General features: G+C 65.1%; 30 protein-coding genes. 11 read left to right on the top strand and 19 right to left on the bottom strand.

Annotated elements, in window-relative coordinates; all coding sequences use genetic code 11:
* Positions 1-160: 160 nt before the first annotated feature.
* Positions 161-1171: a mannonate dehydratase gene (locus V6M52_RS17635; RefSeq protein ID WP_332702161.1), complete on the bottom strand. Its 1011-nt coding sequence runs from the start codon at positions 1169-1171 to the stop codon at positions 161-163.
* Positions 1172-1359: 188 nt separating this feature from the next.
* Between V6M52_RS17635 and V6M52_RS17630 the strand changes: the two genes are divergently transcribed.
* The 5 genes from V6M52_RS17630 to V6M52_RS17610 all read left to right on the top strand — a co-directional run bounded on the left by V6M52_RS17630 (position 1360) and on the right by V6M52_RS17610 (position 7517).
* Positions 1360-2082, top strand: a complete 723-nt coding sequence (locus V6M52_RS17630; protein ID WP_332702159.1) for a FadR/GntR family transcriptional regulator — start codon at positions 1360-1362, stop codon at positions 2080-2082.
* A 6-nt stretch (positions 2083-2088) separates the two neighbouring features.
* Complete coding sequence (locus V6M52_RS17625; RefSeq protein ID WP_332702157.1) at positions 2089-2955, top strand: SMP-30/gluconolactonase/LRE family protein; 867 nt, start codon at positions 2089-2091, stop codon at positions 2953-2955.
* A gap of 424 nt (positions 2956-3379) precedes the next feature.
* On the top strand, positions 3380-3979 hold the full coding sequence (locus V6M52_RS17620) for a hypothetical protein (RefSeq protein WP_332702155.1): 600 nt from the start codon (positions 3380-3382) through the stop codon (positions 3977-3979).
* A gap of 828 nt (positions 3980-4807) precedes the next feature.
* Positions 4808-6172, top strand: a complete 1365-nt coding sequence (locus V6M52_RS17615) for an FGGY-family carbohydrate kinase (protein WP_332702153.1) — start codon at positions 4808-4810, stop codon at positions 6170-6172.
* 70 nt (positions 6173-6242) lie between these two features.
* Positions 6243-7517, top strand: a complete 1275-nt coding sequence (locus V6M52_RS17610; RefSeq protein WP_332702151.1) for an NAD(P)/FAD-dependent oxidoreductase — start codon at positions 6243-6245, stop codon at positions 7515-7517.
* A 23-nt stretch (positions 7518-7540) separates the two neighbouring features.
* Here V6M52_RS17610 and V6M52_RS17605 read toward each other — a convergent pair whose 3' ends face one another.
* Complete coding sequence (locus tag V6M52_RS17605; protein ID WP_332702149.1) at positions 7541-8455, bottom strand: DMT family transporter; 915 nt, start codon at positions 8453-8455, stop codon at positions 7541-7543.
* Between the two features lie 234 nt (positions 8456-8689).
* Positions 8690-11209: a beta-mannosidase gene (locus V6M52_RS17600; RefSeq protein WP_332702147.1), complete on the bottom strand. Its 2520-nt coding sequence runs from the start codon at positions 11207-11209 to the stop codon at positions 8690-8692.
* Positions 11210-11466: 257 nt separating this feature from the next.
* Here V6M52_RS17600 and V6M52_RS17595 point away from each other — a divergent pair, with 257 nt between their 5' ends.
* Both V6M52_RS17595 and V6M52_RS17590 read left to right on the top strand, forming a co-directional pair.
* Positions 11467-13443 carry a putative bifunctional diguanylate cyclase/phosphodiesterase gene (locus tag V6M52_RS17595; RefSeq protein WP_332689431.1) on the top strand — a complete coding sequence of 659 codons (1977 nt, stop codon included), beginning with the start codon at positions 11467-11469 and terminating at the stop codon, positions 13441-13443.
* A 143-nt stretch (positions 13444-13586) separates the two neighbouring features.
* A complete protein-coding gene (locus tag V6M52_RS17590) occupies positions 13587-13901 on the top strand; it encodes a hypothetical protein (protein ID WP_332689428.1) in 315 nt (104 codons plus the stop codon).
* Between the two features lie 198 nt (positions 13902-14099).
* Here the strand turns inward: V6M52_RS17590 and V6M52_RS17585 are convergent, their stop codons facing one another.
* Positions 14100-15953, bottom strand: a complete 1854-nt coding sequence (locus V6M52_RS17585) for an ABC transporter ATP-binding protein (RefSeq protein ID WP_332689425.1) — start codon at positions 15951-15953, stop codon at positions 14100-14102.
* A gap of 235 nt (positions 15954-16188) precedes the next feature.
* Complete coding sequence (locus tag V6M52_RS17580; RefSeq protein WP_332702145.1) at positions 16189-18039, bottom strand: ABC transporter ATP-binding protein; 1851 nt, start codon at positions 18037-18039, stop codon at positions 16189-16191.
* Positions 18040-18349: 310 nt separating this feature from the next.
* Here V6M52_RS17580 and pepN point away from each other — a divergent pair, with 310 nt between their 5' ends.
* Positions 18350-20989 (top strand): aminopeptidase N, encoded by a 2640-nt coding sequence (pepN, locus tag V6M52_RS17575; RefSeq protein ID WP_332702143.1) that lies wholly within the window; start codon positions 18350-18352, stop codon positions 20987-20989.
* A gap of 251 nt (positions 20990-21240) precedes the next feature.
* Positions 21241-22893 (top strand): sensor histidine kinase, encoded by a 1653-nt coding sequence (locus tag V6M52_RS17570; RefSeq protein ID WP_332702141.1) that lies wholly within the window; start codon positions 21241-21243, stop codon positions 22891-22893.
* Between the two features lie 40 nt (positions 22894-22933).
* On the opposite strand, the gene V6M52_RS17565 is transcribed toward V6M52_RS17570, so the two are convergent.
* The 9 genes from V6M52_RS17565 to ccmI all read right to left on the bottom strand — a co-directional run bounded on the left by V6M52_RS17565 (position 22934) and on the right by ccmI (position 34449).
* On the bottom strand, positions 22934-25816 hold the full coding sequence (locus tag V6M52_RS17565) for a bifunctional [glutamine synthetase] adenylyltransferase/[glutamine synthetase]-adenylyl-L-tyrosine phosphorylase (RefSeq protein ID WP_332702139.1): 2883 nt from the start codon (positions 25814-25816) through the stop codon (positions 22934-22936).
* 270 nt (positions 25817-26086) lie between these two features.
* Positions 26087-27502, bottom strand: a complete 1416-nt coding sequence (locus V6M52_RS17560; protein ID WP_332702137.1) for a sensor histidine kinase — start codon at positions 27500-27502, stop codon at positions 26087-26089.
* 4 nt (positions 27503-27506) lie between these two features.
* The gene (locus V6M52_RS17555) at positions 27507-28178 is read right to left on the bottom strand and encodes a response regulator transcription factor (RefSeq protein ID WP_332686013.1); all 672 of its coding nucleotides are present in this window, start codon (positions 28176-28178) and stop codon (positions 27507-27509) included.
* A 57-nt stretch (positions 28179-28235) separates the two neighbouring features.
* Complete coding sequence (locus tag V6M52_RS17550; protein WP_332702135.1) at positions 28236-29774, bottom strand: Do family serine endopeptidase; 1539 nt, start codon at positions 29772-29774, stop codon at positions 28236-28238.
* Between the two features lie 131 nt (positions 29775-29905).
* Positions 29906-30262 carry a hypothetical protein gene (locus V6M52_RS17545; protein ID WP_332702133.1) on the bottom strand — a complete coding sequence of 119 codons (357 nt, stop codon included), beginning with the start codon at positions 30260-30262 and terminating at the stop codon, positions 29906-29908.
* Between the two features lie 54 nt (positions 30263-30316).
* The gene (locus V6M52_RS17540; protein ID WP_332702131.1) at positions 30317-30757 is read right to left on the bottom strand and encodes a cytochrome c-type biogenesis protein; all 441 of its coding nucleotides are present in this window, start codon (positions 30755-30757) and stop codon (positions 30317-30319) included.
* A complete protein-coding gene (locus V6M52_RS17535; protein WP_332702129.1) occupies positions 30754-32727 on the bottom strand; it encodes a heme lyase CcmF/NrfE family subunit in 1974 nt (657 codons plus the stop codon). Before V6M52_RS17535 ends, V6M52_RS17540 begins: the two co-directional genes overlap by 4 nt.
* Positions 32728-32893: 166 nt before the next feature.
* Positions 32894-33367 carry a cytochrome c maturation protein CcmE gene (gene ccmE, locus V6M52_RS17530; RefSeq protein ID WP_332693562.1) on the bottom strand — a complete coding sequence of 158 codons (474 nt, stop codon included), beginning with the start codon at positions 33365-33367 and terminating at the stop codon, positions 32894-32896.
* Positions 33364-34449 (bottom strand): c-type cytochrome biogenesis protein CcmI, encoded by a 1086-nt coding sequence (gene ccmI / locus V6M52_RS17525; protein ID WP_332702127.1) that lies wholly within the window; start codon positions 34447-34449, stop codon positions 33364-33366. The genes ccmE and ccmI overlap by 4 nt, the downstream gene beginning before the upstream one ends.
* A gap of 123 nt (positions 34450-34572) precedes the next feature.
* Here ccmI and V6M52_RS17520 point away from each other — a divergent pair, with 123 nt between their 5' ends.
* Positions 34573-35637, top strand: a complete 1065-nt coding sequence (locus V6M52_RS17520; protein WP_332702125.1) for a hypothetical protein — start codon at positions 34573-34575, stop codon at positions 35635-35637.
* A complete protein-coding gene (locus V6M52_RS17515) occupies positions 35634-37670 on the top strand; it encodes an FAD-dependent oxidoreductase (protein ID WP_332702123.1) in 2037 nt (678 codons plus the stop codon). The genes V6M52_RS17520 and V6M52_RS17515 overlap by 4 nt, the downstream gene beginning before the upstream one ends.
* On the opposite strand, the gene V6M52_RS17510 is transcribed toward V6M52_RS17515, so the two are convergent.
* The 5 genes from V6M52_RS17510 to V6M52_RS17490 all read right to left on the bottom strand — a co-directional run.
* The gene (locus tag V6M52_RS17510) at positions 37632-38744 is read right to left on the bottom strand and encodes a hypothetical protein (RefSeq protein ID WP_332693572.1); all 1113 of its coding nucleotides are present in this window, start codon (positions 38742-38744) and stop codon (positions 37632-37634) included. The genes V6M52_RS17515 and V6M52_RS17510 overlap by 39 nt on opposite strands.
* Positions 38745-38925: 181 nt before the next feature.
* Positions 38926-39396 carry a hypothetical protein gene (locus tag V6M52_RS17505; protein ID WP_332702121.1) on the bottom strand — a complete coding sequence of 157 codons (471 nt, stop codon included), beginning with the start codon at positions 39394-39396 and terminating at the stop codon, positions 38926-38928.
* Positions 39397-39457: 61 nt separating this feature from the next.
* On the bottom strand, positions 39458-40834 hold the full coding sequence (locus V6M52_RS17500) for an ATP-binding protein (protein WP_332702119.1): 1377 nt from the start codon (positions 40832-40834) through the stop codon (positions 39458-39460).
* A 182-nt stretch (positions 40835-41016) separates the two neighbouring features.
* Positions 41017-41676 carry a response regulator transcription factor gene (locus tag V6M52_RS17495; protein WP_332693581.1) on the bottom strand — a complete coding sequence of 220 codons (660 nt, stop codon included), beginning with the start codon at positions 41674-41676 and terminating at the stop codon, positions 41017-41019.
* A gap of 28 nt (positions 41677-41704) precedes the next feature.
* Positions 41705-41971 (bottom strand): hypothetical protein (locus tag V6M52_RS17490; protein WP_332702117.1); only part of this gene is annotated, 267 nt, incomplete at its 5' end.

Here is a 41971-nt window from a genome sequence, read left to right as displayed (position 1 = left end):
TGCGCAGCCCGCTGACCGAGCTCACCGCGAGCGAGCGCGAGACGCTGGCGCAGCTGATTGCGGCGCATAGCTAGAGCTTCCCTGGCACGGCCTCCCTGGTGCCAGAAAGCCCGGACCGCAAGGCCCGGGCTTTTGTTTGGGCGCCAGGAGCAGCGGCCGGTTACCGCCCATACGGATCCCAGCCGTTAGCCTGGAACAGGCCGATGATGTAGCCGAAGCTGAAGGCGAAGGCGGTTTCAAAGGGGGATTCGCCGTCGATATCGGGGCAGTGGTCGGGCATGATCATGCAGTCGACGCCGACCTGCTTATAGAGGCGGAGGGCGGCGGCCATGTCCATGTCGCCGGCATCGGGGAATTCCTCGGTAAAGGAATAGCGGCCGCCCTTGATGTTGCGGAAATGGACGTTGAAGATCTTCTTGCGCTCTCCGAACCAGCGGATGATGTCGCCGATCTCCTCGCGCGGATTTTCGAGGCTTTCGGCAATGGTGCCCTGGCAGAAATTGAGGCCGTGATAAGGGCTCTCGGCAATGGAGACGAAGTGCTTGAGGCCTTCGGCACTGCCCAATACGCGCTCCTCCATGCCGCGATAGCCCGGCGGGGTCAGTGGATCGTGGGGATGGCAGGCCAGGCGCAGCTTATTGGCCTCGGCCACCGGCACGACGCGCTCGAGGAAATAGGTGATGCGCTCCCACATCTGCCCGGTGCTGACCTGGCCGGCGGCGGTCAAGGTGTCGGCGTCAGTGAGCTGGTCCTGCCGGAAGGTCGAGAGCACGGCGCCACCGCGGCCGCGCTCGGACGGGGTGCGGGGAATGCCCAGAAGATTGAAATTATACTTGGCGGCGCCAATGCCCATGGCGCTGAGATCCTCGATCAGGCGGCAGATGCCGTCGATCTCGCGGTCGCGTTCGGGCCCCTGCCCCAGCACGATGCCCGGGGACTGATGGTTCTTTTCGATGCCGGAGGATGGCAGCGGCAATTGCACCATGTCGAGGACGAGGCCCGCCGCATCGACGCGGTCGATATGGCGCTTGAGCACGTCGCGCGTCCAGGAATAGGGATTGCCGGGCGGATCGATGCAGACATGGACGATGCCGAGCTGGGCCAGTTGCCGCAGGTAGCGATCGCCCAGCGTCTCAAGGTGGCTACCGCTGAGCTGGGTGCCCACATACATGGTCGTTTTCCTCGTGCTTTATGACTTCTCAAAAGTTGTATGAAAGATTTTGCCGTGGTACAAGCGGCCATGCGATGCGAGGCGACGAAATCGGCGCATTTTGCACCATCCGATGCTATCGCAGGATGACAAATCGGGCTATGTCTGAACGATAAATGAATGCATTCTGAACGGCCGAAACGACGCAAATGGCAGAACATGCAGCACCGCGACTGACTGACCGGGTGAAGGACGGCCTCAACCGGATGATCGTGGATGCCGGAATGCAGCCGGGCGACAAGCTGCCGCCGGCCGACCAGTTATGCGAGCAGTTTTCGGTGAGCCGCACCGTGGTGCGCGAGGCGATAGCGAGCCTCAAGGCCGAGGGGCTGCTGCGCTCGCTGCGCGGCAGCGGCGTCTATGTCAGCGAGCCGCCCAAGCCGGTCGGCGGATCGATGTTCATGGAGGCGCCGCAGGATATCGGCGAGGTGCTGGACTTCATCGAATTCCGCATGAGCGTAGAAATCGAGGCGGCAGGGCTGGCGGCGGAGCGGCGGACGGAAACCAACCTGCTGCGGATGGAGCAGGCCATGGGCCAGTTCGCGCGGCATCTGGAGGACAATACGCTGGCCACCGACGCCGATCGCAGCTTTCACCGCGCCATTGCCGACGCCACCAACAATTCGCGGTTCCGCCTGTTCGTCGACGAAGTGGGCGAGCGGCTGATCCCGCGCCGGGCGCTAGGCGCCAGCTTTGCCGACGAGAAGGACAAGGCGGAGTTCCTGGAGAATATCCAGAGTGAACATCGGCGCATCTTCGAGGCCATTACCGACCGCCGCGCCGACGATGCGCGGGCGGCGATGCGCCAGCACCTGGAAGGCGGGCGGCGGCGCTATCGCGAATGGAGCCTGGCGCATGACGGGGCGTCGTAGGGCCGGATGACGCAGCCGGAGATCAGCTTTGTGGTGCGCGAGCGCTTTGGCGTGGGCGAAAGCCCGGTCTGGGATGCCGAGCGGCAGCGGCTCTTATGGTGCGATATTCCCGCCGGGGTGATCCACGCGCTGGATGTGGCGAGCGGGGCGCGGCAGCGCTGGAGTTTTGATGAACCGGTGCCCAGCTTCGGGCTGGCGCAGGGCGGGCGGCTGGTGGTGGCGCTGCGCCGGGACGTGGTGCTGTTCGACCCTCAAAATGGGGCGCGCGAGCTGGTGGCCAGCGTCACCCATGCCAAGCCGGAGATGCGGCTCAATGACGGCAAGGTGGGGCCGGACGGCGCCTTCTGGGTGGGCAGCATGGATGCCGGCACGGACGGGGCGCCCGAAGCCAGGCTCTATCGCATCGGCGCGGATGGCACGGTGCGGGTGATTGCCGGGGGCTTGTCGATCTCCAACGGGCTGGCCTGGAATGCCGACGCGACGCGGATGTACCATTCGGATTCGCGTGGCGGCATGTGGGTGGATTGCTGGGATTTCGATGTGGCAACCGGCTCGGTGAGCAACCGGCGTCGCTTGCGCGACAATGACGAAGCCAATGGGCGGGCCGATGGCGGGGCCTGCGACCTAGCGGGCGTCTATTGGTCGGCGGGGCCCTCGGCGAGCCGGATCAACCGGTTTTCGGCGAATGGGGCGCTGCTCGGCTGGGTGGATGTGCCGCTACGGCTGCCGACCATGCCGTGTTTTGGCGGAGCGGATATGCGGACGGTCTATGTGACGAGTCTCGATTCCAAGGCGGAGGAAGAGGGGCTGGACGGGGTGGTGAGTTTTCGGGTGGAGGTGGCGGGCGTGCCGGTGGGAAGGTTTGGGCGGTGAGGCCCACCCTCGGTATATGTCGTGACTTATCCCGGGGTAGTTGGGCACTAGCGACTATTCGCGTTGACGCGAAAGAGGGCAACATGCGCAATAAGCTCACTCGGGGCAAATTAACGGCGGCGTTTTACTGCAATGTCTAGGCGCAATTGGGACGGCCGATCTGCGCCTGTAGTCACGGCGCTTGGAATAGTTATCGCCGTTTTGGTGATGTTGTTGGTATGGGACGCGGCCAGTTCTTACACCGAAAACCGAGTGAACGCCGAACGCGGCGCCGACAGCTATGGCGCCCAAGCCAAGGCAGAGATTCAAAGCTGCCCGACGCCGCTTACCGCCGAATGCCTGACCGATGTAATAGAGGCCAGCCGAGAGCAGCAACGCGCCGAGTACGACCTTGCCGCCCAAAGGGGACATGGCGAAATGGGCTATGGCGATGTTCATAGTATCCGCCATCGGAACGACGGTTGGGCTGGTGGGTATCGTCTTCGTTTTTCGGACGCTGAAGGCCACCAGAAAAGGCAACAAGATCAATCGCGAGATTGGGGAGGCCCAAACCAGAGCCTACCTGTCGCCGGGCGCCGGCACATTCAGGGTCACGCTCAACGGCGCCACTCTCAACGTCACGATCAGTAACTTCGGGCAGTCGCCTGCACAGCAGGTCGATCTTTGGGCGCGCCTCATGATGCCGAACATGGATAGTACGGGTAACCACGACCAACTGTTGTACAGCGAGTGGCGACGATCGGGGATCGTTGGCATAGGCGCTGGGCAGGATGGAGAGGCCATGTTCCTCTTCGCCTCTGGCTCCGCTCCGAAAGAGATTTTCCGCGGCCAGCACGCCAACAAATTCTACGTTAGCGCCCAATGCCGAATGGAGTGGGTTGACGTGTTCGGCAAGAGATGGCCAGCCGATTTTTTCGTCACCGAAGCTGTGAAGGAATCGGAGCCCATGAACGCCCTCGGTACGCCTCGCGCAGGCAAGTTGCGAAGCACCCAAACACCAACTGTAGATCAACGTAAAAGCTAGCCGCCACACGGCGTGCACGGCCCTACATCTCCACCTCCCGCCTACTCATCGCAGTTATTCGGCTCGGCGCGCTTGGATACATAAGGCCGTGTGTTTCGGCGGACCCGACCCGCGGATTGGTACTCGATGTCGCAGTCGACACCCTCCCCCTTGTGGGGAGGGATCAAGGGTGGGGGGCGTTTGGCCCGGATATCCGGGCTCCCAACACCCCCTCCCAGCCTTGCTCGCTCAAATCGCTCCGCTGGAGCGATTTGTCCCTGCGGGCCGCTTACAAGCCCATCAAGGGGGAGGTGCCGCGCGGTGTGTGGGTGAGATTGTGCCAGAAGCGAAATTCGGTCTCCCTCAACTCATGCGCGCGCCTCGTTCGCGGAGAGATACCCCCACCCTGCTCGATTACGGACTTAGCAAGGGCTAAGTCCTATCTCGCTTCCCTCCCCACAAGGGGGAGGGTGGCAGACTGAGGGTGCGCAGCAACGGAAGGCGCATGTATTTTTGTTGCGCGATTTCATCCCCCACCGGGCGGCACCTCCCCCTTGACGGGGGAGGCTGGGAGGGGGTGGCGGTTGGCCCACATATCCGGGCCAAACACCCCCCACCCTTGATCCCTCCCCGCAAGGGGGAGGGTGTCGACTGGGACATCGTGGACCAATCCACTTCCAGACCCGATGGCCGTGCCCGTCATCATGGCGAAGGAAGCTAGATGGCACCTCACCCCCAGGCCCGCCGGAGCAGGCCTATGGCAGATTCCCCAAACTAACATGTCAGTTCTGGCGCCCGCCGCCGATTTCCAGTATTGGCGCTGCATCCTGACCTGACGAGCGCCCCGCTATGCCCCTGCCCCGCCGTATCGCCGTCATCGACATCGGCAAGACCAATGCCAAGGTGGTGCTGATCGACAGCACGACGCGTCAGCAGGTGGCGGCGCGGGGCACGCCGAACACCGTCCTGCGCGAGGGGCTTTATCCGCATGCCGATGTGGAGCGGCTGTGGGGGTTCATTCTCGAGAGCCTTAAGGCGCTGCAGGCCGAGCACGGCGTCGACGGGATTTCCATCACCACGCATGGGGCGACGGCGGCGCTGATGGCGGGCGACGCGCTGGCCATGCCAGTGCTGGACTATGAGCATGCGGGGCCCGAGGCGAGCGCTGCCGAATATGGCGTGGCGCGGCCGGATTTTGCCGAGACATTGTCGCCGCTGCTGCCCAATGGGCTCAATCTGGGGGCGCAGATCTTCTGGCAGGCGCGGGCGCATGCGGCGGACTTTGCGCGGGTGACCGCCATCCTGACCTATCCGCAATATTGGGCCTGGCGGCTGACCGGGGTGATGGCGAGCGAAGTGACGTCGCTGGGCTGCCACACTGATCTGTGGGCGACAGGGCGGTCGGATTTTTCCAGCATGGTCAGGGCGCAGGGCTGGGTGGAGAAGTTTCCGCCGGTGCGGCCGGCGGCGTCGGTTTTGGGCAGCATCGTGCCGGCGGTGGCGGCGGCGACGGGGCTGAGGCCCGAGACGCCGGTGACCTGCGGCATTCATGATTCCAATGCGTCGCTGCTGCCGCATCTGGGGGCGCATGCGGCGCCGTTCAGCATCATTTCGACCGGCACCTGGACCATTGCCATGACGGTGGGCGGCGACACCGGGCGGCTCGACCCGGCGCGGGATAGCCTCGCCAATGTCGACGCCTATGGGCGGGCGGTGCCGACGGCGCGGTTCATGGGCGGGCGGGAATTCGATGCGCTGGTGCCCGAAATCCGCACGCCGAGCGCGGGTGACATTGCGCGGGTGATCGAGAGCGATATCCGCGTGCAGCCGAGCTTCACGCCCGGCGTTGGCCCCTTTCCGCAGGCGGCGGGGCGCTGGACGGCCGACCCAGCACAATTGACGGCCGAGGAACGGACGGCGGCCGCCTCGCTCTATCTGGCGCTGCTGACCCGGGCGTGCCTCGACCTCTGCGGGCTGGGCCGGGAGATCATCGTCGAGGGGCCGCTGGCGCGCAACGCGCTGTTTGGGCAGGCGCTGGCGCGGCTGGCGGGCGTCAAGGTCAGCGCTTCGGGCGATGCGACGGGGACGAGTCTCGGGGCCAGCATGCTGTTTGGGCATGGCGAGGGGGCGGCCGCAGCGGGCGTTGCGGTGGCGCCGCTCGATGTGCCGGGATTTGAGGCCTATGCGCGGCGCTGGCGCGAGCAAATCGCCTAGCTGCCTTGCAGACTGAGGCGATGCGGACGAGGCTCGTTGACCCCATATCTTGGGCAACAAGGAGTGTGGCATGGCTCGGCATCGGGTGGTTATCGTCGGCAGCGGCTTTGGCGGGCTGGCGGCGGCGCAGGCGCTGGCGGGGGCCGATGTCGCGGTGACGGTGATCGACCGGCGCAACCATCACCTGTTCCAGCCCCTGCTCTACCAGGTGGCCACCGCCTCGCTCGGCACGGCCGAAATCGCCTGGCCGATCCGCCATATCCTGCGCAAGCGCCAAGAGGTGACGACGCTGCTGGCGACGGTGACGGGGGTCGACGTGTCCGGCAAGGAAGTGGTGCTGGAGGATGGCAGCCGGGTTGGCTATGACAGCCTGATCCTCGCCACCGGGGCGCGGCATGCCTATTTCGGGCATGACGACTGGGAGACGTTCGCGCCCGGGCTCAAGACGCTGGAAGACGCGACGACGATCCGGCGCAAGCTGCTGCTGGCCTTCGAGGCGGCGGAGCGCGAGCCGGACCCGGAGAAGCGGCAGGCGCTGCTGACCTTTGTCATCATCGGGGCGGGACCGACCGGGGTGGAACTGGCCGGCGCCATTGTCGAGCTGGCGCGGGTGACGCTGACCGGGGAATTCCGCCACATCAAGCCAAGCGAGGCAAGGGTGGTGCTGATCGAGGGCGGGCAGCGCGTGCTGGCCAATTTCAAGCCGGAACTGTCGGACTATACGCTCAAGGCGCTGCGTGAGCTGGGGGTCATGGTGGAACTGGGCGAGGCGGTGAGCGCGGTGGATGCCCATGGCGTGGTCTATGGCGGCAAGCGGCTCGATGCCGAGACGATCATCTGGGCGGCGGGCGTGCAGGCGTCACCGGCGGCCAAATGGCTGGGGCTGGAGCCCGATCGCGCGGGACGGGTCAAGGTCGCGGCGGATCTGAGCGTGCCGGGGCATGGCGAGATTTTCGTGGTCGGCGATACGGCCAGCATCACCATGCCCGATAGCAAGCCGGTGCCCGGCGTGGGCGATGCGGCCAAGCAGGGTGGCAAGCATGCGGCAGGGGTGATCCGGGCGCGGCTGGCGGGGGACATGACGGCGATGCCGTTCCGCTACAAGCATGCGGGGGATCTGGCGACTATCGGCAAGCGGGCGGCGGTGATCGATTTCGGCTGGATCCAGCTCAAGGGAGGGATTGCCTGGTGGGCCTGGGGCATCGCGCATATCTACTTCCTGATCGACACCAAGAACCGGCTGTTCGTGGCGCTGAACTGGCTGTGGATCTATCTCAGCGGCCAGCGCAGCGCCCGGCTGATCACCCAGGGCGAGGCGGAGGCGAAGGCGCCGTCAAGGAAGTGACGGAGGCGTAACGGGGCGGGCCGTCAGCGTTCTTCGCCGATCGGGGTCACGGGCTTGGCGAGCGCGCGTTCGCGCAGCCAGATATAGAGGCCGCTGCCCATGACGATGGGGGCGCCGACATAGAGCCAGATGTCGGGCGGCTGATTGAACAGCAGCCAGCTGGCGCCAGCCATGAAGATGATCTGGAAATAGGAGAAGGGCGCAAGCACCGAAGCGGGGGCGAAGGCATGCGACACCGCGATGAGCTGGTGGCCGACGAAGCCGAACAGGCCCACGGTGAAGAATGCCACCCAGACCGACGGATCGGTGGGCCAGACCCAGAAGGGGATGGCGATGGGGGCCAGGATCACGCTGGCAAACAGACCGACATAGAATTGCTGGGTGGCCGCGGAATCCCGCCCGGCCATGCGGCGGGTCAGAAGAAAGTAGAAGGCCGAGAACACCGCTGCGGCCAGGCACAGCAAGGCCGCCGGATGGAAGGCCTCGGTGCCGGGGCGGACGATGACGAGTACGCCAAGAAAGCCCACCCCGATGGCGCTCCAGCGGCGCCAGCCGACCTGTTCGCCCAGCAGCGGCACCGAGAGGGCGCAGAGAAAGAGCGGCATGGTGAAGGCAATGGCGCCGGTGACGGTCAGCGGCAGATAGCGCACGGCGATGAAATTGCAGATGGTGGCGCCCAGCAGCATGGCGGCGCGCAGGGCCTGCAGCCTGAAGCTTGCGGTGCGCACCAGGGTGAAGCCAGTCTGCGGCACATGGATGCCGAGCACCAGGGCGAAGTGCACGACATAGCGCAGGAACACGACCTGCGCGGCGGGAATGCCGCCAAGGGCGAGCCATTTGGCAGAGCTGTCGATGCCGGTGAACATGAAATAGGCAACAAGCACGAGCCCGATGCCCAGCAGACGGCGCTCCTCGGGGGGAGCGAAGGGGGTCGACATGGCTGATCCGAATAGCTGCGCAGGAGGGACGCAGGAAGACCTAGCGATGGAAGATGGCGGCGGTCATGTCAATGAGGGGTTAGCAGATTCTTGTATGGAAGACGGGGCAAGGGAGTACCCCCACCCGGCCTCCCCCTGACAGGGGGAGGAGCAGGCTGGTGGACTGGGTGTGATCTTGCCTGCCCACCGCGCGGTTCCTCCCCCTGTCAGGGGGAGGCCAGGTGGGGGTACTCCCTAAAAGGTCTCACTGAGGTTGCGGACTTTCAGCGATGTGACCAGCTCGGAGGCCGAGGGCGTGGCGCCGTGGCGGGGAGTGAAGGTGAGTTCGGTCTGGCGGCCTGGCAGCAGGGTGACGGCGTTGTCTGAGAAATAGCCGGGAATATCGACCGTGGCCGTGACGAACAGAGCTGGCTGATCGCTGGTCAGGCTCAATACGAGCTGGTCATCGACATCGGACCAGGCGGCCCTGATCTTGGGCTGGACCAGTTCATAGGCCTTGTAGGGCTTGGGGAAATAGTCGTTTTCACCAAGCAGGACGCCCTTGGCGTCGCGCCAGGAGAAGAACAGGAACTCGTCAGCGGCCAGGTCATCGAAGGGAATGGAGGCGACAGTGATGGCCCCGTCCGGCCCGATGGCGGTATTGCCGGAGAAGACCACGCGATCGCCGCCGGCAATTTTCACGGCACGGATTTCGAGCGCGATGCTGACCGGACGGCCGGTGTCGTTGATGCCGCGGAAGGCAATGCTGGTGGGCGGTGCGTTTTCGACCGGGGTGCCACGTGAATTGGTGGACACCTCGTCATGCACCGGCACGGCGACGACGTTGACCGGCAGGAAGAAGCGCTTGGCCATGTATTGCAGCAGCTTCCACTGCCCACCGTAATCGAGGCTGGACCAGCTGGCGACCGGCCAGATGTCGTTGATCTGCCAGAACAAGGTTCCCATGCAGCGCGGCTTGGTGGAGCGCCAGTATTCGATGGCGGTCTTGATGGCGAGGCCCTGCTGGATCTGGCTGAGGAACACCATCTGGTCGAAATCGCGCGGGAAGCGGAAATAGCGCGTCATGGTTTCAAGGATGCGTGCATTGCCGCCGGCATTGCGCTGGTGGTTTTCCATCACCGGTGAGGACGGGTTGCGGTCTTTCTCCTCGGCGAAGGTCTCGATGACGTTCATCGAGGTGAAGGACTGGAAGCCGAATTCGGAAGCGAAGCGCGGGTTGACCGTGCGATAGGCCTCGAAGGGCTTGGCCGAGTGCCAGACGTCCCAATAGTGGGTGTCGCCGCGGGTATCGGCATGCCAGCCGTCGGAGAAATCGAGATAGCCCATGGAGGGCGAGGACGGCCAGAAGCGGCGGGCCGGATCTTCGTCTTCGACGATGTTGCCGAGCATGTTGTTGAGGCGGTCGTAATTGGCGACGTAGCGCTCGGGCGCGGCCTTGGTCTCGGGATACCAGCCGAGCGAGCCGATGACTTCGTTGTCGCCGCACCAGAGCGCGATCGAGGCATGGTGGCTGAGGCGCCGGACCTGCTGGGTGATCTCGGTACGAACGTTGTCGAGGAATGGCCGGTCGGACGGATAGCTCATGCAGGCGAACATGAAATCGTGCCAGAGCAGGATGCCGAGTTCGTCGCAGAGTTCGTAGAAGTAGTCCGGCTCGTACTGCCCGCCGCCCCAGATGCGCAGCATGTTCATATTGGCGGCCTTGGCGCTTTCGAGCAGGTCGCGGATGACGGCGGGGGTGATGCGCGACGGGATGGCGTCGGCGGGAATCCAGTTGGCGCCGAGCATGGAGATGTCGCGACCGTTGATGCGGCACTTGAAGGAATGGTCGATCTCGTCCTTTTCGACGATCCATTCGAGCCTGCGCAGGCCGATCTGGCGGGTGGTCGTTTCGCCCTCGAGATTGGTGGTCAGCTCATAGAGCGGCTGCTCGCCCTGCCCCGCCGGCCACCACAATTTTGGATTGTGAATGGTGACATTGTGGGTGAAGACGTTCTCGCCCTTGTTGACCACCAGCTTGTCGGCGATCACCTGACCATCGATGGTGTGCTCAAGTTCAACCTCACCGTGAGCGAAGGCGAAAACACGAGTCTTTAGAGTCAGTTCGACCGAATTGCTGCCATGGGCCTGATCGACCTGAACGCTCTCCTGGCGGGCCAGGCGCGACTTGCGCAGCGCCATGGTGCCATAGACGCCGATGGGCATGATGCAGATGCCCCAGTCCCAACCCGCATGGCACGCGGCCTTGCGGATGAAGTTCATGTGGATGCCCTTGAGACCGTTGGTCTGATAGTTCTTGGTGAAGGGGATCGGGAACGGGTGCGCGTCCGAGCGTGCCTTGGCAACGTCGGGGGCAATGCCGAATTCAATGCGCAGCGTGTTGTCGCCCTCGCGCACCTTGCCGGTGACGTCGATGTCGTTGCGGACGAAGCTGTTCTGCGTTTTGGCGATGACCTCGCCATTGAGCAGGATGGTGGCAATGCAATCGACCTCGGCCAGGGTCAGGGTCAGGTAGCCGTCGATATCGGTGGCGCTGGCGGAAAAGCTCCGCTCGACGGACCAGGCGGTCTCGTTGACCCACATCACCGTCTTTTCGTTCTCGCCGAAATAGGGATCGGGGATACGGTTGGCGGCCAGCAGCGCTGTGTGCACATCGCCGGGCAACTGGATGGGCGCGGTGATGTCGATGCTCGGAGAGGACAGGGCGAAAGTGCCCGCCAGATCGAGGGCGGAATAGGTGGCTGGCATGGCCATAGTCGTCTCCTGGAGGCATTCGGCGGCTATGCCGGCTTGCGTTTTGCTGCACCCGGATTGCCGAATGCAATCGATTGCGCCAGCCTTCTAGCCGGACTCGCAGCCCGTTCCAATGGGCAGCGTCGCAGTTTTTACAGCAATTGCATCGTTGCTATGGCCGATTTCCTGCAGATTTGTTGCAGGTCAAACGGTTCTGTTTACGTGTCTATTAGGGTTTGTGCGGATAGTTGGGCCCGTGCGAGGAGGCCAGAAGGCCAATGTCGGGTCTTGAGACCATAAAGCGGTTCTTTGCCGTTCCGGATGACCCCGATCTGGTGCAGGCGCAGGCGCGCGCCTTCAGCCGCCAGGTTCCGCTGATGTACGGCATATTGCTGGTCAACTCATTGGTGCTGGCGGCCACCCATTCCTATGCCCCGAACCTGCTGCGGCTATTTGTGCCGGGCGCGCTGGCGCTGGTCTGCGTGATCCGTATTGTCATGTGGTTACGCGCCCGCGATCGGCCGATTTCTCATGAGAAGGCCCGGCGCATCCTGGTCAGCGCGGTATTTGTCGCCGCCATTCTCGGCATCGGCTTTTCGAGTTGGGCGCTGAGCCTTTATCCCTATGGCAACGCCTATCAGCAATCCCACGTCGCCTTCTACATGGGCCTAACCGGTATCTGCTGCGTATTCTGCCTGATGCATCTCCGTGCCGCGGCCACAGTGGTGGCGCTGTGCGTCGTCATACCTTTCACCGGCGTTTTCGTGATCAGCGGCAATCCGGTCTTCGGGGCACTGGCGCTCAACTTCGTGCTGGTCGTCGCCGGTTTGATGTCGATCCTGTTCGGCAATTACCGCGACTTCGGAGCGCTGGTCGCCTCGCGTGCTGCGATGGAGCGCAAACAGGTCGAGACGCAACGGCTTTCGGACGAGAATAACCGGTTGGCCAACATGGATAGCCTGACTGGCCTGCCCAACCGCCGCTCGTTCGACCGGCAGCTGAACGAAACACTCGCGGCGGCACAGGCGGCAGGCAACACAATCGCCGTGGCCCGGCTCGACCTCGACAGCTTCAAGGCAATCAACGAGACCTTCGGCCAGATCACCGGGGACCGCGTGCTGGCGGAGGTGGCTAGGCGCCTCATGGCGCTGCGCAAGGCCGACACGTTCGTGGCACGGCTGGGCGCAGACAATTACGCGCTGATCATGCAGGGCGAGTTGCACGAGGCGAGCCTGCGCACGCGCGGGGAAGTGCTGAGCAATGCGATGCGCCTCAGCTTCGACCTGCCGAATGCCATCATTCACCTGTCGGCCTCGCTGGGCTTTGCCACCTCACGCCCCGGCGACACCGCCGAAATGCTCTATGACCGGGCCGACTACGCCACTTCCATCGCCAAGCACGAAGCACGCGGCACCGCCGTCATTTTCTCGGAGCGGCACGCCAAGGAGATCAGCAAGGTTCGCACACTCGAACACGCGCTGCGGACAGCCAACCTGGACGAGGAAATCCATATCCTGTTCCAGCCGCAGTTCGACATCGCGCTCAACCGGACGACGGGTTACGAGGTGCTGGCACGCTGGCGCAGCCCGACGCTGGGAAACGTTTCGCCCACCGAGTTCATTCCGATGGCCGAGCGCATTGGAATGATTTCCAAGATCACCCAGACCGTGCTGCGCAAGGCGCTGGCCGCATCGGTGCGGCTGCCCAAATCGCTGCGGCTTTCGGTCAACCTGTCCGCGCATGATCTGGCATCCATCACCGCCATCGGGGCTATCGTGGCCATGGTGACGCGCGCCGGCACGCCATGCCGGATCGACTTCGAAATCACCGAGACTGCGGTGATGCGTGACATGAACCAGGCCAATGAGGCCCTGCTCTCGCTGCTGGCGCTGGGCTCGCGCATTGCGCTGGACGACTTCGGCACCGGCCATTCGAGCCTGACCCATGTGCAGAAGCTGCCGCTGGACCGGATCAAGGTGGACCGCAGCTTCGTGGCCGAAGTGACCACCGATCCGACCAGCCGGGCCATCATCAAGACCACGGTCGACCTGTGCCGGAACCTGGGGATTTCCTGCGTGTTCGAGGGCATCGAGACCGAGCAGCAGCTCGACGCTCTGCTCGGCCTGGGCGGCACGGTGATGCAGGGCTACCTGTTCGGCAAGCCGATGACCGAGGAGATGGTGATCGAGCAGCTTTCGGGCGAGCGCAAGGGCTGGCAGGCCCATCGCAACCAGATCTTCGGCGCCGCCAGCTAGCTGCCGACCGGTCGGGCTCCCCCGTTACGCGATCGTGGACCGGCCTTTGGCGCGGCAGTATGGTCACGGCGCACGCGTGCAGCCCCTTGGAGGTTGGTGGCGGTTCCACGCGATCCAGAGAACCGGAACAGGGAGACAAGGATATGCCGAAGTACATATTCGCCTATCACGGCGGCAGCATGCCCGAGACCGAGGAGGAAGGTGAGAAGGTCATGGCTGCGTGGACCGATTGGTATGCGGCCATCGGCAGCCAGCTGCTTGATGGCGGCGCGGCCGCGGGTCGCTCCATGACCGTCCATAGCGATGGCAGCGTCAGCAATGATGGTGGGGCGAACCCGTTCAGCGGCTATACCGTGGTCAGCGCCGATAGCCACGACGCGGCCAATGTCATTGCCAAGGGCTGCCCGATACTGGTTGCCGGCGGCAGCGTCGAAGTCTGCGAACTGATCGATATGTAGAGTGATGCGCCCGGCACGAGGCCGGGCGCAAACCTGTCATTCGGCGGCGGCTCCGCCATTCGGGCGTAGCCCTCATGGCCTTGTCGGCTCAAATCGCGCCACTCAGGCGCAGCCTTCGTGGCCTTCTCGTCTTCAAAGGCTCCATCGGAGCCTTTGATCTGCTCCGCCGACCGCCGTCGAAGTGGCGCGATTTGCCTTTCAGGACGCCTCCAAGTCGAGGAAGCCGCCGGACTGGCGTTCCCACAGGTGGGCGTAGTGCCCGCCCGAGGCCAGCAGCTGGGCGTGGGTGCCCTCCTCCACGATCCTGCCTTGCTCCAGCACCACCAGCCGATCCATGGCGGCGATGGTGGAGAGACGGTGGGCGATGGCGATCACCGTCTTGCCCTGCATCAGCGTGGTCAACTGTTCCTGGATCGCCGCCTCGACTTCGGAATCGAGCGCCGAGGTGGCTTCGTCGAGCACCAGGATCGGGGCGTTCTTGAGCAGCACGCGGGCAATGGCGACGCGCTGGCGCTGACCGCCCGAAAGCTTGACGCCGCGTTCGCCGACATGGGCGTCGTAGCCGCGATTGCCCTTGGGATCGGCCAGGCCCACGATGACATCGTGGATTCTGGCCTGTTCGGCGGCCCGCATCATTTCCTCGTCAGTGGCCGACTGGCGACCATATTTGAGGTTTTCGCGGACCGAGCGGTGCAGCAGGGACGTGTCCTGGCTGACAAGGCCAATGGCGGCGCGGACGCTTTCCTGCGTCACGTTCCGGACATCCTGTCCGTCGATGCGGATGGCGCCGTCCTGCACGTCGAACATGCGCAGGGCCAGGTTGACCAGCGTCGACTTGCCCGAGCCGGAGCGGCCGACGAGACCGATCTTCTCGCCCGGCGCGACGGTGAGGTTGAAGGCGTCGATGACCGAGCCCTCCTTGCCGCGCCAGTAGTTGAAGCTGACATTGTCGTAATGCAGCTCCCCCTTGGCCACCTCCAGCGCCTTGGCCTGCGGTGCGTCGAGCATGGTCAGCGGCTGGGCGATCGTATCCATCGAGTCGCGGATATTGCCGACCTGGCGGAAGATGCTGGAGCCGATTTCGAGGATCCAGCCGCTCATGTTCATGATCTGCAGCGCGAAGGGGATGGCGGTGGCTACGGCCGCCGCTGTCAGCACGCCCTGGTTCCAGCCGGTCAGCGCCAGCCAGGTGACCGAGACCACCAGGCCCGCATTGAGCAGGAACAGGGTGGACCACATATAGGTGAACACCCGCATCAGCTTGCGGAAGCTGACGGCGTGATCGCCGATGGAGTCGGCGACGTAGAGGTCCTCGTGCTCACCCGTGGAGAAGGTCTTGAGCGTCTGGATATTGGTGTAACTGTCGACGATGCGGCCGGTCATCACCGATTTGCTCTCCGAGAGTTCCTCGGAATAGCGGGCGATGAGCGGCATGGTGATGGAGAACAGCACCGCATAGAGCAGCAGCCAGACCCCGATGGGCACCAGCAGCACCGGATCGAGCTGGGCCAGCACGATGATGGCCACCACAACGAAGACCAGTGCATACCAGGCGGCATCGATGGTGAGGTTGACCCCGATCTCGATGGCTTCGCCGGCCTGGATGATCTTGTTGGCGACGCGACCGGCAAAGTCGTTCTGGAAGAAGGTCCAGCTCTGGCGGATGACATGCCAATGGCTCTGCCAGCGGACGAGATCGACCAGGTTGGGCACGATGGCGTGGTTGCGGATGAGCGTATCGAGCAGGAAGGTCAGCGGGCGCACCAGCACGACGACAACGATCATCCAGAGAAAGGTCTGGCCGTGAACGTCGAAGATGTCGCCGGGATTGGTGGTGGCCAGCATGCCGACGATGAGGCCGACAAAGACGGGCATCAGCGCATCGGCGATGGAGCCGATCGACACCAGCAGGATGCGGATGATGAAGGCGGCGCGGAACTGGCCGATGAAATAGCTGACGAAAGGCCGGAGGCCCATGGGCGGCTGCCGGTTTTCGGCGAGCACGGTGGGCGAATAAAGATGGTCGAAATAGCTAATGACGCGGTTGAACATTTTGAGCTCGTTATTTGAGCCGCGCCTGACGGAGGGTTCTGGTCTCGGGTCAGGTTCGGAATCGGTCCATGGGTTTGCGTTTGACAGCGCGGTGCGGATGGCTGGCGCTCGCGGTAATGGCCGTTTCGGTATTGTCACCCATCTGGGTTCTCCTTGGTTGGTTAGTCGCAAAAGCTTCGGTGGATCCTCCCCTCCCCCTTGAGGGGAGGGAGGGCATACTAGTTTGCTCCGGGCGCTACTGCGCCGCCTCTTCGGGCTGGTCGGCGTCGATGAAGCCGCCGGACTGGCGGTGCCAGAGCTGGCTGTAGATGCCGCCGCTGTCGACGAGCTGGGCATGGGGGCCGGTTTCGACGACCCGGCCTTTGTCCAGCACGACCAGCCGGTCCATCATGGCGATGGTGGAGAGGCGGTGAGCGATGGCGATCACGGTCTTGCCCTTCATCAGCAATTGCAGCTGGCTCTGGATGGCGGCTTCGACCTCGGAATCGAGGGCGGACGTGGCTTCGTCGAGCACCAGGATGGGCGCGTTCTTGAGCAGGACGCGGGCAATGGCGATGCGCTGGCGCTGGCCGCCCGACAGCTTGACGCCGCGTTCGCCGACATGGGCGTCGAAACCCTTGCGGCCCTTGGCGTCGCCGAGGCCGGCGATGAAGTCAGACGCCTCGGCCAGATCGGCGGCCTCGCGCATCATTTCCTCGGTCGCATCGGGGCGGCCATAGAGGATGTTGTCGCGCACCGAACGATGCAGCAGCGAGGTATCCTGCGTGACGACGCCGATATTGGCGCGCAGGCTGTCCTGCGTGACCTTGGCAATATCCTCTCCGTCGATCAGGATGCGGCCATCGGCGCGGTCATAAAAGCGCAGCAGCAGGTTGACGATGGTCGACTTGCCGGCGCCGGAGCGTCCGACCAGGCCGATCTTCTCGCCGGGGCGGATATGCAGGTTGAGATTGTCGATCACGCCGGCACTCTTGCCGTAGTGGAAGGACACATTCTCGAACTTGATGTCACCCTTGACCTCGGGCAGCGCCTTGGCATCAGGCGCGTCGGAGACGACGCGGGAGACCGATAGCGAGGAGATGCCATCGCGCACCGTGCCGATATTCTCGAACAGCGACGACATTTCCCACATGACCCACTGGCTCATGCCCTGGAAGCGCATGACCAGGCCGAGCGAGACCGCCAGCGCACCAGGCGTCATCAGGCCGTTGAGCCACAGCCAGATGCCGGTGGCGGCCACCGCGAACAGCAGCAGCGCATTGGACCACAGCACCGAGATGTTGAGGACGGTGAACAGGCGCATCTGCCGGTAGGCGGTGTCGAGGAACTGGTCCATCGCCTCCTTGGCGTATTTCTCCTCGCGATTGGAATGGGAGAAGAGCTTGACCGTGGCGATATTGGTATAGCTATCGACAATGCGGCCGGTCATCAGCGAGCGGGCATCGGCCTGAGCCTCGGAGATCTTGCCCATGCGCGGGATGAAATAGGCCATCATCGACACATAGGCGACGAGCCAGACAAGGAACGGAATGGCCAGGCGCCAGTCCGCCGCTGCCGCCAGGAACACCGCGCCGGTGAAATAGACGACGACATAGACCAGCATATCGAGCAGCTTCATCACCACTTCGCGCACGGCGAGCGAGGTCTGCATCAGCTTGGCGCCGATGCGGCCGGCAAACTCGTCCTGGAAGTAGCTCATCGACTGGCGGATGAGGTAGCGATGGCTCATCCAGCGGATGCGCTGGGGGAAGTTGCCCAGCAGCGTCTGGTGCATGGTGAGCGTGGAGAGTAGCGCGAAGGCGGGCACGACGAAGACGACCATGGCGCCCATCAGAGCCAGCTTCCAGCCATCGGTCGCCAGGAACGTCTCGCGGTCGGCATCAGCCAGCCAATTGACGACATCGCCGATGAAGCCGAACACGACGATTTCGCCGACGGCCACGGCCGCGGCGGCAAAAGCCATCAACGCCAGCCACTTCTTGGCGCCGTGGGAGTAATGCAGGCAGAAGGCCAGAAGCCCTTTGGGGGGCTCAACCGGATCGCCGGGCGGATAAGGATCAAGACGTCGTTCAAACCAACGCAGCATGGGAATACACCATAGAATCGGCCAGGAGCAGCTTCGCGCTTATGGCAGAAGGCCAGCGACAGAAGCTGGCAGCAGTGCCGACGCGATGCCGACCGGGAATACAGGATACCGCGCTCGATACGCCCGCAATTGGCGCAGAGGAGCAGCGTGCGCCACCGAAGAAAGCCCCCTCCCCAATGCCGTCCCAATTGGCGTAGAAGAGTGGACCGAAGCGGTCGCAGGCCGATCAGGATACACGAATGCGTCGCTTTTGCTGTTGCGGCGCCGCCACAATCGATTTCAGACCGACGATTATTTGACGGACAGGTTCATGCGCACCGAAACCGAGCACACCATCTACCTCAAGGACTATACAACGAGCCCATACCGGATCGTGTCGGTCGCACTCGACTTCCGCATTCTGGCCGAGCATACGCGGGTGCAGGCGCAACTGACGGTGGAGCCACGCGAGACGACCGCGCCGGGCACGCCGCTGGTGCTGGACGGGGATGAACTGACACTCACCTCGATCGCCATCGATGGCGCGCCGCTGGTGCTGTCGGCCTATGCGGCCGATGCCAATGGGCTGACCATCATCGAGCCGCCACTGCGCCGCTTCGTGCTGGAAACCGAGGTCATGCTGCAGCCCGAGGGCAATACCAAGCTGATGGGGCTCTATCGCTCCAGCGGCACCTGGTGCACGCAATGCGAGCCCGAAGGGTTCCGGCGCATCACCTATTATCTCGATCGGCCCGACAATCTGGCCGTGTTCAACGTGCGCATGACGGCGCCACAGGACCTGGCGCCGGTGCTGCTGGCCAATGGCAACCTGATCGAGCGAGGCGATGCCGGCGACGGCATGCACTATGCCGTATGGGAAGACCCCTTCCCCAAGCCGGCCTATCTCTTTGCACTGGTGGCGGGCGACCTCGGCTCGATCACCGACAGCTTCACCACCGCCTCCGGCCGCAAGGTGGACCTGGCCATCTATTGCACCCATGGCAAGGAAGAGCAGTGCCTGTGGGCCATGGACAGCCTCAAGCGCTCCATGGCGTGGGACGAGCGCCGCTTCGGCCGCGAATACGATCTCGACATCTTCAACATCGTCGCCGTGTCGGACTTCAACTTCGGCGCGATGGAGAACAAGGGCCTCAACATCTTCAACGACAAGCTGGTCTTTGCCAAGCCGGACACGGCGACTGACGGCGATTATGACGGCATCGAGCGCGTCATCGCGCATGAATATTTCCACAATTGGACCGGCAACAGAATCACTTGCCGGGACTGGTTCCAGCTCTGTCTCAAGGAAGGGCTGACGGTCTATCGCGACCAGGAATTCACCAGCGACGAGCGCTCGCGCGCCGTGAAACGCATCTCGGACGTGGCGACCCTGCGACGTGCACAATTCCCCGAGGATGGCGGCCCGCTGGCCCATCCGCCGCGGCCGGACCAGTATCGCGAGATCAACAACTTCTACACGACCACGGTCTACGAGAAGGGTGCCGAGATCGTGCGCATGCTGGCGACGCTTTTGGGCGAAGCCGGCTTCCGCAAGGGCATGGACCTCTATTTCGAGCGCCATGACGGCGAGGCCACTACGATCGAGGCGTTCCTCGCGTCGTTCGCCGATGCCAATGGCGTCAATCTCGACCAGTTCAAGACCTGGTATCTGCAGGCCGGCACGCCGCGTCTGAGCGTCGACGAGAGTTACGACGCGGCGGCGCAGACCTACACGCTCACGCTCAAGCAGGAGACGCTGCCGACGCCGGGCCAGCCGACCAAGGAGGCGCTGGTGGTGCCGATCAAGTTCGGGTTGCTCGGCCCCAATGGCAGCCCGATGGGCTGGAGCGGCGTCAGCGGCGCCGAGGTGCGCGACGACATGATCGTTCTGGACGGCCCTAGCGCCGAGGTGACCTTCACCGGCATCGCGAACCGGCCCGTGCCGTCGCTGCTGCGCGGCTTTTCGGCGCCGGTGATCATGGAGAGCAAGGCGAGCCAGGCGGACCAGCTGTTCCTGGCGCGGCATGACAGCGACCCGTTCAACCGCTGGCAGGCGCTGCAGGATGTCGGCATGGACCTGGCAGTGGCCGCTGTTGGTGGCACGGCGTGGAGCGACGAATCGATCAAGGCGTTGAGCCAGGCCATGGCCGACACGCTGGCCAGCGACACGCTCGACGATGCCTTCAAGGCGCTGGCGCTGTCGCTGCCCGACGAATCGCTGATTGCCCGAACCATCGGCAAGGATATCGACCCGTCGGCAATCCACGCGGTGCGGGACCAGTTGCTCAAGGCCGTGTTCGAGCCGCTGGGACGGCAATTTCTGGCCGCCTATGGCGCGCTTGCCAGCACGGCGCCCTATGCGCCCGACCCGGCCAGCACCGGGCGGCGCGCGCTGCGCAATCGCCTGCTCGGCCTGCTCGTGGCCAGCGAGGCGGCGGGGGCCTCGACACTAGCGGCGCAGCAATACGCACAAGCGAGCAACATGACCGACCGGCTGGCGGCACTGGCGGCATCGGCTTCGACCGGTACGCCCGAGGCACCGGCCATGCTGGCGGATTTCCGCACCCGATTCGGCGGCGATCCGCTGGTGCTGGACAAGTGGCTGACCGTGACTGCCGGGGCGCCCCGCGACGGGGTGATCGATGACATGACGGCGATCCTGGGCGACCCCAGTTTCCCCAAGACCAATCCCAACCGGCTACGCGCCCTGATGGGCACATTTGCCATGAGCAACCCGACGCAGTTCGCGCGGGCCGATGGTGCCGGCTTCCGCTTCGTCGCCGATTTCGTCGCCGAGGTGGACCGAATCAACCCGCAGGTCGCCGCCCGCGTACTGACCGGCTTCCGCATCTGGCCGATGCTGGAAAGCGGTCGCCGCGATGCCGCCAAGGCGGCGCTGACGGGCCTGCAGAACAGCGGCACGCTGAGCCGGAACACGGGCGATATCCTGTCGCGCATGCTGGCTGGATAGGTTTGGCCCCGAGCCATCTCCCTCTCCTCAGCGGGGAGGGAGATGGCGGATTCCGCGGCACCGGAGCCGCAACCCGGGACCAATGTTGGAAGAATTTTTCTTTGCCCGCTAAGTGATTCTGCCGACTCGCGATTTTGCCTAATTGGAGTTCAGGCCCGCATGTGGAGGGCTGGACACTGGAGTCCGGCTGATTCATTGTTCGTTAAGGGCAAATCGGGCGGGTCCAAAACCCACAAAATCGGGAGAATGTCATGCGGTCGGCGGAGGCATCCGGCGCCAGCGTTACCGGATTCGGCGCGGGCAAAGGCAAGGCAGATACGCGCCGGCAGTCGAGCAGCGGCATTGCGCCCGTCGCCCACCCGTCCCGCCCCGGATTTTCACCCATCACCGTCGCCGTGGCGCTGACCGCACTGCTGTCAGCCACGCTCTTTGTCATCTATGACGCGGCCCGCACCTTCGACGATGCCCGGCGCGAACTTGCCGTCATCGGCACGGCGCTGGCGTCCGAGATCGCCGAACTGACGCCGGAGGAAGCGAGCGCCGCGCTCGAAGCATCGAGCCGACGCTTCATAACAGTTGCCCGCGCCAGCCTGTTGACCGCCGAGGCCGCCCCTGTGGCGCCCATGCTGGCGGGGCTGATCGTTCCAGCCGAACCACATGGTGTGCTGGCGCTCGAAACCGAGCAGGGCCAGACCTGGACGGGCATATTGCAGCGGGGCGGGGCTGCCTTCGCACTGGCGGGCCTACTGACGCTGCTGGCTTCACGCCGCCGCACCGACATGCCGGACCTGATGCAGCGCCACAATTTCAGCACGCTGGCCTCGGCCATTCCATTGGGCGTGGCCTGTTGGACCAAGGCGGGCAAACTGATCGTCTGCAACGATCAATATCGCAGCCGGCTGCAACTGGGCGGCGGCGCCATGACCTATCAGGACGCGGTGAAACGGCTCAGCATGGGCGGCTATATGAAGTTGCTCAACGATGATGATGGCAGCCGCGTGCTGGAACTGCACCGCGAGGATGGCTCCTGCCTGCTGATCGAGGAACGCCCGCTGGGCCATGGCGCCTTCATGACGCTGGTCAGTGACGTCACCGAGGCGCGACGGGCCGATACCATGCTGCATGCCATCCGCCAGGAGCAGCGCCTGCTGGCCCGGCGCTACCACGAGGAAAAGCTCAAGGCGGAAGCCGCCAGCCGGTCCAAGACCAATTTCCTCGCCCATCTCAGCCATGACATCCGCACCCCGCTCAACCACATTATCGGCTTTGCCGAACTGATGCGGCACCAGACCTACGGCCCGCTGGGCGATGCGCGCTATGCCGACTATGTCCAGTCGATCAAGACCTCGGGCGAGCATCTGCTGGCGTCCTTCGCCACCATTCTCGACCTGGCGGAGCTGGAAAGCGGGCAGAAGGCGCTGCGCAGCGAGCCGGTGGCGGTAGACGAGGTGCTCGACAGCGTGCTGCAGCGCTTCCGGGCGCAGGCGACGCGGGCGGGGCTCAGATTTGTGCTGGACCAGCCCTGCGGCGCCGTGGTGCTGGGCGACCGGCTGGGGCTGGTGCGCATGGTGGGCAATATCGTGGAGAATGCCCTGCGCTTCACGCCGGGTGGCGGGCGCATCACGCTGGCAGCCTTCGCAGCGCGCGACGGGGTGGTAATCGAGATCACCGATACGGGCATCGGCATGAACGAGGAGCGGCTGGCCAGCCTGTCGCAACCCTTCGCGCTGGGCGACGCGACCTTTACCCGCGAGGGCGTCGGCCCGGGGCTGGGCATTTCCATCTCCCGCGCCATTGCCGAACTCAGCGGCGGGCATCTGGCCATCGATTCCAGCCCGACGCTGGGGACCACCGTGGCCATATCCCTGCCGCTCGGTGCGGAAAGCACCAGGGTCGCGGCGTAGCGCTTCCTTACCTCTCCCTCTGGGGGAGAGGTGAAGAGGCTCAAAGCTCCCTTGCCTTCTCGTACCATTTTGCTGCTGCGGCGCTGACTTCGCTGCGCATCTGGAGCAGGTCCAGTTCCAGCCGGCCGAAATCGGGATAGTGCGTCAGGCCCGCCAGCAGCTCCTTGAACGCATCGGTCCAGGCTTCGTCCTTGAATGGGCTGATCAGGGCCGAACTCATCACCTGCAGCACGGTGGAATAGGTTTCGTGGATTTCCGCCAGCCGAGCGCCTTCGGGCACGAGGCCGGTCTCCCCCAGCCGGGCAAGGACGCGGGTGGTGAGCGCCTGCGGCAGGCCGATGGTGGCGCCGGCGACAAGCTGGGCCGACTGGGCGATGAATTCGAGATCAACCAGGCCACCCTCGGCCAGCTTGAGATCGAAAGGGTGGCGGGCCGGACGCTCCCTGGCCATCAGGGTGCGCATGGAGACGACGTCGTCCACGGTCTTGGCAGCGTCGCGTGCGCGCGACATGACCTCGGCGATGGCCGCATCGACCTGGTAGCCGAAGCCGGCATCGGCGGCGATCACCCGGGCCCGGCTCAGCGCCAGATGTTCCCAGGTCCAGGCGTTGTCGCGATGATAGGCGCGGAAACCGGCAAGGCTGGTGGCGAGCGGGCCGGCATTGCCCGAGGGCCGCAGGCGCATATCGGCCTCATACAGCACGCCCTCGGCGGTGGGCGAGGTCACCGCGGCCACCAGGCGCTGGGTGAGGCGGGTATAGTAGTGGTTGGTGGTCAGCGGCTTGCCGCCATCGGACTCGGCGTCCGGGGCATCGTAGAGCAGGATGACATCGAGATCGGAGGTCGCGGTCATTTCGCGGCTGGCCATCTTGCCGAAGGCGAGCAACGCTACGCGGCCCCCTGCCAGTTTGCCATGGCGGCGCTCGAATTCGGCGCAGACGCTGTCGAGCAGGCGATGCACCAGCGTTTCGGCCAGCGCGGTGAACTGCTCGCCTGCGCCGGTGGCGCTGACCGTGCCCGAGAGCAGGCCGGCGGCGATGAGGAATTTCTGCTCCTGCCCGATGATGCGGGCACGGTCGATGATTTCCTCATAGGAGCGGGAATCGGCGAGGAAGGCATCCACCTTGGCAATGAGCACGTCGCGGTGGGTGATCTCATTGGCGAAGGCCGGATCGATGAGGCCATCCATGACATGGGCGCGGTGGATGACGGCTTCGGACATGCGCGGCGCCGAGGCCATGAGCTGGACCAGCAGCGTGCGCAGATTGGCGTGGCTGCGCAGCAGCGCGAAGAGCTGCACGCCAGTGGGCAGGCGCGACAGGAAATTGTCGAACTTGGCCAGGGCCTCGTCGGCATTGCCGGCCGCGCCCAGCGTGATCAGCAAAGCCGGCAGCAGCTCGGTGAGGTGGGCGCGTGAGGCCGAGGCGCGGGTCGCCGGATAGCCGCCATAGTGCCATTTGCGCACCGTGGCGATGGCCGTGGATGGATCGGCAAAGCCCATGGCGCTCAGCGTCTCGACCGTGCCCGGATCGTCGTCGCTGCCGGTAAAGACCAGATTGCCCTCGCCGCTGCCGAGGGTTTCGCCCTCGGTGAAGAGTTCGGAATAATAGCTGACCACCCGCTCGAGCGCGGCACGATAGTCCGCCTCGAACTGGCGCAGGTCCGGCTCGCCCATCAGCCGGCCGACAATGGCGACCTCATCGGGCGAGGCGGGCATGACATGGGTCTGCTCGTCGCGCAGCATCTGCAGCCGGTTCTCGACGCCGCGCAGATACCAGTAGGTCTGGGTCAGCTCGGTTGCGGCCCTGGGGGTAATCCAGTTGGCATCGGCGAGGGCGGCCAAAGCGTGGGCGGTGGGCTTGACGCGCAGGGTCTTGTCGCGGCCACCGGCAATGAGCTGCTGGGTCTGGGTGAAAAACTCGATCTCGCGGATGCCGCCGCGGCCGAGCTTGACGTTGTGGCCCTCGACGCGGATGTCGCCGACATTCTTGGAAATGTTGATCTGGCGCTTCATCGCCTGGATATCGGCGATGGTGGCGAAGTCGAGATGCTTGCGCCAGACATAGGGCGCCAGCTCGCGCAGGAAGGCCTCGCCCACCTGCCGGTCGCCGGCGCAGGCCCGCGCCTTGATCCAGGCGGCACGCTCCCAATTCTGGCCGCGGACTTCATAATAGGCGAGCGCCGCCTCAAAGGAGAGCGCGACCGGAGTCGAGCCTGGATCGGGGCGCAGGCGCAGGTCGGTGCGGAACACATAGCCGTGGGCCTGCCGGTCTTCCATCAGGCCGACCAGCTTCTGCACCATGCGGGAATAGAATTTCGTCGCTTCGCCGGGGTCGGCGAGCACGCCCTTTTCGAGATCGTAGAAGGCGACGATGTCGATATCGGAGGAGTAATTGAGCTCCTGCCCGCCATGCTTGCCGAGCGCGAAGATGGCCAGGCCCGAATTGGCACCGGTGGCCTCGCTGGCCGGAATGGTGAGCTGGCCGCGCTCGGCGGCCTGGCGCATCAGCAGGTTGAGCGCAGCCTCGAGCGCAACGTCGGCCAGATCGGAGAGAGCCGCGGTCGCCTGCGCCGTGGTCCAGGTGCCGCCGGTTTCGGCCAAAGCCGCCAGCAGCGCCGTGCGCCCCTTGGCGATGCGCAGCACCGGGGCAAGGGCCTCCTCGCTGGTGGCCGTGCGGCCCAGCGTTTCGACGATGTCGATAATGTCAGTGAAGGCACCGTCGGCACTGTCGGCGAGGGTCGCCACCAGCCAGTCAGCATTGGCCTGGGCCAAAGCGAGCAGATAGGGCGCCGATTCCAGCAGCGGGCCCAGCGTCGGAGCCGCGGTGTTCAGGGCTGTTTGTTGTTGAGGCGGCAGCTCATCCAGCCAGGCATCAAAGCGCGGCGTCTCGATGGGCGGCAGGGCGTGGAGCTTGATGGCCATGAGCGAGGGATAGCGTGAGGGGGGAATTGGGGCAAGGCTTGCACCCCTTTCTCGATATGGCCCCTCAGGACATCACCGAGCCCCCTTCTCCCCTCCGTGGGAGAAGGTGCCCGAAGGGCGGATGAGGGGGCGCCGCTGCTTCCATGAGCATTTGGAGCATAGGATAGCGCAGCCCCCTCACCCGGTTCTTCCGCTGAACGCGGAAGAACCACCCTCTCCCACGAGGGGAGAGGGTTGGCACCACTCTCCTGGCTCGCACTGAGCGAGTAACTAAGCCCCCGGCAGATCGATCACGGCCCGCACCCCCGGCGCGTTGTCCTCGATCCGGAATGTGCCGCCATGCAGGCGCGTCACCGCGTCGACCAGCGACAGGCCAAGGCCCGAGCCGGGCTCGGAGCGGCTCATTTCGAGGCGGACGAAACGTTCGAGCACGCGCTTGCGGTCCTGCTCGGGAATGCCCGGACCGTTGTCGGCGACTTCGATCAGCACACGACCGGCCTCCTGGCGCAGGCCGACGGTGATGCGCCCCTGCCCTTCCCCTTCGGGCTTGGCATATTTGACGGCGTTTTCCAGCAGATTGACCATGGCCTGGCCGATCAGCTCGCGATTGGCGCGCAGGTGCACACCCTCGACAATGGCGGTCTCCACCACGATGCCCTCGTCCTCAGCGACGGGGCCATAGAGTTCGGCCACATCGGCGACTACGGCGCTGACATCAACATCGCTGAGGGCGCCGGAGGGGGCGCCGGCCTCGGCCCGGGCGATCATCAGCAGGGCATTGAAGGTCTGGATCAGCCGGTCGCTCTCGGCGATCGTGGTTTCGAGCGCCTGCCGGCGGGCGTCGTCGCTGGAGCCGTCGCGCAGGGCGGATTCGGCCTGGTTGCGCAGCCGGGTCAGCGGCGTCTTGAGGTCATGCGCCACATTGTCAGTGACCTGCTTCAGCCCCTGCAGCAATTGCTCGATGCGGTCGAGCATGGCGTTGAGGTTGGTGGCCAGGCCATCGAATTCGTCATTGCGCTTGGTGACCGGAACGCGCTCGGAGAGATTGCCCGACATGATCTTGGTCGAGGTATCGCGGATGGTGTCGATGCGCTTGAGCACGCGGCGCGCGGTGACGCCACCGGCAATGATGGAAAAAAGGATGATGCCGAGGACGCCGAACAGGAAGCTCTGCACGATGATGGCCGAAAAGCCGCGCCGTTCGACTACGTCGCGACCAACGACCAGGCGCATGCCATTGCTCAGTTCGACCGAGCGGACCACCGCAAAGCCGGACTTTTCCGGGTTGGGCCCTGCGCCCTCCTCGGGTGGATCGATGAAGGGGTTGGCGCGCTCGTAGTCGAAGCTGTGAATGCCCGGCTCGATCAGCACATTGGCCGGCACGTCGGTGACATTGCCGAGCAGATATTGCCCACTGGCATCACCGAGATAATAGACGCCCGGCCCCGGCGCGCGGGAAATGCGTTCCAGCGCGAAGGCCAGGGCCCGCACGCCCTGGTTGGCATCGATGCGCTGGAGCACCCGCACTTCGCGGTCGATATCATTGGCCTGCTGGCGCTGGATCTGCACGCTGGACTGCCAGGTGATGAAGGCCAGCAACAGGATGGCGAACAGCGAAAAGATCAGGATGAACGTTGCCGTCAGCCTGACCGTGGAGGTGCGCCAGATCTGGGCAAAAGGGTGCAAAGGATTACTCGCGGATCATGTAGCCGGCGCCGCGCACGGTATGCAGCAGCGGGGAAGCGTGGCCCTTGTCGATCTTGGAGCGCAGGCGCGACATGTGCACGTCGATGACATTGGTCTGGGGGTCGAAATGATAGTCCCAGACATTTTCGAGCAGCATGGTGCGGGTCACCACCTTGCCGGCATTCTTCATCAGATATTCGAGCAGGCGGAATTCGCGCGGCTGCAGCAGGATGGTTTCGCCTTCGCGCTCGACCTTGCGGGAGAGTCGATCGAGCGCCAGCCCGCCCACCTGGTAGCTGGTGGCCGCTTCCGAGGGGCTGGAGCGGCGAGCCAGCACTTCGACCCGGGCCAAAAGCTCGGTGAAGGCATAGGGCTTGGTGAGATAGTCATCGCCGCCGGCGCGGAGCCCGGTCACCCGGTCGTCGACTTCGCCCAGGGCGGAGAGGATGAGCACAGGGGTCTTGTCGTCTTCGGCGCGCAGGGATTCGACGATGGAGAGGCCATCGCGGCGCGGCAACATGCGGTCGACGATGAGCACGTCATAGTCCATGCCCGAGGCCATGGCATAGCCGGTTTCGCCATCGGCGGCGTGGTGGGTGATATGTCCGGCCTCATCGAGGGCCTGGATCAGGTAGCTCGCGGCCTCGCGATCATCTTCGATCAGCAAAATCTTCACCGCGACGCTCCATGCAGTTGCAGGCGGCCCCGGGGCAAACCCCGGGGCCTTTGAGTGCTACTCGCTCAGCGGCAGACCGATGAAGGTCTCGTTGCCGTCGCGGCTGGCCTTGACCAGGGCGGTATTGCGCCCCTGAGCCTTGACCGCGTCAAGTGCCGCCTCGAATTCCTCGAGGGAATTCACCGGCGTATTGTTGACTTCGAGGATCGCATCACCGACGGCGAGGCCCTTTTCGGCGGCGGCCGATTCAGGATCGACATTCTGGATCAGCAGACCCCCCGAACCGTCAGCGTTGGGAACCAGGGTCAGGCCGACGCTCGACTCTTCCGGCAGGGGAGCCTGCGGGACCGGCGGCTGGGCCGGATCGGCCTGGGCCGCGGCTTGTTCGCTCAGCGTACCGAGCTGGACCGACAGCGTGGTCTCGGCGCCATCGCGCCAGACGGTCAGCTCGACGGTCGAATCCGGGGACTTGCCGGCAATGGTGCGGCTGAGGTCGAGCGCGTCATCGATCGGGTCGCCGTCAACGGCGGTGATGATGTCGCCGGACTTGACGCCAGCCGGACCGGCCGGGCCGTCCTCGGCGACATTGCTGACGATGGCGCCCTTGGCTTCGGCAAGGCCGGCGCCGTCGGCGATGTCACGGTTCACGTCCTGGATGCCGACGCCGAGATAGCCACGGGTGACAGAGCCATCTTCGATGAGCTGCTGGACGATGCCCTTGACGGTGGCGGCGGGGATGGCAAAGGCGATGCCGACATTGCCGCCATTGGGCGAATAGATGGCGGTATTGACGCCGACCACTTCACCCTTGGTGTTGAAGGCCGGGCCGCCCGAATTGCCGGTATTCACGGCCGCGTCGATCTGCAGGAAATCGCCATAGTTGGAGCCGCCGATATTGCGGCCGGAACCGGAGATGACGCCAACGGTGACGGTGCCGCCAAGACCGAAGGGATTGCCCACGGCAACCACCCAGTCGCCAACGCGGCTGGATTCGGTCTCGAAGTTGACGAATGGCAGGTCGGTGCCTTCGATCTTGAGCACGGCCAGATCAGTGCGTTCGTCGGTGCCGATGATCTCGGCAACCTGCTCAGTGCCGTCGTCGAACGCGACGGTGACCTTGGTGGCGTTTTCAACGACGTGATTGTTGGTGACGACATAGCCATCAGCCGAAATCACGAAGCCGGAACCGGCTGCCATGAACTGGCGCGGCGCGCGCTCCTGGCCGCCACGGGGACCCTGTTCGCCGAACTGGTCACCGAACTGGTCAAAGAAATCCCGGAAGGGATGGCCTTCGGGCAGGTCGGGGAAATCGAAATTGAACTCGCGGCCGCCGCCGCGCTGCATGGAGCGCGGGCTTTCCTCAGCCTCGACGAGGATGGAGACTACGGCCGGCTTGACCGCTTCCACGAGGTCAGCAAAGCCGGCCTGCGGCTGGATGGCCTCCGGAACGACGATCTGGGCAGCGTTCTGCACCTGGGCAGTGGCCGTCTGGCCGGTCATGACGAAGGCGGTGGAGACACCGCCGATACCAACCAGCAGCGCCAGGGCAGAGGCCCCGAGCCAGCGGCTGGTACGCTTCAGAATGGTCGAGCGCATATAAAACTCCTTCGCAAGCCCTCAACAGCTTGTGGGACTAGATATGGAACGAGTCAGCTTTCTGAGAGGTTGCGCCAACATTAAACCTTGGCAATGTTGGCGGCGGGAATGGGGCAGAGATTGCGGCGGGCTTAGGCGGGCCGGCCGTCCGTCCCAATGCTCCTGAATGCATTCAGCAACTCGCCGGCGATTTGGCGCACCGCGATCATGCCGGGGTGGTCGATGAGCCCCTTCGGGCGACTGTACAAATCCAGCAGATCGAGCGCGGCCTCTAATTGCGCAAGCCCGTCAAGTACCTGGCTGGGCAGTTGGACCGCTCCTCCGTCAATGGCGTCCTTCAGATTGCTGTCGCCAAAGAGGCCCTCGTAAGCCTCTACCGCCGACCCCACAAACCCTGACGACCCGTCGGAAAGCCAGAGTCTTTCTTGCTCTTCCTTTGAGCTCCACTCCTCAAGACACTCTAGGATCAGCGGTATGTTGACAATCACTGGTGAGGACCGGGTGCGTGGCGAGGGGGGAGTTCTGGCGCCAACATCTCCGAACTAGCGCAACTCGTCCAGCGCCGCCTGCTCTTCGGCACTCAAGCCTGATTCGACCACCCGCCGGCGGCGCCCGACCACGAACAGCGTGCCCAGCCCCGCGATCAGCAGCATCGGCGCGGCGATCCACAGCAGGATGGTGTGGCCCGCCACCCTCGGATTGAGCAGCACATATTCGCCGTAGCGGTCGACAAGAAACTGGCGCACCGCCTCGTCGCTATCGCCGGCGACCAGCCGCTCGCGCACGAGGACGCGCAGGTCCTTGGCGAGATCGGCGTCGCTATCGTCGATCGACTGGTTCTGGCAGACGAGGCAGCGCAGGCCGGCCGAGATATCGCGGGCGCGCTGTTCCAGCACCGGATCGGGCAGGACTTCATCCGGGCTGAGGGCGGCAACCGGCGCGGCCAGCAGCAGAGCGAATAGCAGGGTGCGCAGCCAGTTCATTGGGCGGGCTCCGAAACAGGCCGGGCAGCGCGGCGGGGTGCGCCGACCCGCAGCTTACGGTCGGTCAGCGACAGGATGCCGGCCAGCGCCATCAGCAGCGCGCCCAGCCAGATCAGGGTAATATAGGGCTTGTGCCAGACGCGGATGACATGGGTGTCTTCCAGCGGCTCGCCGAGCTGCAGATAGAGCTGGGAGAAGCCATAGGTCTCGATGGCGGCCTCGGTGGTCGGCATGCCGCTGGCGACATAGCTGCGGCGGTCGGCCAGCAGCTGGCGCGTGCCGCCGTCGGGGGCGGTGACGGTGAAGCTGCCCTGATCGGAGATATAGTTGGGGCCTTGCACCTGCTGGAAGTCGTCAAAGGCGATGGTGTAGCCGGCAAGCGTGGCGCTTTCGCCCGGATTGAGCGTGGTCACCAGCTCGGTTTCCCAGGCCGTGGTGGCGACGATGCCCAAGACGGTCACGCCGACGCCGAAATGGGCGATGGCGGTCGACCAGGCCGAGCGCGGCAGGCCGACGAGACGACGACGGCTTTCGGCCAGTGGAATGCGGCCGAGCCGGCTGCGGTCCACCAGTTCGGCAATGGCGCCGAAGGCCACCCAGAAGCCGAGCAGCAGGCCCAGCGGCGCCAGCGAGATGGAGACCCCGCCCAGCGCCGAAATCAGGATGGTGACGAAGATGGCGAGCGCTGCCGCGCCGATCAGTCGCTGGGCGGCGCTGACGATATCGGCGCGCTTCCAGGCCAGCAGCGGCCCGAAAGGCAGCACCAGCAGCAGCGGCGCCATCAGCGCCCCGAAGGTGAGGTTGAAGAAGGGTGCGCCCACCGAAATGCTGGTGCCGGTCAAGGCATCGAGCAGGAGCGGATAGAGCGTGCCGACCAGAACTGCGCCGACGGCAGTAGCGAGGAACAGGTTGTTGAGGATCAACGCGCCCTCGCGGCTGACCGGCGCGAAGAGGCCGCCCTGACGCAACGTCGCGGCGCGCAGCGCGAAGAGGAAAAATGCGCCGCCGATGACCACGGCCAGCAGCGTCAGGATGACGAGGCCGCGGGTGGGATCGCTGGCAAAGGTATGGACCGAGGTCAAAATGCCCGAGCGCACCAGGAAAGTGCCGAGCAGCGACAGCGAAAAGGTGATGATGGACAGAAAGATCGTCCAGATCTTGAGCGCATTGCGCTTTTCCATCACCAAAGCCGAATGCAGCAGCGCCGTGCCGGCCAGCCAGGGCATGAAGCTGGCATTTTCCACCGGGTCCCAGAACCACCAGCCGCCCCAGCCAAGCTCGTAATAGGCCCAGTAGGAGCCCATGGCGATGCCCAGGGTCAGGAAGGTCCAGCTCAGCATGGCCCAGGGCCGCACCCAGCGCGCCCAGGCCTGGTCGATGCGACCCGAGATCAGCGCCGCAATGGCAAAGGAAAAGCAGATCGAAAAGCCGACATAGCCGGCATAGAGCAGCGGCGGATGGATAGCGAGGCCGATATCCTGCAGCACCGGATTGAGGTCATTGCCCTCGATGGGCGCCGGGATCAGGCGGGCGAAGGGATTGGAGGTAAAGAGCGTGAAGCCGGCAAAGGCGGCGGTCAGCAGGCTCTGGGTGGCCAGCACCAGCGCCAGCAGATCACCGGGCAGGCGGCGGCCGAAGGCGGCGACCATGGCGCCGAAGGCGACGAGGATGAATATCCACAGCACCATGGAGCCTTCATGATTGCCCCAGACGCCGGAGATCTTGAAGATCAAAGGCTTGAGCGAATGGGAATGGCTGGCAGCGAGCAGCAGGCTGAAATCGGAGGTGACGAAAGCCTGGATCAGCGCGGCAAAGGCCACGGCCACCAGCACAAATTGCAGTATGGCGCCCTGGCTCAGCACCAGCGCGATGCGCTGGCCGGAGCGCCAGAAGGTGTAGCCGCCCACGGTTGAGACCGCGGCAATGGCAAAGGCGAGGATGAGAGCGAAGTGGCCGAGTTCGATGCTCATGGGTGTTCTCCACCTCTCCCTTTGGGGGAGAGGTCGGCCCTCTTGGGCCGGGTGAGGGGGCCTTCCCCTGACACCTCACCCAGTAAAGGCCCCCTCACCCGGCGCGGTTGCGCCGACCTCTCCCCCAAAGGGAGAGGTGAAGGGGTGCCTTGCCCGCACAACCCCATCACTGCCCCGTCTCCGGCCGCCATTCGCCGCTGGCCTTGAGGGCGTCGACGACTTCCTTGGGGATGTAGTTTTCGTCGTGCTTGGCCAGCACATTGGTGGCGATGAACGAGCCATCGGGGCCAAGGCTGCCCTCGGCGACGACGCCCTGCCCTTCACGGAACAGGTCGGGCAGGATGCCGGTATATTGCGCCACGATATCGGCGGCGCCATCGGTGACGACGAAGCTGTTGTCCTGCCCGTCGCGGACCCAGGAGCCGTCCTTGACCAGCCCGCCCAGCCGTATCGGCTGGCCGGCGGCGACCTCGCGGGCGACCACGTCGGAGGGCGAATAGAAGAACACGATCTGGTCGCGCAGGGCGAGCAGTACCAGGGTCGTCGCCAGCGCCAGCACCAGAGCCAGGCCGGCAATAAGCGCCAGCCGCTTCTGCTTGCGCGACCAGCCCTTCTTGCGGACGGCATTTTGCATGCTCATGGCTGGACTCCATTCAGGGTGAGGCCGGCGCCGAGCGCCAGCGTATCGAGTTCGCCGCGGTCGAAGGCCTGGGGATAGGCGGCCACGGCATCGCCATAGGCGCCCTGGGCGCTGGCGACGTCGCCGAGCACCAGATAGGCGCGCACCAATTGCGTCCATTCCTCGACGCTGCCGCCCTCGGCCGCGAGGCGTTCGGCAAGGCCGGTGACCATCTGGCCGATCATCTCGGCCTCGGCATCATTGGCGGGGGCCACGCCCCCATTCTGCGCCACGGCAAGACCCTGCTGCGCCGCAGCCAGCCAGGGCTCATCGCCCTGCGACAGCGCCAAAGCGGCCTGCCAGGCGGCGGCAGCCTCGGGATACTGTTCGGCGCGGGTCAGCTCGGCGGCGATATAGAGCCGGGAGAGGACATGGCCTGGATCGGCGGCGGCCGCCTGGCGCAGCAGGTCCATGGCTTCGGCCGAACCGGCGCCGCCGGCATCGAGCATCAGCGCCTCGGCGAGGCTGGTCAGCAGGTCCGGCGTCGCCTCGCTCAGTTCGATGATGCGGCGATAGGCCCGCGCGGCATCGGCAAAGCGGCGCAGTTCGAGATAGGCGGGCGCGATGACGGTCCAGCCGCGCAGATCGTCGGGATTGGCGGTGAGCTGGGCTTCGATGCGGGCAATGGCCGCGTCGAGATCGATGGATTGCGCCGCGACGTCGGCCCGGCTCGCCAGCGGCTGGCCGGGCGTATTCGGGCTGCCGAGCAGGCCATAAAGGCCCAATGCCAGCACCGCGACGGCGCCCAGGCCCGCCAATAGCGCCGGGCGGCCGAAATTGAGGGAACGGCGAGCCACGCGTCCAGCCTCGGCCTTGAGCCGCAGGATTTCGCGCGCCAGCTCGCCGCGCGCGGCCTCCGCTTCGGCCTCGCCCAGCTTGCCGGCGGCCAGATCGGTGTCGATCCCAGCCAATACAAGGCGAAAATGACTGTTGGCATCGTCCAAATCAGGATCGCTTAAGTTGACCATGCGCCGGCCGGCTGCGTAGAAAAGTGCAGCGCAGGCAATGGCGGTAATGGCAGTGGCGATGAACCAGAAAAGCATGGGCCCTGGACGCTTGACGCCGGCACGCGGCAAGGAAGCGTCATCTATAAGCCCAATGCCGCGAAAAACCACCGAAACACGCATCGTTGAGGCGGACGCATTGCCACAGGCCCGCGCCGGGGCATGACCGAAGCCCCAATCGACTTTGCCATCATCGGCTCCACGCCCCTGGCCCGCCTCGTGGCGGGATTGCTGGCGTCGGTGCATGGCAAAAGCGTGGTGTTTTCTGGCGAAAGCCAATCGGGCTATCGCCTGCCGCGCGGCATCGACCTGTCGGTGGCGCCGCTGACCCGGCCCGAAACCTGGGCCCTGCTGAAGACTGGCCTGCCCGAGACGCTCAAGCTCATCTCGCGCATCGGCGGGCGGGGTGCGTGGTCGCGGGTCGATCCGGTATTCTTCGCCAGCACAGCGGCGGGCAAGGAAGCGCTCGTGCATGTCCGGTACATGGCCCTGGCCTTCGGACACGGCGCCGAGCCGGTGCCGGCCAGCCTTCTCGGGAGTGGACGCGAGGGCCTGCTGCTGCGGGACGCGGTGCTGCTGCATCGGCCGACGCTTGAACCGGGTCTCGACAGATGGCTCACCCAGCACAAGGTGCGCCGCCTCGGCGACGGTGAGCGGCTCGACGTCAGGGCCGATGGCAGCGCCCAGCTGGTATCGGGCGATGCGCGGATCGAGATCGGGCAGACTGTGCTGGCGGACCACGCGGCCATCATCGGCCATATGCCGGCCGCGCAGTGGCCTGCCCTGCTGACCCGCCAGGTGGCGAGTACCATCTTTACCGAACCGACCCAGGCCATCATCGCGCCGGTGGCCTGTCAGCTCGATAGCGGGCTCACTCTGGTGCAGCGACAGGATCGCGGCATTACCGCGATGGGGCCCGGCGCTATCGATCCATTTGCAGCCGCGCTGGGGGAACTTCTGGGACCCACCCACACATTTCGGCAGGCGGGCCAATCGAGCTATGCGATACTGACCACCAGCGATGCGGCGCCGGCCGTGGGGCGGATCAATGGCGGGGGGCCGGATGTGCTCGCCGGATTTGGGTCGACCGGGGCGTTCTTCGCGCCACTGATTGCGCGCTGGCTGTCGGGGATTGCTGCACCAGCGGAAAGCGCCTGGCTCGGTGCTCGGCTCGTCGATCGCGCGACGGCCCCCTCATCGGTTGCCGAGGTGGGCGCCAAGCCATGAGGAACAATCCCAACCGCCTTGGCGCGCAGAGCGACCATCCGTTGCAGGGCAGCGCCATAGACCGCGGGCGGCCGCTGCAGTTCCGGCTCGATGGGCGGCTGATATCCGGCTTCGTCGGCGACACGGTACTGAGCGCCGTGCTGGCATCGGGCATTGGCTCGGCCGGCAAACGCGGCGGCGTGCCCCTGGCGCTATCGGCCCGCCATGCGCCGGCCATCACCTTCGCGGCCCTGCTCCGCGATCCGCAGCGGACGCTGCCGATGGAGCGCACGCCAGCCACCGAGGGCGCCGAATACCTCACGCTCGGCCGCAGGCAGAAGAGCGGCGCCCTGGCGCGACTGTTGTGGCTTGGCAGTGAGTCGCTGGGGCTCGATCTCAACCAAGCCGATCCACTGCCCCGGCCATGGCTGGGCATGCAAGGCGAGCCCGGGCCGCAAATAGATCTGGTCGTGGTGGGTGGAGGCGTGGCGGGCATGGCAGCAGCGCTGGCGGCAGCCAGGCACGGCCTGCGCGTGGTGCTGATCGAAGCGACGCCCCGGCTGGGCGGCAATGCCCGGCTGTTCGGCACGCAGGAGGGCGAGGAGACGCCCGATCACAACATCGCCCGCCTGATCGAGTCGATCGGCAAGGCCGATGCGATCACCGTGCTCACCGGTGCCGAAGTGTTCGGGCTGCGACCCGGCGTGGTGCGTCTGCACCAGGTGGAGATGCGGGACGGCACGCCGGCCGGGCGGGTCATCGATATCAGGGCGCCCCGTATCGTATTGGCGACGGGTGCGCTGGAGCGGTTGCCGGTGTTTCCGGGCAATCGCCTGCCTGGCGTGGTGGGCACGCTGGAGGCGTTCGAGCTGGCGCATCATTATGGCGTCTGGGCCGGCCTCTCCGCGCTCTTTGCCACCAGCAGCAGTCCGGCCTATCGCCTCGCCATGCTGGCCGAAGATGCCGGCATCGCAGTGCCCCGCATCATCGACTCGCGGCCAAGGCCGCAATCGCGCTTCATCGAGTTTTCCAAGGCCTACGGCATTACGCTGGCGCCGGGAACCATTGCCGCATCCGCGGCTCCGGCGCCGAAGCGCCAGGGTCTCATGGCCCGGCCGCAGCTGGCTATGGACGGGTTTTCGCGGCCAGAACCGTCGCTCATGGTGGATCGGCTGATCACCTGCGGCGGCTGGCAGCCCGACCTGACACTCTGGCACATGGCGGGTGGAGAGAGCGGCTGGAACGCCACTTATGCCCGCCTCGAACCGCTGAGCGGCCCACCGGGCATCGCCCTGGCCGGCAGCGCCGCCGGCTGGTTCACCAGCCGCGCCTGCCTTGCCAGCGGGGATGATGCCGTCGATGCCCTGCTGGGCCGCGACCGCCATCCCGTCGATGACCTGCTGATCGATCCGCTCTACGAAACGCCGGACGGCGCCGCCCCCATCGGGGACCTGCCCGAGGATGGCGGACAACCCGCCTTTCTCGATTCCGGTCGGCACTATCTCGAAAGGCCCCGTCCCGTCCGGTCGCGCTGGCCGGGCTGGCTGCCCTTTGCGCCAAGGCCCACCGGCTGGTCACTGGCCGATACGCCGCAGCCGCTCGCCATCGCCGATATCGCCGCCGGCGTTCAACTCGGCGCTATCCCTGCGGCGAGCGCCGGCATCGTGGCGCAGGAGCGCGTCGCCATGGTTGGTATCGCGGGCGAGAATAACGGCGAACCCAGACGTTCAACCACGCCCCTGCCCCTGCCGCCGCCCTATCTAGTCGGTCGTTACCAAGGGGCCGAGCTATGGGTGGTGGTGCCTGATGAAAAACGGGTGCTGGAGCCCGGCACGCTGATCCATGCCAATCCCGACGCGACCGATCCGCTCCGCGCCATCGGCGTGGTGGTCCGCAGCATCAACGGTACCGCTGTCGCCCTGGTGACAGGCACAACAGGGCAAACCGTCAGCGCGCGGGAACCGGGGCGTGCCACCGGCATCCGGTTGCTTGCGCCCTATCGCGATGGAATGGACCTAGCTGCGGCGCTCGGCGGCGGCGCGGGCGCGCCTTAGCGTCTCGGCATATTCCGGATTGAAGCGGACTTCGGCCATCTTGATGCCGGCGTCGAGCCGCACACTGGTCGGCGCGTCATCCGGGTTTTGCCGGATCAGGTCGAGATTGCGCTGCAGATGGACTTCCAGCGCCTGGCCGGACTGACTCCAGGCCTGGTCGAACAGCGCGTTGAGCGCCAGTGAATCGCGGCACTCGCGGACGGTGGCCAGCAGGTAGACGCCATTGATGGCGGCCAGCATGCGGTCCTCGTCGATCCGGTCGCTGCCCTCACGGCCGCGGCGCATGGCCTGGTTGAGGTCGGACACCACATCGCGCAGACGCGGCTCGATGCGGTCCGACACCTGCTTGGTGACGGCGGCCAGCACCATGGCCCAGCGGCTGCCGCGGGCAAATTCGATATAGCCGGTGAGCGAGCGGACCAGGCGATGAAACCGGTCGAGACTCCGGCAGATCAGGTCGATATCGGCGAAGGGTCCCGAGGGCTGCAGCACGAATAGCTGATTCTGCGCATGCGCCAGGATCGCGTCGATCACCGGACTGAAACCCATGCGGATCACCGCAGCTTCGGTGGCATTGCCAGAGATTCTGATGATGGTGGTGACAAGCCGGCTGGGATTGGCGACCTGCCCCATGGCGACATGAAACAGCAAGGCGGCCAATGCCTGGTCCTTCAGCGGCATGGACTGCAGCGCCGTGCCCAGAGCGGCATCTTCGGTGATGGCATTGAGCGCCTTGCCGAACGCGGTGGCCTTGACCAGCAGAGCGCGGCTGCGCAACGCCATCATGATGGCCGGCAGCGCATCGCGGGCATCGGTGCTGCCCAAAGTGGCGCGCAGGCGCCGATCCTTGTCCGGATCGGCCGCAGCGGCGGCGATGCCATCTTTCATGCGCAGCAGAATCTGCGGCATGACGGCTTCCACATCGGCGGCCGAGAATGTGCCGTCGGCGATGCGATCAGCAGCAATCAGATCGGCGCAGAGATCCCGATGAACCCAGGTCCAGGCGGCATCGGCATGGCCGCGCGAGATCGAACCGGCGAACGGAAACTGCACCGGGTCCTGGACGACAACCATGTCGACAATCCCCGCGAAAGGACGGCCGGCGGTGCGGCTGGCCCGGCGGGTTGTGGCAGAGGCCGGCGTGTCGGAATGATTGGCAGCTTGAGACATCGACGCAGGGGGGTTCGGATACTTACCGTCAAACCCTATAGGCCGTTGGTAAACAATCCATATCCGCCGCGACTAAGGTTTGGAGTCAGGCTGCGCCCTGCACCACGGCCCAGTTGCCGTTCTGCTCGCGGCAGGCCGTGCCTTTTTTCACATAGTCCTGGCCATTGGTTTTGACCGTATGGGTGAAATCGCGACAGTCGAGATTGTTGACCCGCACATAGGGGCCGACGGCCACGGTGCCGGTCGTGCCCTTGTCGCCCGCCCACTGCCGCGGCGCGCCGGGGCGGCCGAACTGCAGGGCATAGAACTGTGCGCTATTGGCTTCGGCGGAATCCTTGGCCGTCATGACCGCAAGGGCGGCCGGATCGACAAAGCCGTTGGCAATGCTGGTGGTCAGCAATGCCTGCTGGGTTGCCTGGGCCGGGGTAGCCACCAAGGGGCGGGCAACCGGTGCTGCCACCATCGGCGCCTGGGCCACCTGGGTCGGACCGGTGCTGGAACAGGCAGCCAGGGTCAGGGCAAGCAGCGGGGTGGCGAGAAGGGCGATGCGGTTCATGGGTGTTGCAACCTCTTGGACGATATAAAGGCTCATGTTGTCGTAATGCGGCGAAAGTGCGTCAGGTTGCATTGGGCCGCGCCATGCTGCCCAACCGGGCCGTCGGCAGGCGCAGTTCCGCCAGCATGCCGCCCAGCGCAGAACGCTTGAGGGCCAGGCTGCCGCCGTACACATCCACCAGTTCCTTGACGATATCGAGCCCCAAGCCGCTACCCGGTGTTTTCTCGTCCAGCCTGACACCGCGGCGCAACGCTTTCTGGGCGTCTTCCTCGGACAGGCCGGGACCATTATCGTCAATGCGAATCAGTAGCATGGTGCCGGTTTCGCCACGTTCGCCCGAGAGGCGAACCCCCACCTGACCCTTGGACCATTTGCAGGCATTGTCCAGCAGATTGCCGGCCATTTCCTCAAGATCGGCTTCGTCGCCACGGAACCAGGGCAGCGAGGCGTCCGGCCGCTGGAAGGCAATGGTGCAGTCGGGATGGATTTTCCGCATCACCCGCGACAGCCGCAGCATGATCATGGTCGGATCGGCCTTCTTGCCGACGACCGAGGTGCGGGCAGCCAGCCGCGCCCGCTCGAGATAGGTGGCCACCATGGTGCTCATCTTCTCGCTCTCGCTCATCACCACATCGGCCAGCGCACCCTTCTTGGTGGTGGCCTCGTTGCGCAACACGGCGATTGGCGTCTTCAGCCCGTGGGCCAGATTGCCCACCTGGTTGCGGGCGCGTTCGATGATCTGGGCATTGGAACGCAGCAGTTCGTTGACCTCCTCGGCCAGCGGGGCGATCTCGCGCGGATAGGTGCCGCCGACCGTCACGCTTTCGCCCTCGCGCACGCTTTCGATGGCGGCACTGAGCCGGTCGATCGGGCGCATGGCAAAGCGCGCGACGATAGCGCTCATGATGGCCAGCATTACCCCCACAGCGCCCAGCACGATGAAGGTCTGGCCGCGGAATTCGCCAACCAGCTCAAGGATTTCGCTGAGATTTCCGGTGACGATGATCTGGTAGCTGGTCGGCGCCACGGTCACCGTGCGCTCCACCACGCGCATCTCGGTGCCGAACTCATCGTCCAGAATGGCGCTGCGGCGGCCACGCGCATCGGCCGGCCCCATCAGAGCCGGCAGGTCGATGCCGACCACCGAGGTCGAAAGGTTGTAGAGCGTGTCGTCGGCATCGCGAATGGCCCAGTACCAGCCCGAGCGGGGCCGGTCGAACCGCGGATCGGTCAGCGCGATCTCCTCGCTCATGGGGTCGCCGGTTTCCAGCAGGGCGCCGGTCAGGCTCTCGACATGGAAGTCGAGCGTTTCCGACAGCGAGGTATCGAGCGCCCGCGAATAAAGATCCGTCAACAGGAAGCCCGTCGCCACCAGCGCCAGGATCAGCCAGCCCGCCGACAGCCAGAACAGCGACGCCGCAATGGAGCCTTTACGCATAGACGGTCCGCCTCTTCACCTCTCCCTTCGGGGGAGAGGTCGGCGCGTAGCGCCGGGTGAGGGGGCCTTCCCCTTGCACCGCACACAGTAAAGGCCCCCTCACCCGACCCAAAAGGGTCGACCTCTCCCCCCGGGGGAGAGGTGGCGCCGCACCTTCTTCGCAGGAAAAGCCCATAAGGCGCCTAATCCTCGGCTATCTGATAGCCTAGTCCCCGGACCGTCTCGATGCAGTTTTCCGGCAGCTTCTTGCGCAGGCGACCGACAAAGACTTCGATCGTGTTGCTGTCGCGGTCGAAATCCTGGTCATAGAGGTGTTCGGTCAGTTCAGTGCGCGAGATGACCTTGCCCTTGTGGTGCATGAGGTAGCTCAGCAGCCGCAATTCATGGCTGGTCAGCTTTACCGACTGACCGTCGACCGTCACCTTGCCGGAGCGTGAGTCGAGCCGCACCGAGCCGGCGACGATCTCGTTGGAGGCCAGGCCCGCGGCGCGGCGCACCAGAGCCCGGATGCGGGCCAGCACTTCTTCCATGTGGAAAGGCTTGGCGACATAGTCGTCGGCGCCGGCGTCGATGCCCTGCACCTTGTCGCTCCAGCGGTCGCGGGCGGTCAGCAGCAGCACCGGCGTGGTCTTGCCGGCGCGGCGCCATTCCTCCAGCACCGACAGGCCGTCCATCTGCGGCAGGCCAATATCGAGCACGATGGCGTCATAGGGTTCGGTATCGCCGAGGAAGTGCCCCTCCTCGCCATCGAAGGCGACGTCCACCGCATAGCCGGCTTCGGTCAGTGCTTCCTTGAGCTGGCGATTGAGATTGGTATCGTCTTCGACAACCAGAATACGCATGGAGGCCCCCCGCCGATTCGCCGTTACACTATTCTGCGCTGACCGTGAGGTTTTGCGCAGTCCCATCGGCACTCAATACGCCGACGATCCAGACATACCGGCCACCATCGTCACACAGACGGTAGTTCAGTACCTCGTCGACACTATAGCCTGCGGCGGCGACCGCGTCATACTGACTCATGATCCGCCCCTCACTGATGAGGGCCTGAATTTCGGCCGAGCTGTCGATGCATGCCTGCGCACTGGCCCCGCCGGTTCCGGCAAGAGCCATCACCAGGGCGACCATGATCGGGGC

It is taken from the genome of Devosia sp. (assembly GCF_036676215.1).
Lineage (GTDB): Bacteria > Pseudomonadota > Alphaproteobacteria > Rhizobiales > Devosiaceae > Devosia.
This window is presented reverse-complemented; position numbering and strand designations above follow the sequence as displayed.

Excerpts from the sequence above, each read along its gene's own strand:
- V6M52_RS17635 (WP_332702161.1), bottom strand. The coding sequence starts at position 1,171 with ATGTATGTGGGCACCCAGCTCAGCGGTAGCCACCTTGAGACGCTGGGC.
- V6M52_RS17630 (WP_332702159.1), top strand. The coding sequence starts at position 1,360 with ATGGCAGAACATGCAGCACCGCGACTGACTGACCGGGTGAAGGACGGC.
- V6M52_RS17625 (WP_332702157.1), top strand. The coding sequence starts at position 2,089 with ATGACGCAGCCGGAGATCAGCTTTGTGGTGCGCGAGCGCTTTGGCGTG.
- V6M52_RS17620 (WP_332702155.1), top strand. The coding sequence starts at position 3,380 with ATGGCGATGTTCATAGTATCCGCCATCGGAACGACGGTTGGGCTGGTG.
- V6M52_RS17615 (WP_332702153.1), top strand. The coding sequence starts at position 4,808 with ATGCCCCTGCCCCGCCGTATCGCCGTCATCGACATCGGCAAGACCAAT.
- V6M52_RS17610 (WP_332702151.1), top strand. The coding sequence starts at position 6,243 with ATGGCTCGGCATCGGGTGGTTATCGTCGGCAGCGGCTTTGGCGGGCTG.
- V6M52_RS17605 (WP_332702149.1), bottom strand. The coding sequence starts at position 8,455 with ATGTCGACCCCCTTCGCTCCCCCCGAGGAGCGCCGTCTGCTGGGCATC.
- V6M52_RS17600 (WP_332702147.1), bottom strand. The coding sequence starts at position 11,209 with ATGGCCATGCCAGCCACCTATTCCGCCCTCGATCTGGCGGGCACTTTC.
- V6M52_RS17595 (WP_332689431.1), top strand. The coding sequence starts at position 11,467 with ATGTCGGGTCTTGAGACCATAAAGCGGTTCTTTGCCGTTCCGGATGAC.
- V6M52_RS17590 (WP_332689428.1), top strand. The coding sequence starts at position 13,587 with ATGCCGAAGTACATATTCGCCTATCACGGCGGCAGCATGCCCGAGACC.
- V6M52_RS17585 (WP_332689425.1), bottom strand. The coding sequence starts at position 15,953 with ATGTTCAACCGCGTCATTAGCTATTTCGACCATCTTTATTCGCCCACC.
- V6M52_RS17580 (WP_332702145.1), bottom strand. The coding sequence starts at position 18,039 with ATGCTGCGTTGGTTTGAACGACGTCTTGATCCTTATCCGCCCGGCGAT.
- pepN (WP_332702143.1), top strand. The coding sequence starts at position 18,350 with ATGCGCACCGAAACCGAGCACACCATCTACCTCAAGGACTATACAACG.
- V6M52_RS17570 (WP_332702141.1), top strand. The coding sequence starts at position 21,241 with ATGCGGTCGGCGGAGGCATCCGGCGCCAGCGTTACCGGATTCGGCGCG.
- V6M52_RS17565 (WP_332702139.1), bottom strand. The coding sequence starts at position 25,816 with ATGGCCATCAAGCTCCACGCCCTGCCGCCCATCGAGACGCCGCGCTTT.
- V6M52_RS17550 (WP_332702135.1), bottom strand. The coding sequence starts at position 29,774 with ATGCGCTCGACCATTCTGAAGCGTACCAGCCGCTGGCTCGGGGCCTCT.
- V6M52_RS17540 (WP_332702131.1), bottom strand. The coding sequence starts at position 30,757 with ATGAACTGGCTGCGCACCCTGCTATTCGCTCTGCTGCTGGCCGCGCCG.
- V6M52_RS17535 (WP_332702129.1), bottom strand. The coding sequence starts at position 32,727 with ATGAGCATCGAACTCGGCCACTTCGCTCTCATCCTCGCCTTTGCCATT.
- ccmE (WP_332693562.1), bottom strand. The coding sequence starts at position 33,367 with ATGAGCATGCAAAATGCCGTCCGCAAGAAGGGCTGGTCGCGCAAGCAG.
- ccmI (WP_332702127.1), bottom strand. The coding sequence starts at position 34,449 with ATGCTTTTCTGGTTCATCGCCACTGCCATTACCGCCATTGCCTGCGCT.
- V6M52_RS17520 (WP_332702125.1), top strand. The coding sequence starts at position 34,573 with ATGACCGAAGCCCCAATCGACTTTGCCATCATCGGCTCCACGCCCCTG.
- V6M52_RS17515 (WP_332702123.1), top strand. The coding sequence starts at position 35,634 with ATGAGGAACAATCCCAACCGCCTTGGCGCGCAGAGCGACCATCCGTTG.
- V6M52_RS17510 (WP_332693572.1), bottom strand. The coding sequence starts at position 38,744 with ATGGTTGTCGTCCAGGACCCGGTGCAGTTTCCGTTCGCCGGTTCGATC.
- V6M52_RS17505 (WP_332702121.1), bottom strand. The coding sequence starts at position 39,396 with ATGAACCGCATCGCCCTTCTCGCCACCCCGCTGCTTGCCCTGACCCTG.
- V6M52_RS17500 (WP_332702119.1), bottom strand. The coding sequence starts at position 40,834 with ATGCGTAAAGGCTCCATTGCGGCGTCGCTGTTCTGGCTGTCGGCGGGC.
- V6M52_RS17495 (WP_332693581.1), bottom strand. The coding sequence starts at position 41,676 with ATGCGTATTCTGGTTGTCGAAGACGATACCAATCTCAATCGCCAGCTC.